This is a genomic window from Marinifilum sp. D714 (assembly GCF_030851345.1).
Classification (GTDB): domain Bacteria; phylum Bacteroidota; class Bacteroidia; order Bacteroidales; family Marinifilaceae; genus Marinifilum.
Genome location: NZ_JALPNU010000023.1, coordinates 1 through 57,671, shown reverse-complemented (window position 1 = coordinate 57,671; position 57,671 = coordinate 1). Strand labels below are relative to the sequence as shown.

Genomic DNA, 57,671 nt, shown 5'->3' with positions numbered 1-57,671 from the left:
CCAAATCTTTTATTTGTTTTTATCTTTTCATTCCTAAAGCCAAATCAAAGATTTGGCGGTATTCGATTAGTGAACTACACTTCCTAAAAGCTACGAACGCCATATGCTTTATACTAGCGTGTTGTGCAACGTATTTTTATTCAACGTAATGATTATCACTTCCAAAAAAATATTCTTCTGTTTTTTCAATATCAAACTCTGTTATTTCACCATTATTTGCGTTCATTTTAAAATGGTAATAAACTTCTGGAAAACAACTTGGTCCAGCTATACTTCCTTCTCGAATTAATGTATTAGTAGACCAAACAAAAGATTCGGTTCTTTTGTCAAACCACAAGTCGATATTCAGTTTTTTGTATGGGATTTTTCTACGAATTAATTCCGAGTGTACAGAATCTATTGGTATTATTTTATCAGCAAATTCCGCTTTTGGGAAATCAATGTCTTTAATCAGTTTTCCATTTCTGTCAAGCATTAAATTCAGTCCAATTATTTCAATTCCGATTTCAGGTTTTTTTAGCTCATAAACAACTGAGTAAATTGGAAAATCTAATATTGTGTCGCAATCAACCTTTTGTTTGTCTTGACCAAGAAGTGCTAAGATTTTACTTTCGCTTTCTGTTCTTTCTATTTCAATTGGCTTGTCTGATAGGACATAACCACTTTTAAATTCTAATTCTTTAAAGTTTTTATTTCCTAATCTGCTTTTTAAAAAAGAAGTAATTTTATTCTGCATTTCAGTTGGAATTTTGTCTATATTTTCAAATTCAGCAGAATAGCAACTATTTATATATTTATAACTTTCTGTTTTAGAAGCTAACTGAGGATATTTTTCACGGGAAAATTTATCGCAAGAAGCGAATAGAATCATTAAAAACAGAAAATTGAATATTTTGACTTTCATTTCAATGTTTATGTGATGTTCGGATATGTTGCACAACTTATAAATAAACACAATTGCGTTTATTTCTCCATTATTCATTCAATGTATTGTGTTTATCCCCCCATATAGGAGTAATAAACACAAGTTGAATTTCTTGTCAATCAAATTTATGAAAATCCAATAGCAAACAATAAGATTACGAGAGTAAAATAACCAGCAGACATAAAATAGAATAAGTCTACATAATTATGATTGGGTAATAAAAAAGCTGTGGCACTCCTACCACAGCTTGGTTTTGTTTGTTCCTCTTCCAATACCATTCAACCTTTACCAGAGTATGGAACAAACAAAGTTTTTCAATACTTAAATTACCTCTAAAGGAATGGCTTCCATTTCCAAATACAGTTTGCTTCGTTCAGAAGCATAGCGGCGGATTGGAACATATAAAGTTTTGTAATTGATATTTTCGATAATGAGTCGGTGCTCTCCTTCCGGGAAATGCTTGAACCTAAAAGTACCGTTCGCGGTAATGTGGGTAGTCAAATCCAAACCTTCTACCGAAACCTTGCCCAGGGCAATGGCTTTGCCGGTAGCCTTGTCTTTTAAGTAGCCCAACAGATCGTAATGGCGTTGTACTCCCTTGGCCTTTTGTCGGGCTGCAAAATAGTAATTCACAAAATCAGGATGAGTAGTACGCAGGTTTTCTATGCTATAATCCAACTTGCCATTTAAAAGCTTATTGATCTTCTTCAGTAAAAGATTGAATTCATTTCTGGCAGTGGCCTTGTCCTCTTTTAAAAGAATCAGATCGGAACGTTTTTGTTCAAAGGCTTTGCCATCGGTCTCTACAGCCGTTATGCTTTCTTCGCTAGGGCCAAAGGGTGGCAAATCGGCCACATGCTGCCTGGCAATGCCTACGCACTGCTTGTAAAAATCAATCAAGTCCAATTCACTGAGGTTCCTTAAAGCATATTTGCCAGTACTTGCTTTCTCCAATATCTCACTATTTGGCACAGAGTTGGCATAACAGACCAATCCATTGCATAAAAGATAGAGCTTCTCTATCAGAGATTTCTTCACTGCATTTTTTTCACCTATCAACCATTTTACAGGCTGATCGGCTTCCTCTTTCAAGTTTAAAAGTTGCTCCAGATCCGAAGCGAACTGATCCGCCTGGGCTTTGGTGCTCACATTGGCTTCATAAATACTCGCATTCTCAGTCAAAGCCGTATTGGTTTGTACAAAAGAATCTAATTTTAAATTACTAGCATTATCCATTTTATTAAGTTTTTAAGCAGTTGTTAATCATCAAAAAGACACAGAGTTGCGCAATTATGGTTTTAGTATAAAACATCACGCGACATAAGAGATTTAATTGGTTTCGTTTGTTCATCTATCAGCACTTTCATTTTTTTGATTTAGCTGAAATCTGAAAGGATTTATTTCCTTTTCCGATGTTTCTATTTTCATTTTTGTACAATCTATTTCCATTTTTTAATGATCTATTTTCATTTCCGTACAGTCCATTTCCTTTTTCGTTGCCTCCATTTTCATTTCCGTACAGTCTATTTCATTTTCCGCTCTTTCTATTTATATTTCCGCACGATCTATTTGCTTTTCCGTTGGATCTATTTCCGTTCTTGTTAGATTTACCATTAATGATTTTTGGCTTACATGCTATCTGGAAGAATTTTCTTCCATTTGTTGAGAATGTAGACCAATCTGCAGATCATGCAGATCCAATAATTATGAGCCTAAGTTTTGCTAACAGCGAAGTACCGATGCTTATCGGAATCGAGGGAGTCATTCAGCAAATGTAAAATACACCGACCTGATGGTCTTTGTTGTATTTACAGTGTGAAGTAGAATCAGATTCTACTTATAATTTGCTACTCTAGTAGTTTCTTGGTTGAATTGTTACATAAATTTAGAGAATTATTTCTTTAATTTCCAAATAAAACTGTGATTAATATTTAATTTTTGTTTGTTTATCAGATAAATACATCCATTCACAACAACACAAAGCACTAGTATTTTCAATACAAATAGAAGGATTATAGCGGAGGTGATTTTTTTATAAAAATATTATTTTCAGCACAAGCAACTCTTCAATTCAAATAAACATTATGACACACGAATTGTGTATTGTTCAATGAGAAGTTAAGTTGTTGTTCTTTTTTAGCAAGTTTGGTTCTGTAGTCAGGTCGATCGTAATTGTATATCACCTCACCTTAATCCTCTCCTTGAGGAGGGGAAGTTGTGCAAAGATTAGAGGTTTGTTTGATCAGTTTATTTGTGAGGGTGTTTTGGGTAAGGACAAAATATATTTAAATTTCATTTCGTCGCATTAGTTATTCCAGACTTATTGAGGTTTGCAGTTGCGACGATTTCAAGACGGGGCTACTACCCCAGGGCAGCGGTCGTTTTCTCTCCCTTGCCCTGGGCTGTTGCTGTTTGCCCTTCAGGCAAATGGATTAACTATGAAGCTACTCTTTATACACATTTATTTACATGAATATTATGAAACAAAGAATTACCTATACAATATTTTAATCTCTTAATTCTCCCTTTTCAGGGGAGATGCCGACAGGCAGAGGGGTGCTGTTGCTTATACTACTTCACCCTTTAGTCTGTCGACAGTTTGTTCACATTAAACTCAATTTTCAATTGTGTTCACGAGCTTCGCTCCGCTACGGTTTCCTAAAAGGGAAACATTGATCTTGAAACGCAATGCTATATATTTCGTCGCATTTTTAATTCCAGACTTATTGAGATTTGCAGTTGCGACGATTTCAAGACGGTGCTATTAAGCCAGAGGGCGGTCGTTATCACTCCGTTGTCTTAGGCTATTGCTGTATGCCCTTCAGGAAAATGAAAAATTTGTGGTATGCATTTTTCCTACATCATGTGTTCTTTTCTCCTCAAGGAGAAAGATAGAATGAGGTGTTTTCTCTCCCTTGCCCTGGGCTGTTGCTATTTGCCCTTCAGGAAAATGAAAAATTTGTGGTATGCATTTTTTCTACATCATGTGTTCTTTTCTCCTCAAGGAGAAAGATAGAATGAGGTGTTTTCTCTCTCATATCACCTCACCTTAATCCTCTCCTTGAGGAGAGGAAGGTGTGCAAAGATTAGAGGTTTGTTTGATCAGTTTATTTGTGAGGGTGTTTTGGGTGCAGACAAAATAGATTTAAATTTTATTTCGTCGCATTAGTTATTCCAGACCTATTGAGGTTTGCAGTTGCGACGATTTCAAGATGGTGCTATTAACCCAGGGCGGCGGTCGTTTTCTCTCCCTCCCCTTGGGCTATTGTTGTATGCCCTTCAGGAAATTGATAATTTGTGTTATGCTTTTTTTACGACACGCGTTCTTTTCTCCTTGAGGAGAAAGATAGAATGAGGTGTTTTCTCTTCCAAATCACCTCTCCTCAATCCTCTCCTTGAAGAGAGGAAGTTGTGCAAAGATTAGAGGTTTGTTTGATCAGTTTATTTGTGAGGGTGTTTTGGGTAAGGACAAAATAGATTTAAATTTTATTTCGTCGCATTTTTAATTCCAGACCTATTGAGGTTTGCAGTTGCGACGATTTCAAGACGATGCTATTAAGCCAGGGCGGCGGTCGTTTTCTCTCCCTTGCCCTGGGTTATAAAGATGTTTGCCATTCAGGCAAATGGATTAGCTATGAAGCTACTCTCCTCCTCATCAAATTCATTTCAATACACATGCCACTTGCTACTCCAGTGGTATAGGCCAAAAGGTCCGACCATAAAAAGCCTTGTCCCAAAACCAATGCGGCAAACCTATTGCTACGCAATGTATTTAACCAATCGACCTGTATCAGTTGGCTAAATTCAACCAGAAAACAGATAGTCAATGCCATTGCTGTCAAGTTCCTAATACTTGCTGCAGGAAAAGCAAAGGCAAGCATCCAATACATCATCAATGCCCATAAGGCATCTCCCAATCCCAAATTGATGATTTCGGGTAAATAGTTGGAAAAATGTCTTGAGGCCAAGCCGATAATGATAGTCAGTATGATTAGAAAGAAGTAGTGGAGTCTGTTTCTTTGCATTTTCAATTGGTGTTTTTCAATTTGTAATTTCCTCAAGGTTGCCGTGGAAAACAAAGTTCGACAACGAAGAGAAATAAACAAAACTTTTAATATCATTTATTCACTCCTCCACCCTTCTATCTATAAGCACCTTACAAATAAATAATAATATTAATTAATTTCTCTGTAGTCAAATGCTGTTTTCATTCGTCACAGTTTAAGCCTAGAGACTGTCTCAAAGTCCAATAATAATTGGCATTCTGATCCGAAAGTTTCGGCAGAGTGATCTCCGGATTTGAAAATCAAATGTTTCACGTCGTTGGTACTTTTTAGACAAGCTTTTACAAACCTTTAACTAATAATAAAAACACCTAAAAATGAAACAAATAAGCTTATGCTTACTCTTATGCACACTATTTATTTTTCCATCAAGAAGTGAAAATTACGATATCATCATTCAAAATGTAAATATCGTTGATGTTGAAACAGGCAGTATCGTAAAAAATAAAGACGTTGGCATTCAACAACAAGTCATAAAAAAAATAACGACTGGAAATCAGCTGTCAGCAAATGATTCTACTCAAGTTATTAATGGAAAAGGCAAGTACTTGATCCCCGGACTCTGGGATATGCATGTGCATTTTTATTTTCCTGATAAAGAATATCTGAAAATGTACCTGGCCAAGGGCGTTGTTGGCGTCCGTGAAATGACAGGGTATCGCATGGAATGGCAAGATAGCACGGAACAAAATAGCAATGTGCCTAGAATCACGTTTTCCAGCCAAATTATAGATGGTCCTACTCCATGGTTCGAAAATGAGATTCCGGTTAAAAGTTGCAAGCAGGCCATTCAAATTGTTCAAGAGGCAAAGAAAAGTGAAAGTGAATTCATCAAATTGCTTAGTTTGGTGTCCAAAGATCAATACATGGCCATTGCTAATGAATGTAATCGATTAAATTTTGAATTTGCAGGACATGTTCCCTACAGCATAGGATTAATTGAAGCGGCAAAATTAGGACAAAAATCGAATGAACACTTAAACGGTTTGCTCCTGGCTTGCTCGACACGGGAGAAGTTTTTACATGCAAGACTGGATAGCTTGCTTGGTGTTGCTTCGAAAGAAGAAAATCTATCAGGAATTATGAAAATGCAAATCATGGGTTGCACTACCAAAGCGCTTTGGTCTTTCGATCAGACAAAGGCTGATTCTGTAATTCATGAATTAAGCAAATACAACATGTATCAATGTCCTACTCTTGGCGTGAAACATCGCTTTCAATACAACGAATTGGATTGGGTATATACCGACAATCGATATGATTTTTTCCCTCCTCCTGTTCAGAAAAGATATCGCCCCGATGCGGAAAAGCTGAAAAAAATGAAGCCTTTTGAGCGAGAGTTGAAACTGCAGGAGAAATTACTTTATCAAATGCAGACAGAAGGAATAAAAATTATAGCGGGTTCCGATCAGGGATGTGCTGGTTTTAATTTACATGATGAGCTTGAATATTTTGTGAATGCCGGGCTTTCGAATGCTGAAGCACTTCAAACCGCCACCATAAATGCGGCCACTTACATGAACAAAGAAAAAAGAATGGGAAGTGTTGATGAAAACAAATTGGCCGATTTGGTACTATTGAATGCCAATCCTCTTGAAAACATTCAAAACACACGTGACATAGAACTGGTCATTTTTAAAAATACAATCATTTATCCCGATCAACTCCTTGAGGAAGTAAAAGAAGTCAATCTTAAAATTTCAAATATAGACCCTTTCGAAAAGAAGTTTGATTAAGGGTATGCGATGATTAAATCGTACAGCCTAACTATAGAGAAGCAAGCTCTTGCTTCTCTTTTTAATAAGTAAAGTATTTCCATATGAATTAAATACCATTTTGAGTTGATGAGTTTAAAGGTATAATCTAAGGATATTGCAGAAAAGTTCTCAGTAATTTTTTAAAGTTTTACATTCTGGCTTTTCTCTCCTCTTCTTCTTTCACAAGTCGCTCATATATTTGTTGCTTTAATACTTCTGAAAAGTCAATGCTTCTTATTAGTAAAGCATCAATTTTTATATTATTTTTTTCAAATTTCTCCCTTAGCATTTTAAGAAGAAGATCTTCAACCTCCTGTCTCTTAAAGCTATATATTTCTTCAATTTTATATTGCTTGAAAACTCCATCCATAACTGCTGTTATATCAGGATGAATATAATTTTTGGAACCTCCATTTTGTAGTGTACTTATAAAGTTATTATCGGATGTATAATATCGTATTGCAAAAGAATAAAAGAACTTTACTCCATTCTTAGTTACCGAAGGAATCGAATCACCTCTGACCTCTTGGTAGAATATTCTATCATTCATCAACACTGATGGTGAATAAGTACTAGTCGTTAAAAGCTTTGATACCATAGTTAAATCATTGCCTTTACAATAAAAAGATAGAATTAACAAGAAGCCTATAAGATATTTCTTTTTCATTTGTTTTTAATTTTTATGTTTTTGTCAAATGGAAGTCTTACAAATAGAGAATGGTTAGATATTAGTTATCAACTTTCAATTCAATCTCTCTGATCAGGTTTATATTGTACTTTTCTATTGGCGTTAGTTTTTCTGATATGGACTTTGAACTCATATTACTAGGCTTATACCAGTACTTTTTATTGAATACTTCTTTCAAATCTTCAGATTTAAAAGAATAACCATGAAAGGCAAATATTTCATTTCTAGCAATTCTTAGTTGCGACTTGGTAAAATTCTTAAAATAATCCTTCTCTAGTTTAGTCAATGAAATGATTCCATAATCTCTCACACTTACAGAATATTCTAAATCTTTACTGACCATGATATGCCGCCCAGTAAGATTGACATGAACGATACTGGCAGAATAAACATCAACAGAATCTTCCAGCAATACACTCGGTAAATTTCTTTCAATGGTTAATTTCTTATCAATTTTCAGGCTATCATCCAACAATCGATACTCTTCTGGGAAATAGCTTGAAAAATAAAAGTCGCCTTCCATATCTCCATATACTTCTGCCATGGAAAAATTACCGATTACGTATTTCTTTTCATCAATCGTTCTGATATCAGACACTTCAAATTCCTTATCGAATAATGTGTTCAGTGAATCGCCCGTCCATTCCAAAAATGTAGTTCTATTTAAACAACATCCATACTGATACCCAGTTAGCCAAATCAAAGCTTTACCATTCCGTCTAAAGAAACCAAATCGATTATCCTCGCATTCATCTGCAATTTCGTACAAATGCTTTTGCTCAACCCAAACTTCAGGATTCTCAACACAAATGGTGTCCGATCCACTAACAATACAAAACTTATTAAATTCATTGATGTCATATTCTCCTTTATAGTCATCAACAAATAGAATTTGTTCGAGTTCATTGTCTCCATCGATATCTATTGACAATTTATTACTTCGCTTTTGTCCAAACAGAGAAGATGGCAGAATGATTAATATGAAAATTATAAGTTTACCCATTAGTTAGCTTTTCCGTATCAACTCTCTATCAACTTCCTTTTCCACTTGTGTGAATCTACATTTCTCAACCTCTCCTTTTTCATTCAAGATAAAAGTAAAGGTAAGTTCAGGACTTACCCGATCCACTATAAATTTGGTTTTCGAAACCGGGATAAGTCTCAATTCTATCTCTGGCTTAGGCAGAAAGAACAGTTGTTTCTCCTTGAATTGAAGGTGGTATTCCTTTCCTTTTGCATTTTCATATAATCCTGAATAAGGTTTGAGGATGGTAGTGTCAAGATGAATTTCTTTTTCAATAGGCTGATTGTACAAGATTTTACAGATATCACTCGAAGGAATTTCAGTTTTAGGAGTTGAATGGTTTTGAAGAATGATTATGGTTTTATCTTTATCCGAATGTCTTTCGATATAGGTTTCGTAACCAGCCCAACTGCCTGCATGTGCAACTCTTCTTCCGTATACCTTGCTATTGGAGATTTGCCAACCATAGCCATATTTGGTTTCAGAACCATTATTTAATTTGTAGGATGAAAATATGATTTTCTTGTCTTCATCATTCACCAAATCATCTCCATAAAGTGCTCTATCCCATTTCAACAAGTCATATACAGTTGAGTTTACGATTCCATCGCCAACAATTCCATCCAGGTAAACGGTTTTGCGATTCGCTTCGTAAGGCAAAACAATTTGCGCCAGGCTGTCTGAATAAATATAGCCTTGTGCATAGTTGTCTAGGTCTTCAGGCTGATACCATCTTCTGTAAACAAATGTATTCGTCATTTGAAGAGGATCAAATATTTTTTCCTTTAAATAGCCTTCAAAGGATTTGCCACTAACTCTTTCGATAATGGTAGCCAACAACATGTAGCCTGTGTTGCTATAACTAAACTTTTCACCTGGCTCGAATTCAAGTTCTGGTTTCACTTTTTCAAAAAGCTGAATCATATTCTCATTGTTTGCAATTTTTGATTTGTCCCAATGAGCGATTGCCAACTCCATATAATCTGCCAAACCCGATGTGTGGATCAACAGGTCGTGTATGGTAATTCCTTTGTAAAAGTCCAGTTCGGGTAAGTACTTGCTGAAATCATCCTGGTATGACAGTTTGTTTTCTTTTTGAAGTTGTACAATTCCCATGGCTGTAAACTGTTTGGAAACCGATGCCAATTCAAATCTTGTCTCGATGTTTAATTGTTGTTTCGAAATCTCATTGGCCAATCCTAAACTCTTTTCGTAGATGGCCTTTCCATTTTCGGCAATGAGAACATTTCCATTGAATTTTCCTTCTTCGAAAAGCTCATTAAAAAGGGTATCCAATCGATTTACTTTGACATTATCAGTCTCTTCCTTTTTATTGTCGCAAGCACATAGAGTGAATAAGGCAATTGAGAATAGGAATAGTAGTATTCGTTTGTTCATTTAAGTTTGTTAGTTTTTTGTAGGTAGAAGTGGTGATTCTTTAAAATCGATTGAGTTTTTTGTTCCTTGGGAATAAAATATTTTTTGCTCCATCATACAATATTCATTTTCTTTCAGATTAACTCAAACAATACGGTTATAAAGCCTTGACATCAATTCCTAATGTTTAAGCTATTCAGTATTTCTGCCATAAATATTGAATCATTTTTAGTACAAAATATTTTAGACAAATGAATATTCACAAATAAATCATTATCTACCATTGTGTAAGCATACATATGCTTTTGATTTATTTTAGCTCCATTAAACTCCTTTATGTCCGCATGGCGAAACATAAAGTCACCTTTTAAATTTCCCCATTTACTATGGTTAGTTTCATATTTTTTTAGATTTGAGTAATTGGAAAAGTACTCTAATGGAAATACTGGGCTAACTTCTGGACATTCCTTACCAATCATTGCTCTTGTCAAATCAACATACATCATTTTTTCTTTTTCATTCAACTTGTAAAATAATACTGAACAAACTATATCATTCTGTCCTTTTTCACACAGATAATAATAATCTTTCCCTCTCCACTCTTTTTTGAATTTTCTAAATACACTTGTATTCATCACAATATCCACACCTTTCAACTTTGGATATTTGAAAACAACTTTATTTTTATCTGATTTAAATGAAAGAGTTAGAATAGATAAAATAGCTAATAAGATTATCTGATTATTCATATAATTGATCGTCTAATTTTAGATTCCTTGCTTTAATGTTGTTAAGGTAAGTATAACGCATTGCTCTTCTTTTTCTTTTTACCTTGGCCAAACATTGTAAAAATTACAGTGCAACCAAATTTATAAACAATAAGTCTTAATCAAAATATTTTACTCTGATAAATTTTAAGAGAGGATTCCCTACTTATAACAAGTAGGGATTTTATCAAAGGAATGATAACTCAAATCCTAATATTAAGAATATCTTCACGCAACCCATTTCACATTTCTTCATCATTTAATTGTACAAATGGTCTGAAAAATGACAAATACAGATACAATTTGGGTACTATTTTTGTTATAATCAAACAAGTATAACTCTAAAGGAAAGATGCGATGAAGAAGTGGATATTGATTTTATTAATGGGTATACTAACAGGTTGTTTAGACGATAATGACAATGACTACATCTATCACACCCACGACAACTCTGTAGTTTTGCTAAAGATTAACTATACCGATTTTGAATTTGAGGGAGGAATTGAACTATTTCTTCACTCAGAGTTTAACAACTCAGATACGATTCCGATAAGTGTTGAATATGTATCACCTGGAGATTTTGGGAGCATTTCACTTTTTTATGAACCCAGGGAAGAACTTATTTTTGATGGTTCCATAATTTGGGATGGCACTGGCTATAGAAAATTTCCCAAAAGACTTTATCATCCTGATAATTTCCTGTATTTGGATGAAGAAATAGAGAAACCTGCTGATGAAAGGTTTCAAATCATTTTTCCTGAAGAAGGAGTTGACTACCCTCTAGAGTCTATTTGGAATTCGATTAATGATTTGTCCATAGTGAATCGGTATTTAAAGGGAGGAAAAAACATTGGGATTTTCAGATATACACCAAGCGTTGGTGAAGGCAATCCCGATGAATGGAGTTGGTATGTGATTATGAACACAGTACCCGACTAACCACTAACTATGAAAGAAAAGGAGATGATGCTTTTGCATTTATCTCCTTTTTACTTTAACACTCATTTCTCACCTAGTAGAAAAGAAAAAGGCGCAATACCTTGCGCCTCATCAATTTTTATTTATATCATTAAGTCATATACATCAAACTCCAACTGATCACTTCACAGTTTTCTTCATGATTCCAATGTACGACCAATTCAGATCTCTCAATTTTATGGCTTCCTCAATTTTGACTTGTGTTTCATCATCTACATTAAACACCTCATTTCTACCATAAGCATCAAAATAGTGCAAATATCCCTCAAACATATCAAAAGTCATATGCGTCATACGCACACTACTTCCCGATGGCATCAACACACGTGTTAAGCTCCAATGACTCATCGTTTTTGCATCAACTCTTTTCTGATGAATTGGAAGGAACACTTCCTTTTCAGCCTTCTCATACTCATCGAATTTGCCTTCTACAGCTTCCATAAAATTCATGCGCATTACCGTACCCACTTCCATTTTAAAATTATCATTGGTAGCAGCAATTACCTTCATGAAAATTCTTTTGCTTAACTGTCGCGAACCAAATGACTCCTTCAACTCTGCTTTCAATTCCTTATCCGACATATTAGGGTATGCTTTTTTTGCAGCTGCAAAAACATCTCCATTCGCCATAGCCTTAACCGGATCATCGTAAATGGTAACGGTGAGGTACTGATACCCTTGTTCGCTTCCTCCTGGCTTAAGCGACCAAAGATCCCAGCCTAGTATTTCTCCATCCTTTAGGCGTTGTTCATGTATTTTTTCAAAGAAGGTTTCTGTCTCCCAATAATCATTCTCCATATCATCAGCAACCTTCATAAAATCAAAGACTAAAAATCTTTCCTGCTGTGCCATGCCAATACTGCATAACAAAGCAAACGTAACCAATAGCAATATCTTTTTCATTTCAGCAAGTATTTAGTGAATAATACTTAAGTTACATATTTTTCTCTCCCAAAACAATTCGAATTTGGCGAACCCTTTAATTTATAAGAGAAATCAAAAAAACTTGGCATGGATTTTAAACTGCTTACATTAGCATAAGATGAACTTTTGGGATATCACAATGAACTGCCTCTCGCAATTGAAGTAAAAAAGCATTCCCAGTTAAACTGGTTTCAACTTATCTATAAAGTCATGAAGTGATTTATTATAGAGAAAAATTCCACTATAAATTAATCCGCTTATAGTGGTGATAAGACTTGCAAAACAAAGCTTGAATTATTGATGTTTTCTGGCAATATTTTCGCCCATTTTTATTGATGTTTCGTAGCCGTGTCGAGTATTTTCTACAATATCTTTATCGAAAACAACTTTATCCTTCTCGAAGAATAAAACAACTGTAGATCCACCAAAAGCAAAATACCCTTTCTCACTTCCCTTCTCTACAAATGTATCTTTCTTGTAGGTTTGTATAATACTACCTACCATAGTTGCTCCAACCTCAGAAATCAAAATATCGCCATACTCTTCGGTTTTCAGAATGCTATACGCTCGCTGATTCTGACAAAATATTTCTAAACTCTTCTTTAAAGCCAACGGCGAAACCGAAAAGTACTTTCCTTTAATCTTTTTTGATTCTGTAATTATTCCTCCCGCTGGAAAATGATAACGATGATAATCGGCTGGGGCCAATCGAACAATAGCCATTGCTCCATCAACATACTTCTCTGCTAATTGACTATTTCCTAAAAAGCTATTAACAGAAAATTCCGATCCTTTTATAAAGAAAGAATCTACATCTTTAAGCGAAGGAAATGCAAGAATTTTTCCATCAGCTGGTGAAACAATGCCATCTCCAATAGGACGCTTTTTATCTTGAATTTTTCGATAGAAGAAATCGTTAAAATGTTTATATGATTTACTATCAGTTTCATGATAAATGGAAAGATCTATCCCATTTTTTTTAACAAAACGCTTGATTTGTCCTTTAGATAATCGGCTATTCATAAATCTACCTCCAACAGCCGAAACTACCTTTCTCTTTACAAGTACATGCAACGATGCTTTTCCAAAGAAAGATCCATAAAGCCATTTTAGCATACCCTTACCGGGCACTACCTCTTTTTTCACTTCACCACTCTCCCTTTCAATATATTCGATGTACTCCATAAACGTTTTGAGATTATACAAGCTACAAATTTAGCAGTATTTCAAGAATAATCATCAAATTAGTTGGCTCTTTTAGTTGATTTATCCAAGAATTGGGATCATTCACCCTATTCAAAACGAAGAATCATATTCAACATACTTTGCTATCTTTAGTTTTTATTTTATTTAGCAAATCATCATTCATAAACCCGAACATGTATAAACACTTTCCTAAGCTTAACAGTAAAAGGCTGATTATTCGCGAGATGAAATCTACGGATGTAGACATTGTTTATAAATTCAATTCTTCGGAAGATTGTTTGAAGTATATTGTTAGGGAACCATTTCAATCAAAAATTAAGGCTATCGAAAAATTAAATTTCTTTTTAGAGGCCAACAAGAAAGAAACTGCTTATTGGTGGGTATTTACTCTAAAAGAAACTGTCGAAGACATTGGATATGGTGGATTATTTGATATCTCAAAAGAACACAGCCGAGCCGAAATTGGTTATGGAATCATACAAAAACATTGGAACAATGGGTTTATGTCCGAAATTATTGATAAAATCATCCAATTTGGAAAATCATCATTATCATTACACAAAATTTATGCTTATATCTTAGATGGAAATCAGGCATCAATACAACTATTGGAAAAGCGTGGCTTCGAAAAAGAAGCACATTTAAAAGAGCATTCATTCACCAACGGGAAATATTGGGATGAAACAATTTACAGTCTAATCAACAAGTAAGAATATCATATTTCATGAAGTACATTGCAATCCTCTCTATAGGCATATTGGCCTATCTTTTTTTTAAAAAATTATGGTCCAATAAAAACTGGATATCACCAAAAAAACCTTTCCCAGGCAATTGGAGAAACATTCTGATTCAAAAAGTCAGTTTCTACAATAGCCTTACGGCTGAAGAAAAAACAAGATTTGAGTATAAGATTCAAGAGTTTTTATTAAACTGTAGAATTACTGGAATCCATACCAAGGTAGATGATACCGATAGAGTTTTGGTTGCAGCCAGTGCCATAATTCCAGTTTTCGAATTTCCCAATTGGAAATACACCAACCTGTTTGAGGTGCTGCTTTACCCCAACAGCTTTAACGACAAATTTGAAACGCAAGGTGAAGACGCCAGAATATTGGGCATGGTTGGGACTGGTTATATGGAAGGCAAAATGATTCTTTCAAAGCCTGCTCTACTTCATGGTTTCTCGAATGAATCGGATAAGAAAAATACGGCAATTCATGAGTTTGTTCACCTTATCGATAAAATGGATGGCAAGATAGATGGCCTTCCCTCTATATTGATGGAAAAGCAATACTCTATTCCCTGGCTGGACTTAATCAGCAAGAAAATTGATGAAATCTACGAAGAAAAGTCGGACATCAATCCTTATGGAGCAACCAACAAGGCCGAATTTTTTGCAGTAATCAGTGAATACTTTTTCGAAAGGCCAAAACTATTGGCCAGTGCTCATCCTGAACTGTATCAATTGCTGGAAGAGATTTTTAACCAGAATATGTCGCAAAGAAAATTGCTTCGTGCCAAACAAAGTATCAGCAGAAACAGTCCTTGCCCATGCGGAAGCGGATTGAAATTTAAGAAATGCTGTGGCAAACAGCACTATTAATTTTAAACTTCAAGAATGAATCAACTTCAAAATATTTCAATACTTCTACTCATTGCTTATTTCGCAGGAATCATGTTTATTGTTTTGCGATCGAAAGCAAGTAAAAACACCGAAGATTATTTTTTGGCCGGACGTCAACTTCCCTTTTGGGCATTGGCAATAACATTTATAGCATCCTGGTGGGGCGGTGGATCTTCCATCGATTTGGTCGATCATGGATTCAACCAGGGACTTTCCTCCTTCTGGATTTATGGCATGCCTGTGCTATTTTCCACTTTTCTGATGTATCTTTTTTCAAAAGCCATTCGCAAAGTAGGAACCATTACACAACCACAAATCATGGAGATGCGCTACAACAAAACAGTAGCTCTACTCCTATCCATTCTCATTTTGATATTCATGATTTTGGGTGTAGCCACACAGGCGGTTGTTATCGGAAAATTTTTCCAATCCTTCTTCGATATAGATTATAAGATTGCAGCATTAGTCGGAACCAGTATTGTTGTGCTTTATTCTTTCTTTGGCGGATTTAAAGGCGTTGTTGTAACCGATATCATTCAGTTTGTATTCCTTTTAATGGCAGCCATTGTGCTTTTCATATTTGCGTACAATCATTCGGGTGGATTCGAAAAAGTGCAGGAAATCGCGTTAAGCAGAAACAAACCTGAGTTCTTTTCCTTCTTCCACAATTTATCCAACAATTTTGTGTTCATCATCACTTTTGGCTGTTCGTGGATGATACAGGCCAATATATGGCAAAGAATATCAGCTGCAAAACAACCTGGCGATGCAAAAAAAATGATGGGATTAGCTTTTATTGTATTCATTCCATTGTATTTAATGGTAACCTTAACTGGCATGCTTAGCCTGGGTATATATGAATCGGTGCCCGAAGGAGGAATTGTGCCTGCCATAATTCAAGATTACATGCCTTTGGGTTTGGCTGCATTGTTATTCGTAGGTTTGTGCTCAGCCATCATGTCAACCATGGATTCCATGATCAATACCGGAGCCTTGGTTTTGAGTGTTGATGTTTTTAAGAACCGATTCAAGCCAAGCGCCAAAAACCACGAAATGGTATGGGTAGGAAAAATTGCCACACTGGTAATTGCTTTACTTGGCTTACTAATTGCCATTGAAATACGCTCCATCCTAAAAATAACCTGGATTGGTTCCGATTTTCTGGCTACAGGAGCTTTCGTGCCATTAATATTGGCCTTTATCTGGAAAAGAGGAAATTCTATGGCCGCTACCCTTTCCATTATCTTCGGACTGGTGTTTTCAACTTACAACCTGTTGGTTGCGCTTGGCGTTGCATTACCAACTGCCTGGGAGATTGCCTCAGTGCAACAAGCAGCCTATGGAATGATTGGTTCGGCTTTGATTTTTATTATTGTGAGTCTTTCAACCAAAGCTGAACAAGAAAAAGCAGATAACTTTATAAAAACGGCAGGAATGCTCGAAAAGAAATAACGAATTTAAACCATGAAACAAGCAAGCAAAAAGAATAAGAAAAGAAAATCAGCAAAAAGGAAAACCTCATTATTCCAAATTATTGCTCTTATTACAATAGGTATCGCTTTGATCTTTCTGGCTGTTCAGCCAAATTTTAAAAGATCTGCTGATCAAAGCAATAATAAAATAGAAATTCCTTTTACAAAAGAAGGTGAACTATCCTTTATGAGCAAACAGGACAATTCAACGATCAGAACCATAGATATTGAGATTGCAGAAGGTCTAGCGGAAACTGTCCAAGGTTTAATGTACCGTTATTCCATGAGCGATCAACAAGGAATGTTGTTTATTATGGATATCGAAAAAACTCAGAATTTCTGGATGAAAGAAACCTATATTTCTTTGGATATCATCTACGTGAACAGCAATTTTGAAATTGTACGAATTCATGAACGTGCTGTGCCTTTATCAGAGCAAAACATCCCATCCATTAAAAAGGCAAAATATGTAGTTGAGGTGATTGGTGGATTTTGCGATAAGTTTGGCATTGAAGAAGGTGATAAGATCAAATATGAAAGAACTACAAACCAATAAGATCATATTCATTCTGTAATGAAACTCCCATTGCAAGGATAAAGAACCCATAGACTACAAGTATGTAATCCCATACATTTCTACTTTTTCACTATTCCAACTATTCCAGAATTTCAAATAAAAATCCCCATCAGGAAAAAAATTCCTGACGGGGACATTGCATTATTGTTCGACCCTAATTTTTATTATCCTTCGGTACCATCTGTAGTTTCTTCCACTACAGCTTGTAAAGTTACATCTTGCTCTGTTTGATTGGCAGCAGTAATTGCAATACCTTCTACAAGAGCAGACTCAAAACCTTCTTTGGCATACTCAACATTATAAGTACCTGCATCAATACCCAAAACAGTGTATTCGCCATTCTCACCCGTAAATGAAGTAGTATAAACAGTATCAGCAGCAATAATCGCTACCTCAACACCTTCAATTCCTACTTGCTCAGCATCGAATACAGTACCAACCAATCTACCTGCAGTCGATAAGTTAGAAGCTTTAATGGTAGGCTTAAAAATAAATCCGTTAATTCCTGCAGGAGTATCAGGGTTACCCTGTACAACAAACGACTTGCTTACATTAAAATCCAATAACAATTCGGCAGTTAAACCACCAGCAACCTCAACAGATGGATCAATAAAAATTTTAATACCGGTTTGTGCTCCACTTGGAACTTTCAAATCATACTTGGTACCATCTTTCAGTACAATTTCAGCTTGGTCAACATACAATCTGATTAAATCATAAGAACCAACCTCGATATCCATATCTACCAAATTAGCTGTTACCCCATTGCTTAAAGTAAGCAAATTGAACGTTCTTTCTTCTTCGCTTAAAAGAACAAACGGATTCTCTTCTGATTCGCCACTTTTGCGAATTTCAATTTTATTGATCGTAACATTTGCTTCAGCTACCAAATCGGTTGGAAACGGAGCATCAGTTAATTCAAGTTTCAATTTTCCTGTTGTAGCATCTTTGCTTGATGAATCATCGCATGCTGTAACAAACACTCCAAACACAAATGCTGCCAAAATCAACAATACATTTTTCTTCATAGTTCTTTTTAATTTTTAATTATTCGTAATGGTATATTGCTTTTATCTTTTCTAAAATTCAATTTCATGAGTGCAATTAATAATTTTCAAAATCATTATTACTACACCGAATAAATGATCTTATCCCCTACATTCATTTTTATTCTATCAAAAATTTCATTCTGCAAGCAATACTTTTTTCATATAACTTCAGTCATAAACTTTAGTTTGTTCAAGTTTATTTTATGGCTCACTGATGTTAATAGTAAAAACCCTTTAGAATTGACGAACGACTACAATTATACGACTAAATAATTAATTTTCCTGATAAAAGTTACATTATTTCATTTACAGCCTATCCATTGACAGGTTAATTTCTCTTAAACAGCAAGATGATCAGTTACATATCCAAATGCTTTGCATACAAAAAAAAAGACACTGATAAACAGTGTCTCTTGTGCTTCTATGGCCCCGACTTAATAAACCTTTTGATTTACTCTAATTAGAGAACATTTTTACCAGCCACAAAATCAGATACAGGCCAATCCCTACTCCAAAAACCAATACCGATACTACAAAGGCAACTCTAATAAATGTGACATCCCAGCCCAATTTTACGCTTAGCCACTCTGATACTCCTAAAATCATATGTCTTTCTTTTTTTGATGTTTACCCTAATTTAATAGTTTTTTGGGAGGTAGAATTACCTATTAGTTGAAATGAAGTATTTACATGCTAAAGGCTTGGAATGAACTGATGTCAGAAATCTGCAAAGTGGTTCTGTATCATCAAAAAGCTTTTCCGTATCATATAATGTACTTTCCGTGATTAAATTCATAGCTTTCGAGAACTACAATTTCATTTGTGCACACAAAACCAGTAGTTCCGCACCCAATTTGAGTACTTCCGCACAGGTCGACAACATCTCTTTATGTGTGCGGAATAAATTTCCGGGCGTGCGGAAGGGGCACTTTTGCGTGCGGAAGAATTTCCCGGGCGTTCAGAAGAAATATCTCTACGTGCGGAACAAAAAAATTTGCATTCGGAAATACTTCCAAGATGTGCGGATGAAATACTTTGCTGTGCAAAACAAGTTTCTTGGCGTGCAGAAAAGCTTACTGAGCGTGCGGATATACCATATTTCTGTGCAGAAACATAAAAGATCTATTCAATAAAAATGGAGAGTACTGCTACTCTCCATTTTACAACTATAACTGCAAATTATTAATAAAAAAAATTGCAAAACTATTTCATACTTAATTGTGCTATAAATTCGCTTCCTCAGCCTTAGCTTTACGATAGGCAATCATTCGCTCACGATTGTATTTACTAACGTAAGCCTGACGTTTTTCTTGATTTTTTCGGAATACAAACTTCCCGTAATCTCGAATCTCACCTACTACCTCTCGCAAGAGAGTATAGCATTTATCTCTAGTCAGTTTAATGTCATCCTCGAAATACATTTTACCATTCACCTCGCCCAATAGGGTTCCCATTCTATCGGCAATTTCGGCTGCTTTATCCAATTTTTCCACTTCAAAATTAACGGCCGTTAGCAATTCCACATTGTCTTTTCCCAATACCGACAAGCTTGCCATATCCTGTATGGTATCTGCTTTCGAATCTCCTTCCTTAATGGTCGACAGACGCTTTAGCAAATCCTCACGATTTCGGAAAGCAAATTCCATAAAATCGATAAGTTCGTCATGAAGTTCATACATGGTCGGAGCTTCTTTTCTCCAGTTTTCAATGGCCACTTGCTTCAGGGTTTGCTTGGTTTCCCAATTGGCCTGTGCTGTGCGCATGGCTCCCGTAAGGCTTAACAAACGTTCGAGCTTGGTAGCATCGAAATTAAAGGCCTGTAGCATAGGCAAATCTTGCGTGGCGCGAGAATGCAAAGATTCAGCCTCTCCAATAAAAATCCAGTACGGAATGTCACAATACTTGATATTTTCTTCAGGTACTGCTTTAATTTCTTCCAGGTGATCCAGTAAATTTTGCTGATCAGACATAATAATACATTTAAAAGATTAATATTATCCTTCTCCACAAATCCTTCTCCAAAAAAGATAAATTTAAACAACCGAGATGAGTCAATTCTCAATTTTACCATAACACTAACTAATCTATGAATAAATTTATTACTAAGAAAATTTTTTTATTGATTTTTATTTATACTTGTTCATTTTTTATATTCAATTAAAGCTTCTATCCCACTACTCATGCCTGTTTTAAGTCAATTTGAAATATTTTATTTTTATGCAAAATATATTTTTAAAAAGGCAACTTTTCAATGTTTCTTTTTCAACCACTTATAAAATATAATCTTTATCTACCCTAAACTTTATGAAAAAACTAATAATATTCTTATACCATTAAAAAGTGAAGGGGACGTATGATTTTTCTGGGTTCACAAATTCTAAATAACAATCAGCATCTGGCACAATACACAAATTAGCTCCCAAAGTGCAAAATATATTTCATAATTTATAAGGTTTAAAAATTACACTCCCATAAGAGTAAACAATAATGCTTTTCTTGGAATGATCAGGCAAGATGTATAAATTCGGCAATTAGTAAATATAAAGGTTTACAACACACTCAAAATTGTATGTATTATGAAATGAATAATAAGTGGAATACCTGTGACATTGTATTTATCCTGCTTGCACAATTCTATAGCTTGTGCACAACCAAATAACAATAATTCCAAAGTTAAATAACTTATATAAATCCAAATGAATAAAAAAATCATTTTACTTGCTATGATATGCCTGTTGGCTCATCATATGTTTGCCCAGAAAGAATTGGTTAAAGAATTGAATAAGAATATTATTGAACTAAAAACAATTTCTCCAGAAGATGATTTCGATGATCTGAAAGGGATTTCTGAGTTTGTGAAGAACAAGAAACTGATTGGTTTGGGTGAAGCAACGCACGGAACCAGTGAATTCTTTTTGTATAAACACAGGATGATGAAATATCTGGCCATGCATGAGGGATACAGGCTTTTTATTATTGAGGGAGATTTTTCGGGATCGAAAGCGATGAACGATTATGTGCTTCATGGAAAAGGAAGTATTAAAGATGGATTAAAGGAACTTGATTATGGTGTTTGGTATAGGCAAGAATTTGTAGCTTTTATTGAATGGATTAAAGCTTTTAATGTGGACAGAGACCTGGAGGATAAAATTCGCTTTTACGGATGTGATATCAATAGCGAATACGGCGTTTCCCGTAAGTTAAAGAAATATTTGGCCCATCATGACTGTTTGACTGATAAGCTTACCCAGTACTTGAATATGATCATTGAGCAGGATTTGCTAAAACTATTATCCGAGAAGGGTGATAACTGGAAAGATGAAGTGCTTGGAGAGCTGAATACTGCTTTTGCGAAACTGAAGGATAAACAATCGAAGGAATATGACTTCATGCTGCATTGTAAGCGTGAACTGGAACAAAATTTTGAATTGCGAATGGACAATGCCAAAAACTGGATTGTGCTGCGCGATAAATTTATGGCAGAAAATATTGCCTGGATATGCGAGTTTGAACAAAATCGAAAGGCTGTATTCTGGGCACACAATGAGCATGTGAAGAATGATAAAGCAAAATCGGTTCAGAAACCTGTAGGCTATTACCTGAAAGAGAAATTTGGTGAGCAGTATTATTCCTTTGGTTTTGGCTTTAACAATGGTGATATAATTGGCTTTAATAGAACAAAGAGAGCTTTTGATAGTTTTGGAGTACCTGCCATATCACCTAAGAAATCGAGCGACGCTGTTTTTGCTCTGTGTAAATTTGAAAATTTTATTTTCGATGTAAGGTCAGCAAAAGAAAATGAGAAGATAAATAAATTCATTCATGATAATTTATATCACAGGGCTGTTGGAACCATCTTTGCCGCTGAAGGCAAGAAAAGACATCATTTCAGAATTGGTAGGTTGGCAGACAGATTTGATGGAATCATTTTTATCAGAAATACCAGTGCTGCAAAAGTAATTGAAAGTTGGTAGGAAAAATCAATCCTCCTCGCTCAAACTATGTGCTGAAATGCCAAGAAATTATCACGCAATTATCCCTTGCAGTACACTATAAAAAATAAACTTAAAAACATACTATTAATGAAAAAATTATTAAACCTTATATTATTGCTTTTAACCACAATAACTGTTTATTCGCAAGCAGACTACAGAAAAATACATGAGTATGGTGAATACCAGAAGAATTGGGCAAAAGTAAAATCGATTACTGGTGAATATGGAATGATAGACCGAAGTGGAAAAGAAGTTGTTCCTGCTGTTTACAAGAAAATAGAAAAGTTCACCAGAGATAATGGAAATTTAGCGTTGGTAAAATCGATTACCGGTGAATTTGGAATGATCGATAAAAGTGGTAAAGAAGTGATTCCAGCCAAATATTCAAAAATTGGAACATTTAATGAACTTGGAGAAGGATTGGCATTGGTCAAATCGATTGTTCGTACATATGGAATGATAGATAAAAATGGCAATGAAATAATCCCTGCGAAATATTTGAAAATTGGAAAGTTTAATGAAATTGAAGAAGGATTGGCATTGGTTAAATCGATTGTTGGCACTTATGGATATGTTGACAAAAATGGGAATGAAATCGTTGAACCAAATTATTCACTCGAACAGATAGAATCAAAGCAGTACAAAATAATCGAAAATTAAACTCTCCTATTTGAGGAAATTTATAAGCATACAAAGCCAATCACATGAACACAACACTAAAAAAATCACTGGAACAAGAAAGCACAGATGAATTGTTCTTTTATTTCAGACACGATGGTGCCTACAATTTTGAGAAGAAAATAATCGCAGGTAAACTATTAAAAGAAAGAGGTTTCGACAGACAAATCCTTCAAGAAGAGAAGCAGCTATGCATTGAAGAATTGCAAGCTGATTTAAAAGAAGGCGAAACCCCTGGCCTATTGTTCAAGAAAAGCAAACAAGTGGTTATTAGAAAAATGCTCGGCTGGTTAGTTATGTTTTTGCTATTCATGTCGATAGAAATAGTTGTGAATGTAACGCAACCAGAAAAGGATTGGGAATCGATGGGAATTGTTTTTGCCATTGGCCTTAGTCTGATTACATACAGCTTTTATTTCTACAAAAAGCACATCAACAAATTGATGCATGAGGGTGTCAAAAACAATGAATTACTACGTCTTCGCCTGAACTATATTCAGAAGGAGTGGGATTTTTAATATCAACAAATATATGATCAAAAATATACTAAACCTATGTCTTTTAATTCTGACATTATTTTCAGCTAAAGCTCAAAACCAAAGAACAAAAAACAATAGTGTTTTTATTGAACTACTTGGGGCGGCTGGTCATTATTCCATTAACTATGACAAAAGTCTACCTATTCAAAACAATTTTGGGATCAGAATGGGAATAGGATTTTCTCCATCATTAATTGGTGGTCATTCCTCCCCCAGATTCCCGATACAAGTAAAAGTTTACAAGAAATTTAAAAAGCATACATGGGAAACAGGTTTGGCTTTTACACCATATCTTTCGGACAATCCACATATTGGTTTTAGCGAAAAGTTGAAGGATCCTACATTAGCATTATTTGCTCAATTAGGCTACAAACGTTCCATCTTAAAAGATAAGTATTATTGGGGTGTAGGACTAACTCCACTCCTGTTTGACGAAAAAGATTGGGAAGTTTATCCTTGGGCAACATTACGATTTGGATATCAATTTTAATTGCGAGCCAAGTCAGTTCTTTAATATTTACATGTCTAGCTTCTTTGAGATGCTTGACATATTGCTACTTTTATAAAATAATCTAAATTGATTTTTATCCATACACAACTTGAAACAAACAACATAAATTTATGGGCTTATTGTATTTGTGGTATTATTATCTGATTATTGGAACAATATTGTTGACCGGTAAGGCTATCGCTTGTAAACTATTGGGAATGCACCACAATCATTATCAAATTGGTTATTCTCCCACTCTTTGTCGATTTAGACTATTTGATGTTACTTTTTCCATTGGCATTGTAATTCCCATTCCTTGGTTGTTTAAGATCTATGAAATTCATGACAATGAAAAAAGAAAACCTACTCCTATTTGGCGGAAAAGAGAATATCCCTTTACAAAGAGGTTAGGTGGAATTCTCGGTGGATTTGTCATGCTTTATTTAATTGCTACCATCCTATATGCTATAAGTTATTATACTACAAATCGTGTTTACCTTTCTATTGACAATGTTAATGAAAATGGTATTTATGTTGATTCAACAGGTTATGAATTAGGCTTTAGAACTGGTGATGAAATTCTTAAGATTGAAGGAAAGTCATATGAAAGATTCAATGATATTAAGAAAATCATGCTTCTAAATAAAGCTGGTCATTTTACCATCAATAGAAACGATTCTGTGCAAGAACTTGTAATTGATTCGAACAAAGCCATTCAAGAAATCATTTCCCAAAAGAGTGAGCTATTCTATCCTGTTTTTGCCAAATATCCCTTAAGAGTAGAATCAGTTATTCCAATTAGCTATGCATATGATGCTGGGATTAAAAAAGGAGATGAAATCATTACTGTGAATAACGATACCACATTTTTCTATCGAGATTTTGCAAAAAGCATACAATTAAATCGGAACAAAGCTGTCCAACTGGGTATTCGAAGAAACAATTCAAATGATTTGATTTTTATGGATGTGCAAAAAGATGAATATGGCACAATAGGCATAAATATCGAGGAAACCTTAAAGCGTACAAATGAAAAAAAATCGTTATTAAAATCATTAAATGCAGGAAATGTATTTATGTCCAATTATTTTAATCAAATGTGTTTGATATTTGGTAAGGAAGAAACTGTTAAAAGAAATGGTGGCTTTGTTACTTTGGGTAATGTTTTTCCAGAACCATTCCCTTTCTTAAGAAGAATATCTATTATTCTATTAGCATATATCTGCATACATATTATTCCAAGCCCAATTACAGACACCAGATTTTTGATTGCTTTACTTTTAGATCAATTCATCAAATTACCTCAAAATGCTTCAATATGGATAGGATGGATCGTATTAGTTCCTATGGTATTGTACACTAGCATTATGGATTTATTGAAAATATTTTAAGCACAATAGGTTAAAATCCAAAAAGAAATCCAGAAACTTAAATGCCTGTCTAATCATCGATCACAATTTGATTACATGTCAAGCATCTTTGGCCAGATTGGATAGAAAGACAACCCCTTTTGGTAATGAATCTAATCTTGTGTATTTCTTTAAACTTCTTTTGTGTAAGAATATTGCGATTGAAAAAAATCAGTATCTTCAAAATTGGAATTACTTACCAGTCAATAAATAATTGAGAACATGAGAAAAACAATTGAAATACTGATTCTACTCCTGATTGTAATGGCTTGTAGTGACAAGTCAAATAAATATCCTATTAAACAAGGAAGTTGGGAAAGCAAAGAAATCAAGATCGATAGTATTGAGAAGTATTTTCATGGAAAAACATACCTTCCGGTTTATTCTCACATCTATCATCATCACGAACACAGAACATTTGATCTTACCACTACGGTAAGCATCCGCAATGTATCTGTAAATGATTCGGTTTTTCTGCTTAAGTCAAATTATTACAATACAGTTGGCGAGAACATCAGGCAATACCTAAAAAAGCCCATTTATTTAAAGCCACTTGAAACTTTGGAAATTATTATTGAAGAGCAGGATACTGAGGGAGGTTCTGGTGCAAATTTTATTTTTGACTGGGCCATGAACAATGATAAAAATCCCCCACTATTTGAAGCTGTAATGATTTCTACCTCTGGTCAACAAGGTCTTTCTTACACAACCAGAGGAGTACAAGTTTTTGAATAGTCCCATTCTATCGATTTCCCTTTTAATATTGGTGTTACGAATTGGAACTTGCTCTAAAAAAACACCGCACGAGAAAACACGTGCGGTAATTCATAAAATGGTTGATAGTTAGAGTCAAGGGATTGCCTTGGCTTTATTTTTGAATGCTATTTGAAACTGCCATCAGACTGTAAAAACTGACGGGAGTAGTTCTTTATTGTAAGGATTCCAGAAATTCTGAAGTATTTCCTTTTTCTAATGCCTTAATAAATGCGGTTCCAATTATGGCACCATTCGAAAAGCTGGCTGCATGTTGGAAACTAGCTTTGTCATGTATTCCGAAACCAATAAGAGATGGAATATCAAGAGCTGCAATTTTCTTGAAGTAAGCTTCGCGTTCTTTACTGGCTTGCAATGCCCCACCCGTTGTGGCAGCTGTAGAAACCATGTATAAAAATCCACTGGCAGCTTTCTCGATAATGGCCAAACGCTTATCGGTAGTCTGCGGTGTTACCAATAAGACATTGTGCACTCCCGCTGCCTCAAATTTTACTTTGTATTCTTCCTGGTACTCTTCCAAAGGTAAATCAGGTAAGATTACGCCATCAATTCCTACATTTTGGCATTCTGTGAGAAAAGCATCTACACCAAATTTGTAAACGGTATTCCAGTAGCCCATTAAAATCAAAGGTATTTTAATTGTTTTTCGTGCATCTTTTAGCTGATCAAACAAAAGCTGCAAGCTCATGCCATTGTCCAAAGCCTGTTTGGCTGCGGATTGAATTACTGGTCCATCTGCCAAAGGATCAGAAAAAGGGATGCCAATTTCTACCAAGTCGACACCTTTAGCTTGCAATAGTTGTAAGGTTGGAAGCGTATCTTCCAGTTTAGGATATCCCGCAGGAAAGTAGATGGATAAGATATCCTTTTGTTTATTTTGAAATAATTGATCGATTCTGTTCATTGTTAGTTTTATTAGAGACGCACGGCCGTGCGTCTGTACTTAAAAAATAGTGCGTCTGTACGAAATTCAAATATTAATTGAATTTCTTCATGTAGGTTTCCATATCCTTATCGCCACGTCCCGAAAGATTCAGCACTACCACATCATCATTCTTGAACTGTATTTTTTCCAGTGCAGCCAGTGCATGTGCCGATTCCAATGCCGGAATAATGCCTTCTGATTCTGCCAACACTTTGGCGGCATTGAGTGCCTCATCATCGGTAGCCGACAGGAATTGCGCTCTTCCCGAAACAGCCAAATGAGCATGCAATGGCCCAACTCCAGGGTAATCCAATCCTGCAGATATGGAGTACGGTTCAGTAATTTGACCATCTTCATCCTGCATCAACATGGTTTTGCTTCCGTGGATAAAACCGATATCACCAATAGTGATGGTTGCTGCAGTTTCTCCACTGTCAACTCCCAATCCAGAGGCTTCAACTGCTACCAGATTCACATCTTTCTCATTCAGGTAATGGTAAAATGCACCAGCAGCATTACTTCCTCCACCAACACATGCAATTACATAGTTTGGATTTGGATTTCCTGTCTCCTTTTCCAATTGCTCGCGAATTTCTTTCGAAATAATCGATTGTAGGCGCGTTACCAAATCAGGATAAGGGTGTGGGCCAACCACCGATCCAATTAGGTAGAATGACTCTGGGTTTGCAATCCAATCGCGAATCGCTTCGTTGGTAGCATCTTTCAAGGTTTGATTTCCCGAAATTGCAGGAACTACCTTCGCTCCCAACATTTTCATACGGGCCACATTGGGTGCTTGCCTTTCTACATCCAAGGCTCCCATATACACTATACACTCCAAGCCAAACAAGGCGCAAACCGTAGCTGTTGCCACACCATGCTGACCTGCTCCTGTTTCGGCAATAATTCTCTTCTTTCCCATATACTTGGCCAATAGAATTTGCCCAATGGTATTGTTGATTTTATGTGCTCCCGTGTGGGTTAAATCCTCACGCTTCAGGTAGATATTGGTTCCATATCGTTTTGACAGATTTCCGGCTTTGGTCAATGGCGTAGGACGACCAACATAGTTATCCAATAAACGAGCATAATCTTTCTTGAATTGCTCCGAGGCCAATATCTTTAGGTAATTCTCCTGCAGTTCATCTACATTTTTACGAAGCAATTCAGGAATATAAGCTCCACCGAATTCTCCATAGTAACCTCTTTCGTCAACTGCATATTTATCTTTGTTCATTGTATTCAATTCTAATTTGTTTAGGAAGATCTCCAACTGATCTGCATTTTTCTTAGCAGGTTGCAATTCAAATCCTGAATTCAGATCCAGAGCATAAAGCTTATCGTGTGACAATTGTTTAATCTGCTCCGCATCTTGAGCTCCTATTCCACCGCTCAGGAAAAATGGAGTCGATCCTTTGTAATTTTCCAATACCTTCCAATTGAATTTTCTGCCACTACCTCCGTAGTTTTCAGTTTTGGTATCGAATAGGTAGAAATCACAAACATTTTCATATTCATCCAAGCTATTAAATTGAAAGCTATCATTCATTTGAAAGGCTTTAATCACCTCAAAACCTGCTTCTTTTACTTTTTGGCAGTATTCTACTGATTCGCCACCATGCAACTGCATGGCATCCAGCTTGTATTTCTCTCCTTTTACCAATAATACATCCAATTCTTCGTTCACAAAAACCCCAACTTTACGAGTGCTTTTGGGAAATAGGGCTGGAATTGCAGCTTCAAATTCTTCGCCAACATATCTTGGTGATTTTGGATAGAAGATAAATCCTGCATAATCGACTGGCAATTGCGTCAACTCCTTGATGTTCTTGCTATATTTTAATCCACAAACTTTGATTTTCATTTTGGTTAATTTGAGTTAGGTTGTTTTATTTCGAGTTTACCCCCCCTAATTCACCCTGAAAGGGGGATTTTGGTTTCTGCAAAAGATAAATTATTATCAAACTTGATTCCTATTACCTTATCATTCTCCCTTCGGGAAATATAAATCATCATTTATTGCTAATCTCTCTGATTAGTTCTTTGCAGGCGTCTCCCGGGGATTCTTGTTTCATAAAATACTCTCCCATCAGGAATGCCTGAAATCCTTTGTCTCTCATTTCTTTCACGATACCCGAATTACTTAAGCCACTCTCCGCCACGCGAATCATATCTTCAGGTAACTTACTGGCCAGTTGAATCGATTTATCGGTATCAACCACAAAAGTCTTTAAGTTTCGATTGTTGATACCTACCAAATCCACAAACTTATTTACATGTTCAAGTTCCGATTCATCGTGAAGTTCAAGAAGCACTTCCATACCCAATTCCTTTGCCAGGAAAGCAAAATCCATACAACGTTGAGGCGTTAGGATAGCTGCAATCAGAAGAATTACATCAGCTCCCATGGCTTTCGATTGGTAAATCTGGTAAGGATCAACAATGAATTCTTTGCGTAGAAGTGGAATTTGTAATGTTTTCCTTGCAGTATCAAAATCTTCAGCCTTTGCGCCAAAGAAACTCTCATCTGTTAAGACCGAAACCATTGATGCACCAGCTTGCTGGTATTTTCCTACCACCTCATTTGGAGTTGCAGTTCCATTGATTACACCCTTTGAAGGAGATTGACGCTTGAATTCAGCAATTACACCAGAGGCTCCTGCTTTCGTTATCGATTCTTTTGCCGAATAGCACTTTCTCTTGAAATTCTCCTCACTCATTACCTGGTAAATAGGCTGCTTCATTTTTTGCACAGCAACTTCAGACAACTTCTTCTGAACGATCTGATCTAATATATTTGCTTTTGCACTCATCTTCTAGTTCGTTAATTTCTTCAACACCTCATATGCCTTTCCAGATTCTAAAGACTCAACCGCTCTTGCAATTGCATCACCCCTGCTGATTTCAGGATGCAGACAATGAATTGCCAAACCTGCATTTCGGGTAACCACAGCATTTTGCGCATCGGTTCCCTCTCCTTTTAGGATATCAGTAAATATCTTAGCTGCCTGCGCTACACTCTCTCCTCCATACAATTCGCTTGGATTTAGTTTTCTATACCCCAATTCTTCTGGTTCTAACAATTCTTCCATGCAATTTCCAATCAGTTTTACCTTATCGGTTAATGAAACCTCATCGTAACCATCAACACCATGAATAATGGTATATTTTGAATCGGTTTGCTGCAGCAAATACTGATACAATCGTGCCAATTCCAAATCAAACACACCAACAATCTGATGCTTTGGTTTCGAAGGATTCACCAAGGGGCCCAGCATGTTAAAGAAAGTTCGTACACCCAAGTTACGACGAATTGGAGCAATATTCTTCATGGCAGGATTGAATAATGGTGCATGCAAAAAGCAGATTCCAGCTTTGTCCAAATCTCTTTTCAGATCTTCTTCCTTGCTTTTAAACTGGTAACCCAATTCTTCCATCACATTTGAAGAACCACTTAATGAAGAAACACCATAATTCCCATGTTTGGTAACCATTTCGCCTGCCCCAGCTACAACAAATGATGCTAAGGTTGATATATTAAAGGTATTTTTTCCATCACCTCCTGTTCCACACAAATCAACTCCATTGTATTCCGATAAATCAACAGAGATCCCAAGCTCCAATAATGCCTCACGAAAACCGGTCAACTCTTCAACCGTAATGCTACGCATCATGAAAACCGTTAGAAAAGAGGTGATTTGAAATTCATTGAATTCCCCTTTGGTAATCTGAATCAGAACCTCCTTGGCTTCCTCTTGTTTCAGGCTTTTGTGTTCGAATAAGTGTTGTAATATATTTTTCATGTTATCTTTTTAAGCATTCAGCTGTCAGCTCACAGCTTTTAGTATTTAAATTTCTAATCATCCTTCATTATTTGCAGCAAACTCTCCACATTCACTCATTCACTCCCAAGCCAATTCTCAATCATCTTCATTCCATCAGGAGTTAAAACTGATTCAGGATGAAATTGAACACCTTCTACATCATATTCTTTGTGGCGAATTCCCATAATTGCACCTTCCGAATCACGACAAGTAATTTCAAGACAATCAGGCAAATCCTTCTCTACCACGTTCCACGAATGATATCTTGCTGCCTTAAATTCCTGCTCAATTCCTTTTAAAACTCCTTGATCGGATTCTGTTCTGAAAATAGAAGTTGCCACACCATGATATACCGTATTTAAATTTTCGATACTACCACCAAAAACCTCTGCAATAGCCTGCTCTCCCAAACAAACACCCAAAATCGATTTTGTAGCTGCATATTCTTTAATCAAGTCTTTTAGAATGCCTGCCTCATCAGGAATCCCAGGACCTGGAGACAATAAAATCTTATCGTATTTGGCTACTTCCTTCAGTTCTATTTCTCTGTTTCTGTAAACTTCAATATCATTAGCTCCCAGCTTTCGCAGATATTCAACCAAATTATAGGTGAACGAATCGTAATTATCTAATACCAAAATTTTCATAGTCTAAATATTTTGTGCCAATTCCATTGCTTTACGCAAAGCTGCCAGCTTGTTACTTACCTCGTTTAATTCACTCTCTTCGCTCGATTTTTCAACTACTCCAGCACCTGCCTGATAATACAATCTGTTGTTCTTGCTTAGGAAAGAACGAATCATAATGGCTTGATTTACCTCTCCATTAAAACCCAAAGCTCCAATGCAACCACCGTAAAAACCACGTGCAGTTGGTTCATAATGGTCGATCAATTGCATGGCTCTGTATTTTGGTGCTCCCGATAAAGTTCCTGCAGGAAAGGTATCTCCCATCAACTGGAATGGATTGTAATCATCAGGTAACTCTCCTGATACCTTCGACACCAGGTGAATTACATGCGAAAAGTATTGCACCTCGCGGAAGGTTTCCACTTTGATATTTTGTGCATCACGACTCAAATCGTTTCTTGCCAGATCCACCAACATTACATGTTCGCTTTGCTCCTTCTCATCGTTAAGTAGTTCCTCGGCCAAAGCTGCATCTTTTACAGCATCGCCAGTACGTTTAAATGTTCCGGCAATTGGATGGATGTATGCTTTCTTGTTCTTGATTTCGATTTGTGCCTCAGGCGAAGAGCCCATAATTCGGTACGAACCATAATCGAAATAGAACAAATAAGGCGATGGATTAATTGATCGAAGTGCACGATACAAGTTAAAATCATCACCTTTATAATCATGTGAAAATTGTCTTGACAATACAATCTGGAAAACGTCTCCTCTCTTGCAATGTTGTTTTCCTTTGCTTACCATATCCATATAGGTCTTGTCACCCATATTGGATTGCTCCTGTCCTTCCAACGAAAAAGTAAAAGCTGGCAAAGTTCTGTTTCTCAACAGATCAGAAACTTCACGAATTCTGGATTCATTTCCATTTTCCACCAACTCAATAATCTTCAAGGTATTGTTAAAGTGGTTTACCTCAATGATAAAACGATAAAGAGAATAGCGCATTTGCGGAATTCCAGATTGTTTTTTATCTGTATTAAATTCTAAATCCTCGAAAAAAGGCACAGCATCGTAAGCTGTATACCCAAAAAGAGCATTTGCCTTGGTCACATTCTCCTTGTCTTCCAAATCAAATTGATTGACAAAAGCTTTCAATCGATCCGAAACAAATCGTTTGCCTTTTCCTCTTGCATCAATATATTGCCTGTTCCCAAAAACTTCCTCAATCAAATCACCATCCTTTAACTGAATACTGGCAATTGGTTCCAAGGCAATAAAAGAACTTGCATTTTCCGGACTATGATAATCCGAACTCTCCAATAGAATCGCACAAGGAAATCGATCTCGAAGTTTTAGGTACATACTCACCGGTGTAATTACATCGGCAAGCATTTCTTTTTTCAGGTATTTAAATTTTATCATGACTAATAGTTATTTCAGGACTGGTTAAAAAAAAAGCGGCCTACTGAGTTTCAGTAGGCCGCTTGCTTTATCTTTTCTTTCGTTTGATTTTAGCACATAGGGAGGACACTTCCGCTCATGGTATTTGAGAGATTACAGTTGTACCACCACCAATATTTGCTATTTAATCCGAACATTTTTTTCGTTTTTTGTCTCTACAAATCTAAAGAATTATTTTTTCAAATTCCAAATACAATTTTTCAATTCACCTTAAATTTCTATTCTCCACAAGCTCTGTATCCCTTTTAAACATTACACTTCAAAGCGAATGTGTTTTTTTTGTTAATTTTTAAATTTCATGTTTAACCTTAAGATTATTTCCATCACACCCTTTTTTAGAAGGGGTAGTATTGAAAAAAGAGATTATTTTCAAAATCTTCCCCCATATTCTCATAACAACAACAGAAAAATTAAAATTCTTTAAAAAGTTCTGAAAAGCCTGATTTTACTAACTAAAGAGCAATCTAAATTAACCTACTCAAACGTTAACGTTTCATTAAGTAAAGCAATTTAAATTTGCAGGTAAAAAATTAATTCATACATTTGAATCAGAATTAACGCAAAAAACAGTGATGAAAACAGTATCTACATACATTTCTAATTTTTATTATTTCTGGTTTTACTTTTATCCAACAAGATAAGGGCGAGAATTGATATGTAGTAATACGAAGAATATAAATCAAAGGTCTTGCCCAACAGGTAAGACCTTTTTTTATGAATAAATTGAAGCATGAGTAACAAAGCATTTACATACCGATTTTACTTTTATTATTTCTGGTTTAACACAAATCGGGCGGGATGCCTTATACCATAACTCAAGTAAAAAGTATAAACGATCCTGCCCGAAAAGAGCAGGATTTTTTTTTGAACAAAACCAAAACCACAATTTTTAACAAACATAGAAATGATTCAACCAGCTAACAGAACTCAGGTAATTAAGGAGTACTACTTCTCAGTAAAACTGAAGGAGATTGCTCGTATGAACGAGGGTGAAGTAAAAGTTCTAAACCTTGGAATTGGAGATCCGGATATGACTCCTTCTGAAGACACATGGAACTCATTAAAGGAAGCATGTATTCATCCCAAAAGTCATGGATATCAGAGCTACCAGGGAATTCCTGCCTTACGCCAGGGATTTTCGAACTGGTACAAAACTTATTTTGATGTGGACATTAATCCTGATAGTGAAGTTCTGCCACTTATGGGATCGAAGGAAGGCATCATGATAACTTCTTTGGCTTACCTAAATGAAGGCGACGAAGTTTTAATACCAGATCCGTCCTATCCAACTTACAAGTCGGTAAGCAATTTACTGAGTGGTAAAATCATTTCTTATCCGCTTTGCGAAGAGCAAAATTGGCAACCAGATCTTGATGAATTGGAAAAAAGAGATCTGTCAAAGGTAAAAATCATGTGGATCAATTATCCACACATGCCAACTGGAGCAAGAGCCAGCAAAGATTTATTGAAGAAGATTGTTACATTTGGAAGAAGGCACAAAATATTGATTGTAAACGACAATCCATACAGCTTTATTCTGAACGATCAGCCAATGAGCATTATGAGTATTGAAGGAGCCAAAGATTGTTGTCTGGAACTGAACTCATTAAGCAAGTCGCACAATATGCCAGGCTGGAGAGTTGGAATGATCTGCGGAAGCAAAGAACTTCTGGAACCGGTTTTAAAAGTTAAAACCAATATGGATTCTGGAATGTTCTATCCAGTACAACAAGCTGCCATTAAAGCTCTAAGTCATGACAAAAGCTGGTACGAATCGATCAATCAGGTTTACAAAACCAGAAGAGAGTTGGTTTTTTCATTAATGAAATTGATCAATTGTAAGCCGAGCCAGGATCAAAGTGGAATGTTTGTTTGGGCATCAATTCCTGATCAGTACAAAGATTGTTACGAATTAAGTGATGAGATTTTAAAGCAAGTAAAAGTATTTATTACTCCTGGAGGAATTTTTGGAGAGCAAGGAAAAAGATACATCAGAATTTCTTTATGCAGCAGCGAATCTGTAATGAATGAGGCAATTCAACGTATCGAAAAATCAAGAAAAAACTAAAAAATGATAGTTTCAGTTATAGGATTAGGACTAATTGGTGGCTCTATTGCTTTGGATTTAAAGCAAAGAGGATTTGCTGACAAGGTGATTGGAGTGGACAATAATCCAATGCATGCACATCAAGCCAAAAAGTTGGGTATTGCAGATGAAATACAGGATTTAAGAACTGCGGTTGAATCATCTCATCTGGTAATTCTTGCCATTCCGGTAAGTGCATGTCTTAAATCTCTTCCGCAAATAATGGACATGGTAGATCAGCAGATTGTAACCGATTTGGGATCGACTAAAGAACAGTTGATAGAATCCATAGCAAATCATCCAAAAAGAAAGCAATATGTTCCTGCCCACCCAATGGCGGGTACCGAATTTTCTGGTCCACAAGCGGCACACTCAGGATTGTTTGATGGCAAATGTTCTATTATTTGTAATCCTGAAGATTCGGACAAAGAAGCGGTTAACATGATTAGCGACATGTTTCACACATTACAAATGCGATGCGTATACATGGATGCAGAGGTACACGACAGACAAACTGCCTATGTTTCTCACCTTTCGCATATCAGCGCATTCGCCTTGTCGCTAACCGTTTTGCAGAAGGAAAAGAAAGACAAACACATTTTTGAATTGGCAAGTGGTGGTTTCGACTCTACCGTTCGATTGGCAAAAAGTTCGGCCGAAATGTGGACACCAATTTTCCATCAGAACAAAAAGAACATTGGTAAAGTCCTTCAAAAATATATCGATACACTACAGCAATTTAAAGATCGAATTGAACATGACGATTTAAAAGGAGTTGATGATTTGATTAATGAAGCCAATGACATTCGTAGGGTTTTAGATAAAAAAGAAAGAAATGAAGCTGAAACCATTAAGAATGCAAAAAGAATAAGAAGAGCCTGAAAAGGATAAAGTATTAAGGAAAAAGCAAGAAATAAACCAAATTTTTAATCACTCGGAATAAGAGTAAATATCAAAACAGAATGAGCAAAAAAATTGAAATAGCAGAACTAAGCAGTTGGCCAATCGAAAATATTGACAGACCATTAATTATTGGTGGTCCTTGTAGTGCTGAAACAGAAGAACAAGTATTGGAAACAGCAAGAGGAATCAAAGCCGCAGGAATTCCTATTTTCCGTGCAGGTATCTGGAAACCAAGAACTCGCCCAAATAGTTTCGAAGGAATTGGCGCCCAAGGGTTAATCTGGCTACAAAAGGTTAAAGCTGAAACAGGAATGCTAACCGCAACTGAGGTTGCCAACGCAAAACATGTTGAATTGGCGCTTGGTGCAGGTGTTGATATTCTTTGGATTGGCGCAAGAACTACTGTAAATCCTTTCGCTGTACAAGAAATTGCAGATGCATTACGAGGTCATGATATTCCGGTATTGGTAAAAAATCCTATTAATCCAGATTTGGAATTATGGATTGGAGCAATTGAAAGACTAAGTGCAGTAGGTTTAACCAAACTAGCTGCAATTCACAGAGGTTTTTCTACCTACCAAAAATTAAAATACAGAAACGATCCGCAATGGCAGATTCCAATTGAGATGAAAAGAAGATTGCCAAACTTGCCAATGTTCTGCGATCCTAGCCACATTACCGGTGACAGAGCTTACCTGGAAGAAGTAACTCAAAAATCGATGGATTTGAACTACGAAGGTTTGATTATTGAATCGCACTGCAAACCAGAAGAAGCATGGAGTGATGCAAAACAACAGCTGACTCCTAAGACACTTGAAGAACTTTTAGCTAACTTAGTGCTTCGTGATCCTGAAGCTGACAACGAAGTGATCAATAACACATTGGGTGAATTGAGACACTTAATTGATGACTTCGATCAGAAACTTTTGGAATTACTGGAAAACAGAATGCAGGTTGCCAAAACAATTGGTCATTACAAAAAAGAAAATAACATTACTGTATTACAAAATAAACGTTGGGGACAGATTCTTGAAAAGAGCCTTGAAAACGGGAAGAAAAAAGGATTCAGTGAACAATTCATTAATAATTTGTTCAAAGCAATTCACCAGGAGTCAATCAACCAGCAGGAAGACATCATGAATTCGTAACTTGAGATAAAAGAACTTAGATATGAGAGTTAAGGTATTTAATTCTCATATCTATCCTCTAAAATCTAACATCTATATAAAAAAATGAAAAGCATACACATCGAAAATCAGAACAGCACAATCTTAATTGGTGAATCCTATCTTAACATTAAAAAATACTTACCTGAGAAGAAGTGCTTTTTAATTTGCGATGAAAATATATACGCTCATTACAAAAGTTTTATCGATGATTTTGATCACATTATAATTGGCTGTGGCGAAGGGATTAAAACCTGGTCATCGGTAGAAAAGATTGTAGAAAAATTGCTTGAATCCGGAGCCGATAGAAACAGCTACCTATTGGGAATGGGTGGCGGATTGGTCTGTGATGTTACAGGCTTTGTTGCTTCTATCTTTATGCGAGGATTAGAGTTTGGATTCATCTCTACTTCCCTTTTATCGCAAGTAGATGCAAGTGTTGGCGGAAAAAACGGAATCAATTTTGGCAAGCTCAAAAATATGATTGGTGTTTTCAATCCTCCCCAGTTTGTAATTTGCGATCCGCAACTGCTAAAAACATTGCCTGAACGCGAAGTGAGAAGTGGTTTTGGAGAAGTGATTAAACATGCTTTCATTAAGGATAAAGATCTTTTCGAGTTTTTGAAAGACAATAAGGATGCACTGTTAAAGTTGGAACCAAAACTAATGGAAGATTTGATTTACAGAGCAGTATCAATCAAAACTGATGTTGTAAACAACGATCCATTTGAAAGAGGTGAGCGTAAAAAGTTGAATTTTGGTCACACCATTGGTCATGCTATCGAAAACAATTCTGATTTAACGCATGGCGAGGCCGTATCAGTAGGAATGGCTTTGGCAACAAAACTATCAGAAGAATTGTGTGGCTTGAATACTGAGCAAAGCTCAGAGGTCATTTCTCTTCTCAAGAAATTCAAGCTACCTGTTGATCATGAAGTTCCTGCGGGAACCATTAATGATTTTCTGATTAAAGACAAGAAAAAGAATCGCTCTTCTATCGACTTTATACTATTAACAAAAATTGGAGAAGCTTGCATCAAGTCAATTCCAATTGAAGATTTAAAAAGCAAGGTCATTCAGCTTTGCAAAGACCCAAAACCAATACAATAACCACAAAACAATGAGAGTTCGAATTCAAAATTCAAATATAAAAGGGAGCATTACTCCTCCCAGCTCGAAAAGCATGATGCAACGAGCATTGGCAGCCGCTGCTTTGGCAAAAGGTGAAACAGGTATTCTCAATCCATGCAGGTGTGATGATGCTACGGCAGCAAGCAACATTATTCAAAAAATGGGTGCCGATCTTACGGATTTGGGACACAAAATCCTTGTAAAAAGCAATAAAGAGAATGCTGCCAAATCTGTAATGGTAGGAGAATCAGGATTATCATTAAGAATGTTCTCTCCTATTTTGGCTTTAAATCCCGAACCAGTATGTATTAATGGTCGTGGAAGTATTCTGAAACGTCCGGTTCACAATATTCTTGAAGGACTGGAAGCACTGGGAATAGAATGTAAAAACCCAGGTAAAGGATTACTTCCCATCGAGTTGGAAGGTGGCTATAAAAATAATACTGCCGTGACCAACGGGGCATTGGGTTCTCAGTTCTTAACAGGTCTTTTAATGGCATTGCCTTGCAGGAAAGAAGATACGATTTTGGAGGTAACCAACCTCAAGAGCATTCCTTATATCAACATGACCATTGATTTGTTAAAGGATTTTGGGATTGAAATCAGCCATGAAAATTACAAGCGCTTTACCATCAAAGGAAATCAGCAGTACAAAGCCATAGAATACACAGTGGAAGCCGATTGGAGTTCAGCGGCACCACTTCTGGTAGCAGGAGCATTGAAAGGTAAACTTACCCTTGAAAATTTGAATCCATATTCGTACCAGGCCGACATTGCCATTTTGGATGCTTTGAAAAAATGTGGAGCAAGTTTACATTGGAATGGCAACAGCCTGACGGTTGAAAAGAAAGGATTGAACGCCTTTGAATTTGATGCAACTCATTGTCCTGACCTTTTCCCTCCTCTGGTAGCTTTAGGGGTTCATTGTAATGGCGATACAAGAATTAAAGGAGTACACCGACTGGAGCACAAGGAAAGCAACAGAGGTATTGTACTTCAGAAAGAATTTGGAAAACTTGCTGTACCTATCAGAATTGAAGGCGATGAAATGGTAATCCCGGGAGGAAGATTAATTGGCGGTATTACAAACAGTAATAACGATCACAGGATTGCAATGGCATTGGCTGTTGCCGGATTAAATTCAAAATATCCAGTCGAAATTGGTGATCATGATTGTGTTGCAAAATCTTATCCGGATTTTTTCACAGATTTGAGAAAAATTGGTGGCGGCGTTGCAGAATTCTATTTCAAAAGTCAATTTGTATAAAAATCAATATCAATGATCATAGTTAGTTCCTGTTTGGCAGGAGTAAAATGCAGATACGATGGCAATGACAACCTGGTAGCTGAAATCAAAGAACTGGTTTTATCGGGAAAAGCCATTGCATTGTGTCCTGAAGAATTAGGTGGCTTGTCTACCCCACGAACTCCTTGCGAAATTGTGAAAGAGAACAATCAATTAAAGGTGATGACAAAGGATCAAGTTGATTGCACAGCACAATTCCTGCTAGGAGCTGAAAAGGTAGCTGAGATTGCTAAAATCCTGGACTGTAAACAAGCCATTTTAAAAGCCAATAGTCCATCTTGTGGATGTGGAATGATTTACGATGGCAGTTTCACAGGAAATAAAATCAAAGGAAATGGGCTAACTGCAGAACAATTGTTGAAACAAGGAGTTGAAATCAAAAATGAAATGAACTTTAAAGAATAAAATAATACACTAACGATGAAAGTCGATCCTTCTATACACACAAGCAAATCTGGCAAAGAAACTACACTTCGTGAGGCAAGTATTTCGGATGCTCATTCACTTAGAAATTGTATTCTTTCCTATATTAATGGAGTTACCATTCCTTTTACAAGAGAGGAATTTGATAAGTCGGATACAGAAATTGAAAACTGGATTAATGAGCTAAATTCTGCTCCAAACAGCTTATTGCTAATTGCGGAATATGAAGGTGAAATTATTGGCAATATTGATGTTACATCCAGCAGAAGAAGCATGCTCAAGCATACGGGATACATTGGCATGGGTGTTCATGAAGCTTGGCAAAACAATGGCGTCGGTTCTCTTCTGTTTCAGAAAATGATTGATTGCTACGAAAGAAATCAGGAAATTGAACTTTTATGGCTACAAGCATTTGGATCCAACTTATTAGGCTTACACATGTACCGCAAATTTGGTTTTGAAGAAAGTGGTAGGCAAGAAAAATTCATAAAAACACATGATGGCGAATATATTGACAATGTTATCATGACAAAAACATTAATTTAGAGCACACATAGCATAAGAAGCATAGAACATGAACAATTTCGGAAGAATATTCAGATTAAGCATATTTGGTGAATCACATGGTAAAGGAGTTGGAATTACCATTGACGGTTGTCCGGCAGGAATTCCTCTTACAGAAGAAGATTTAATGCACGATTTAGGTCGCAGAAAATCTGGAGCAAGAGGAACAACACCACGTATAGAGAAGGATTTACCAGCCATTTTAAGTGGAACTTTTGAAGGCAAAACAACGGGAGCTCCAATCATTATCCTGTTTAGAAACAAGAATACCCAATCGAAGGATTACAGCAATTTATTGGATAGCCCACGTCCGGGACATGCCGATTTTGTGGCGCAGCATAAATTTGGAAAGAACAACGACTACACAGGAGGCGGTCACTTTTCGGGTAGAATTACCCTGGGAATTGTAGCAGCTGGTGTGGTAGCGAAAAAGATATTGGGAGATGTTAGCATTGATGCCAAACTTACCGAAATAGGTGGTAGAACCGATTTTGATGCTGCCATTGAGGAAGCTTTATTGGAACATGATTCCATTGGAGGAATTGTGGAGTGTAAAGCAAACAATCTTCCAATAGGATATGGAGAACCATTTTTCGATTCGGTTGAATCAATGATTTCCCATCTGATATTTGCCATTCCTGCAACCAAGGGTATTGAGTTTGGTTCGGGTTTCGAAGCAGCTAAAATGAAAGGCTCGGAGCACAACGATAACTTTATCGATGAAACTGGAAAAACAGAAACCAATCACGCAGGTGGTATCAATGGTGGAATTACCAATGGCAATGAATTGGTTTTCCGCGTAGCCATCAAACCAACCTCATCAATTGGGAAAACTCAGAACACCATGAACTTTGCCAAAGGAAAGGTAGAAGAACTGCTGATTGAAGGTCGTCACGATGCCTGCATTGCACTTCGCATCCCAGTGATTATTGAAGCTGCTACTGCCATTGCATTGGCAGACTTAAAACTGATCGATCAAGCTAGAAGATAATACCGATACATAATTGTTGGTACAATAGGTCACTGCATGTTATATATAGACCTATGTTTCAATCAATGAAAAGAGATGCCTTTGGGTGTCTCTTTTTTTGTATCCTTAGCATGAAATCAAGATAGGTTCTATAATATAAAGAGCCCGGATGATAGTCCGGGCTCACAACAGGCATATGCGCGTTAATTAAATGATCCAAAAATTAATGCCTGAATATTATTGTGTAAAACTTGATTACAATCCTGCACTGATAAGGAATGTTGCAGCAAATGCAATGATCGCATACAATTCCGGGAATACAGCCAATACCATTGTTTTACCAAAAATGTCATGTCCTGATCCGATTCCGGCAATACCATTAGAAGTAACACCACCTTGGTTTAAAGCTGAAAAGAATCCTACAAAGCCTAAAGTTAAACCCGCAGCTAAAATAGCAACCGCTTGAAGCATTGTCATGTCAGCGGAAATTACACCTGAACTATTAATGATAAAGAAACCAGCAAAACCGTACAAGCCTTGAGTACCTGGTAATGCACTTAAAAGCAGGAAACTACCAAAACCTTCCGGTTTTTTCTTCAATGCTCCAACCGTTGCATTTCCCCCTTTTGAAACACCAATTGCGCTTCCTACTCCTGAAAAAATAAGCATTATAGCTAATCCAACATACGCTAGAATAATTGCTGTAGTCATAATAAATCTCTCCTTTTTAAATATTAATTATTATTCGTTTTAATTTTGATTGTTACAGTTTATTTGAAAAGGGTTTATACCCTTCACCACCACCCTGAAATCCTGCATTCTTATAGAATTCTACAAATGTTAATCGCATTGGGTGAACAAATGATCCAAGCGAGGAAATCAGTATGTTTAAAGTATGGCCTATCAATAGGAAAATGACAAAGAACACAGGTCCTAAAATTTTAGACGATCCTAAAATTTGCATCGCAATATCATTAATCACAAAACCAAGAATCGCACTTGATAATCCTAATGCAAAAAGCCTGATATACGACAAAAGATCTCCAAAAATGCCTGTTACCGTTGAGTATACATCCCAAACTCCCTTTCCAATTCTTGAAAATACATTTACTTCCGGATCACTAAAAAACAAGATAAAAAAGCCTCCTATCGATAAAATAGAGTACAAGAGCACACTATTCTCAGGTATGATGCCTGTACTGGTCAAAACAGCATAAATTGTTCCTCCCAGAATGGTGATTAACCATCCAAAAGTTGCTAAAGAATAAACAAATCCATATTGTTTGATCTGATTCGCTGCCTTAATGAATAATCCGTAAATGATTTGTATTCCACCCAGCAGAAGTGCCAGATTAAACATTTTATCAGGATTCAGAAATAATGATTTGTATTCTGCAATTACCGGTATTTCTGTTTCTATTAAGTTGACTCCAAATAAGGTTCCTGAAATTGCTCCAAAAACAATTGTAGCAACACCCAATAACTGAATCAAAGACAAAAATGGTTTTATCTCATTCTTTGCTTTGAACTTGTATAATCCTGCACCAATTACAAACAAAAGTCCATAACCTGCATCTCCCAGGCAAAACCCAAAAAACAACATAAAGAATGGTGCAAAAAATACAGTTAAATCCAATTCTGAATAGGATGGCAAAGAAAACATTGCACCTACCGGCTCAAATAATTTACTAAAGCGATTGTTCTTTAATAGTATTGGAACTTTATCTTTTAAACTTGCCTGATCTATATAATGCAAGACCTTTGTTCTCTTAATAAATTCATCAACCTCGGTCTTGCATGTTTCCGGAACCCAACCTTCCAGCACCATTAATTTTTCTTCAAGCTCGAAAGATGTATTACTTACTACTTCATTGATTTTTAACAATTGAAGATTCTCCTGTTTACTCTTTTCAAGAAGAGGAATAGAACTTGCTGCATAGGTATCAAAAGCTTCATTGATTTGATCAATTTTGCATTCCAATTCCTTAATGGTATTCTCTATTTCAGTCATCCCTAAACCAGGAATATTCACCTCTTCAGCATCAATTGAAATTTCCTCGACTCCTTCCTGCACAAGAATAAAGTAAACCTTACCATTGTTTTCAGAAATCAATTCTACCGGAAGATTACTTTGAAGTAACTCCTCGAACTTCTTTTTGGATCCGATGAAAAATCTGAGGTAAATATCCTGCTCCTTAAGTTTTTGAATGCTCTCAATAGAAAATTCACCCCATGGTTTTGCAATTTCAAGCTCTTTATATGCAGCATCCATTTCTTGTTGCAATGCAGCCAAATCCTTTTGTTTCTGCTTTACATCCTCAACAAGTTTAAGTACATCTTTATTGTTGGAATCAACTCCTTGAGCTATTTCTCTTTTTTGCAGGAATTGAATCAAAAAATCAATATCAGATAAGAATTGATGCTTTACATCGTCTTCTGCCTTTTTAATATTATCCTTTTCAACTACATGCAGTACTCCAAGCTCCTGCAGTTCCTTCAAGAAATCTTTGTATTCCTTGTGATAAATAAGGAATGAGTATTTTTGCATTGGAACAATCATGATTCAGCCTCCTGTTTTTGTTGACGATTCTTAACTATTTTCTGCGAAGATTTTGAAAGGTTTTCCTCATCCTCCAAAAATCGTTTTATCTTTCTGATTGCATCATTATAACCAGGAATTTGAACCTTTTCGTAAAGATTAACTTTCTGAGTAGTTTTTCTTCTGGCATAGTTCAGCAGCTCCATTTTCCGATTATAAAACTCTCGCTCCAAGACAATTTCACCTAGTTTCTTAAGAATGCAGATTCCTTCGGCATACCACTTTGGGTTTTCAAACAAGCTGTAATCCTCGATATGAAAATCTACTTTCTCTAGAACAGGAGTTTTAACCCCAGCTATTTTTTTTGTACTTGTTTTGATATCTGCAATCGAAATCAAATTGGAATTGAACTCGTTCCAAATTCCTGGAGATATGGAGTAAGCGTCCATTTTATGCAACAGTTGCTCATCCAAATCTTTAACCTTTGCTTTTGCTCTTTTCACCTCAATACGCAAGGCTGTTTCCTTGTTTTTTATCACAGGAAGAGCCTTCTCTCTCATTTTAAGTTGCTTATTAAGACCTTGGAGAGCTGTTTTATTGTATTGAAATTTAATTGCCATTTCTATTTCCGTATTTTTCTACCAACTCAGCTTTAATACCAATCTCCGAAACAGAAAAATGACTGTTTAAAAGATCCCATGCTGTATTGGTCATTTCGTCTATATCAATGTTAATATCTATAGCCAAGAGTTTCTCTGAATAATTCTTTGCAAACTTGATGGTTCTCTCATCATAATCCGTTAAGTCAAAACCATTTTCCAACTTTGTTTTTGCATTAGCGGCATCGGCATATAAACGAATGGATGCATTCATTACCTGAGGATGATCTTCTCTTGTCTTTTTTCCAATAACAAGTTGCTTTAATCTTGACAAGCTTCGGAACGGATCAATGATTACCTTTCCAATATCCGTATCTCTTCTCAAGAACAATTGTCCTTCAGTAATATATCCCGTATTATCAGGAATTGCATGAGTAATATCACCGCCTGATAAGGTAGTTACTGCAATAATGGTAATGGAACCTCCCTCAGGAAATTGCACTGCTTTCTCGTACAATCTTGCCAAGTCACTATAAAGCGAACCAGGCATACTATCCTTTGATGGAATTTGGTCCATTCGGTTGGATACGATACTTAAAGCATCTGCATAAAGTGTCATATCCGTTAAGAGTACCAGTACATTCTTGTTTTCTTCAACTGCAAAATATTCAGCAGCAGTTAAGGCCATGTCCGGCACCAATAAGCGCTCTACAGGTGGATCATCAGTGGTATTCACAAAACTTGTGATTCGATCCAGTGCTCCTGCATTTTCAAAAACATTCTTGAAGAACAGGTAATCATCATTGGTTAGCCCCATACCTCCAAGTACAATCTTATCCGCTTTGGCACGCAAAGCTACCATTGCCATAACTTGATTAAAAGGCTGATCAGGATCTGCAAAGAATGGAATCTTCTGTCCTGTTACCAATGTATTATTCAAGTCGATACCTGCAATTCCTGTAGCAATCAATTCTGATGGCTGCTCTCTTCTAACCGGATTAACCGAAGGGCCACCAATTTCAATTTCTTTACCATCAACATCAGGGCCACCGTCTATTGGTTCTCCGTATGCATTAAAGAATCTTCCACTCAATTCCTCTCCTACGGTTAATTTGGGTGCATGCCCTAAAAATATAACTTCTGCATCCGTTGAAATTCCTTCCGTTCCCGAAAAAATCTGTAGTGTGATTAAATCACCTTCAATTTTAACTACCTGAGCCAACCGACCATCAACCGAAGCCATTTCCTCGTACCCAACACCTTCTGCGCGTAACGAACAAGTTGCTTTCGTAATGTGTTCAATTTTTGTGTGTATTTTTTGAAATGCTGTTGTTCCCATTTTCTTGTATTATTGTTACTTATTCACAACCTTAATTAGTTCATCATGATCTTCTCGCTGATGATTTCCTCAAGCTCTTTTTCGGATTTCTGAAATGATTCTGATTTAAATTCAGAGTAGTTCATCTGTTTGCAAACATTGATGATTCTCTTGAAGTATGGATTAACTTCTTCGAAGGTCTCAAAATTGAATTTTGCATGGTATACTCCAAGAACTTTCTTCATCATATACTGCTGTCTTTCTATTGAAGAAGAAGCATCAATCTTATCAAATGCATCTTGCTGTAGAATCACAAAGTCGATCACTTCTGATTTCCAGAACTCTTCATGGTAATCAACTGGCACACCATCATCACCAAGAATATTGATCTGCTCATAAGCTTCTCTCCCCTTAATCAAAATATTCTTAGCCAGAAGTATATTATCAACCCACTCCGGAGAAACATTCTCCTTTATAAAATCCTGTAATTCCGGGTATTCAATATATTTTGAGTAACTATCAACAGCATCAATTGCCGGATATCTTTTTCTGTCAGCTCTCTCCTGTGAAAGAGCATAAAAACATCTTGCTGCTTTTTTAGTTGATTCGGTCACAGGTTCTTTCAGGTTACCACCAGCAGGCGAAACCGTTCCTACAAATGTTACTGAACCAGAATTTCCATTGTTCAAGAATACGAAACCTGCACGCGCATAGAAATTAGAAATAATTGCAGGCAAATCCATTGGGAACGCATCCGGGCCAGGCAATTCTTCCATCCTGTTCGACATTTCACGTAAGGCCTGAGCCCAACGAGAAGTAGAGTCAGCAAGTAAAAGTATTTTTAAACCCATGGAACGATAATACTCTGCAATGGTCATTGCTGTATAAACAGAAGCTTCACGAGCCGCAACTGGCATATTCGAAGTATTTGCAATAATGGTTGTTCGCTCCATTAACTTTCGTCCAGACCTTGGATCCTCTAATTCCGGGAATTCAGCAAAAATCTCTACCACCTCATTCGCACGTTCACCACAAGCTGCAACAATAATCATATCAGCATCAGCTTGTTTCGAAAGGGCATGCTGCAATACAGTTTTTCCTGTTCCAAAGGGACCTGGAATAAAACCTGTACCACCTTCTACAATTGGATTTAAACTATCGATTACACGAACTCCTGTTTCCATCAATTTGAAAGGACGCGGTTTTTCGCTATAAGATTTAATAGGCAATTTCACGGGCCATTTCTGAACCATACAAACCGGAATCTCATTCCCATCTGCGTCTAGCAAAACTGCAATGGTATCATTTATTTTGTATTCCCCTTTTGCTACAATGCTTTTTACAGTATAAGAGCCTTCAAGCTTAAAGGGAACCATTATTTTATGAGGCATCCAGTTTTCCTTAACTTCACCCAACCATGAAGCAGCAACAACAGCATCACCTTCCTTTGCAATGGGAGTAAATTCCCAAAGTTTATCATCATCCAAAGCAGAAGTGTAATCTCCCTTTTGTAGCATTACACCTTCCATTTTATTCAAATCGTGCTGCAATCCATCATATATTTTTGATAGGATTCCCGGTCCAAGAGTTGCTTCCAGCATATGGCCGGTAAAAACCACCTCGGTTCCAGGTTTAAGTCCCCTGGTGCTTTCAAAAACCTGTATATATGTATTTTCCTTACTGATTCTAATGACCTCTGCCATTAGTTTTACTTCGTTTGTATGGATATAGCAAATCTCGTTTTGCGAAACTGGTCCATCAACCTTAACAGTCACAAGATTGGCAATAATTCCAACCACCTTTCCTTTTGTATTCATTGTAAGTTGTATTTTTTAAACCTTTCTAATTCTCAGCTGTTCTACTATTTCTCAAGCTAAACTCATCGGAGAATTCATAACTACTTTTAAGATTATGAATCAATTTGGTAAACAGCTCCTTGCCTGATTCATCATCAATTTTCATCCAACGATCAACCATCTCACATTTGATGATATAGGCAAGTATATTCTCAATTGTAAAGTAATTGAACAGTGTTTGCTCATCCAGAAACTTCCATCTGATTAAATCCAGCTCCTTCTCCTTTGCCGTGATGTCCATGTCAGATTCAGCAATCTGAAGGATTTCATCAGCATATGGAACATGCTCCAACAAATCTTCTGAATTTGAATAATCTGTAAGAAGATATGCAAGAACTGATTGATTATAAGTAGTTGAAATCAAATGTTTCCTTAGTTCGTAATTGTACTTTTTACAATTCACAGCCGTTAGAATATTTTTCATATTCAGATCAAACAGAAACCACTCTTTCAGAAATTTGTTCTTCGTCTTCAATACATACTCATAATAGAATTCCTGTAGCTTATTCAAATCATTTTCCTGATCAATCTCTTTATTGAATTCTTTAAGCAAATCACGCATGTAGTCAAGCAGACTTGTAGGCTCATTGATCTGCTGCTCTAAATATTCATGAGTATAATTCCCTAGTGGAATAAATTCATCCTCTTCATTAGAAAGCAGATTCTGGAAGTTTTTATTGTCGTATTGCAAGTACAACAATTTCGCTAATTCATAATCCTTTGAATGAAGCTGTTCAGTAATTTCATTTTTAAACTGCAGACTTAAATCACCATCCCCTGCCTTTTTTCTTTCAAGAACCAAATCAGGAAGTCCAGATATCAAGCAGTAGTAATTTCTTTTAAATAATGTAAAATCCATATACATTCTACTCCTACAGATTAGTCAAAAATCAACTTCTTGGTCTTGTCTTTCAAATAGCTTTTAAAGTAGTTTTCAAAACTCTCATCAGTGAAGTTAATGTGGTAACTACTGTCTTTAGGTGCAATCTTAAATCCTTTTTTTATGGTTGGTATAAAGTTGATTTCCAAACCGGCATTTAATATCTCTTTTGCTTTCTCATTAAAAAACTTAGTCAAGTCGGCTTCATCCTCCTTAGAAAGCAATAGATTAACGCTCATTGATTCTGCACTTTCGGGATTCCATTTGTTAAGCATGCTAAGAATCATATTTTGCACAAAATCTTTATCCTTAAATGCCTCCTGTACCGTAGTATCAACCTGGGCATTTACAATTTCATTTGAGATTTGATGCTTCAAAGAGCTTGTAAATTGTCGAGCGGCTAATTTTAATTCCGATTCTGTATTCTTTCTTACTTCTGATGCTTTCTCTTGCATTTGCTTGCTAAGCTCTGTTTCCATCTTTTTTGCAGATGCAATAATTTCCTCAGCTTCCTTTTTTGCTTTGCTGATAATTACCTCTGCTTCTTTCTTTGCCTCCTCAATACCTTCCAGATAAATCTTATCTGTTAATTGCTTTATTTTATCGTTTGTACTCATAATGTATTAGTTTATAGTTGCACACTTCATGTCATCATTAACTATCGGACAAGATCAAATTCACCAACAGATATTCTTTCTGTATAAAATTTATAGGATTAAGTCATCCGAAGCCAAAACAAGACACATCTTCTTGCTTATCAAGAACATTTGAAAAGGCCAGCAAATACAAGACTTACAGATCTTTTTTACATCAATAGTTTTGTTCTTATTCCTTTGAATTTTTGACTTGATGAAAGTATATGAAAAAGAAAGTCCTTAAAACAGGGGCATCCCCATTACTGACATAGGGATTACCCTACTTTTTAGGTTCATTCACGACAAAGAAACATCTGCTTAAAAAATGCCATTCACATTAATAGGCAATTCCACATTCAAAAAGAAGCCCCTTTACAAGCTCCTCAAATTTCCGTAACTTACTTTATCTATTGATTTTTAAGATATTAACTAAACTTAAACCAAAATGAAAAAAATCGGAAATCTAATCAGGATAAGTGCTCTGCTGATCTTGTTTTCTTTCATGGCTTTTAAAATATCAGCGCAACAACCACAAATCAAAAAGCGAATTGCAGTCTTTGTGTTTGAAGATAAAACCGATAAAAGCTGGAGATGGTGGAACAACAAAGGAGTTGGCGATGGAGTAAGTGATATGCTGACCACTGCACTGGTAAAGTCGGGCAATTACAGGGTAATGGAACGTGCCGAAATTGATAGGATCCTGAATGAGCAAGATTTTGGTCAGTCTGGTAGGGTTACCCAACAAAGTGCAGCAAAAATGGGTCAGGTTTTGGGTGTTGAGATTGCTGTAATCGGATCGGTATCAGAATTTGGATACAAAAGAGGAGAAACCGGCGGTGCTGTTAAAGGCTTAGGAATTGGTGTATCGAACCAGCAAGCTGTAGTAGGTGTGGATGTTCGCATGGTAAATACAAATACTGGAGAAATTATTACTGCCGAGAATGTTCGCAAAAAGAAATCGGCAAAAGGCCTAAAATTAAGAACCAAGAAACTTGCCTTTAAGGACCAAAAGGATTTTGATGAATCATTGGTTGGAAAAGCAGCTCGCGAAGCCATTGAAGATGTAGTAGCCATGATAGATAACAACGCCAATAACATTCCTTGGCAAGCCAAAGTTATCACCGAAAAAGAAGGTGTTGTGTTTATCAACTCGGGAGAAGCAGATGGCTTGCAAGTTGGTGATGTATTTGCGGTTTACAGCAAAGGTGAAGACCTGATTGATCCTGACACAGGCATCTCTTTGGGAAGTGTTGATACCAAAATTGGAGAAATCAAAATTACCGATGCCAGTGTTGGAAACGGAAAAGCTTCCAAATGTTCCATTGTGCAAGGAAGCGGATTTGCCAAAGGCAATTTTGTACGGATGAAATAGAGTATTCTAATTTAATGACAAAATCAAAAATAAAGCCTTAAAAGCTTGTGAACTCACATGCTTTTAAGGCTTTTATATTATTGCTTTTAGAAATACTACTTGGTTGTGCAATGGTTACTTTTGTTGTAGTATCGTACTTTTATTTCCTTTGTTTTAGAATCAAATCCTGCTGTTTATCGGCACATTGAAAACGAACCCAATTATTTCCCCAATGAAACGATTCTAGCTTTAATTCATTTGTAAATTCAAACTCTATTTCTTCACCGTTGTAATTGTCATCATTAGTAACTTTTATCACAGGCGTGATTTCAATTATTGCCTCAGGTATTTTCGTTGTATCTGAATCAAGATAAGGATGTAAATCCCTGTCATACCGTCTTAAAAATCTTTGAGAAACATGAATTTTCTTGATTGATGGTCTCCAATGTCCATCAGTCGATAATTTACCTTTTACAGTGTATTCAATCAGCGATTTGCTATTAAATAAATTGAGTTTGCTTTCAACAAATTCTACTTGAAATGAGTCAACTTTTAGAGATTCTTGATAACTCCACCATCCAATCTCATTTGTTTCTGAAATTTCAAGTTTTGGATCTCTGGGCTCTGCTGATAAGATTTCCCCGATGATTCTAGGCAGAATTAAATAATAGGCTCCAATAAGAAGCAGGAATATTATTCCAATCCAAATCAATATTTTATTTCTACGTCTCATTTTTTAGTATGTGCTACAACGTAAAAGTGTTTTATCCTTTTGTTTCCTAAAGTTAACCAAACATTATCAAGAGAATAGAGTTTTATTTTCAGAATAATTCCAAATAAAGGATAAAACATGGTTGGACAATGCCGTCTGCGCAAAATCCAACTATCGCAGTATATTACATGATATATATTTCCTATCATTAAGCCACAAGAAAGGATTCATGCGGCAGCGGTGGAAATGACAAAATCAAAACACAAGTCCATTTGCAACGGCTCGAATATACGTAATGCGGGATTTAGAAGCACAAAACGATAAAACCCCTACTATTTTAGTAAATGTATAAAAGTTTCAAATAATACATTTCCCCGCATTACGTACATTTTATTGTTAGCGGCTGACTTTTATTCTACCAATTCAAGTAATCTTTTTGTATCAACCACCTTTGCAAAATCATTATTCAAATTAGCCAAAGCTGTTTGATGAATAATTTCTGCTGAGAATTTTTCTCCATTAATTCCTATTCTGTCAAATGTTGCAGTGGCATCTGATATTAAAAAAGTATCAAATCCGAAGTCCCCAGCCATTCTAGTCGATGTTGACACACAATGGTTGGTGGTCATCCCAATAATTACCAGGCTATTGATTCCTTGCTTGTCCAATCTTTCTTTTAAATCTGTACCGATAAATGCGCTGTGGACATTTTTTTTAATCACTGGTTCTCCCTTTATTGGTTTTACTTCATCTTTTATTTCAAATCCTGACCTCGATTCACGAAAGCGTGAATTTGGATTTATTGAACTATGAATGATATGAAAAACAGGTAAATTTAATTCTCTCCATTTGTTTAGAATTATAGATGCATTCTTTTCGGCATCTTTATTATTCCTGTTCTTATCCAGATACTCGCCTTGGTCAAAACCTTTTTGAAAGTCAATTAAGATTAGTGCTGCATTTTGCTCTTTTAAACTCATTATTTTAATTCTTTAGTTAATAATGGTAAAAGTACTTTGGTAATGCATGATGAAAAAGGTCAAACTATAGTCATTTTAGGACAGCTTGTTTTTAATCTCAGACGGTAAAGATTCATGGTGTTTTTCGAGTACCATTCGCAATTGTTTTGAAGTTCTGTAACCACACAAATTGGCGATGTGTTCAATTTTATAATCTGAATTACTCAATAAACTTTTAGCTTTTTCAATTCTCAATTTTGTACGGTATTCGGCAATGGTAACACCTGTTCGTTTTTTAAAGGTTCTGGTCAAGTTCCGTGGACTAACATGTACCAATTCTGCCAAATTTTCAATGGTAGAAGCATCCTCTAAATTATGGATGATCCAATCTTGTACAATATGAATCTTTTCATCCTGATGACTTCTGTTTTGCAAATACACGCTTTCCTGTTCGTCTGTAGCGTGTCTTCTTTTATAAACAACTAATCCTTTCGCAACCTCAGTTGCAATCCGTTTTCCATGCCTTTCCTCAATTAAAAATAAAGCCAAATCAATACCTGTAACTACTCCTGCACTGGTATAAATATTATCAGACTTCGTAAATAAAGTATTGTCCTGTATTTTCAGTAGTGGAAATTCTGTTTTCATTTTCTTTATGAAACCCCAATGCGTAGTACACTCTTTGTGATTTAGAAGTCCTGATTTGGCCAGAAGAAAAGCACCGCTACAAATACTGCAAATGGTTGTTTCATTAGAGTGAGCTCTTTTTAACCAGTCGAAAAAGGATTGGTCTTCCTTACCGTGAATCATTTGATGTGTACTTGCACCAGATATGAAGATAATGTCATTTTTAGTTGGCTTAGTTTCTCTAAAATCATTTAGTGCGGATAATTCTAAACCAGAAGAGCAATTTATCTTTGACTGACTGCTGATGAATTCAAAATGATAATTAAATCCTAAAAATTTAGCTTCCTCAAACACTTGCAAAACACCACTTAAATCAAGAATCGTAACTTGTTCAGGAATATAAAAATAAACTGTTGGTATTGCTTGTTCTTGTTCCATACTTAAATTGTTCGGTCTGTTTTGCTTGCCACTAACGGTCTTGCTAAAATTTGTGGGCGATTTTAAACCACCGCTTTATCAAGTTCCTCCTACGTTTATTGTTTTTGTTACATTATCTGGTTAAGCGTCACCGCCTATAAATTTCAACTTTTGCTAGCAGCTGACATTCTTAATCTCTCTAATCAAACAGTTGGTGTTTTTTTTATTTCTTCCCATTGAGACCACAGAGCTTTGTTTATCTGGATCGCATATACTATTAACTAAAACTTTGTTTTTGTCGAACAGTACAGTGATCTGTTCTCCCCAACTGCCAGAAAAGAAACCGGGACTGGTCTTTGCAATGAAAACATTTTTTTCAACTATTACAGGTTTCCATTCAAGTCTTGTAGATATATCTTCAATCACTTTAGCTAATTCCTCTCATGTCAATTTCGTTTCAATAGATTTGAACTGTAATCTATTCTTTTGAATTTTATAAAATAATATTCCAAGTGTTGTGGGTACAAAAACGGGCACTATAAAAATCAAAATGTTTTCTTTTACTAATGGAATAGAATTTCCCTTAAAAAAGAACCACAGGTGAATAATTACTATAATAACAGGCACAAGGAATAAAGAACCAGGTAAACTAAAATGAGTAAACCTGTCCCAATTTGATAATTTTAATTCTCCTGTCTCGATTGAATATTTTATATCTTCTTCTGTCATAATTGTTTGCTGCCAACGTTAATAATATGAGCAGTAGCGGACTTTAAAGCGGTTCCTTATCCAGTTACAAAGTAGCCAAAGCTACACAATATTAAATAGACAAATCGGTAGATTTGGCGGGGCTGATTAGAACCACCACCTCCCGAATACCCACAGAAACCGCTATTGCTTATATTTATTGTTGGGCAGTCGTGCTTATTCATTATCCGTAATTGAATCATTCAAAGAGTCCTCTGCTATCAAATCTGAATCATTAGTCTTTATAGAAAATAGATCTTTGTAAATGTCATTTAGAACAATCAAAACGATAATTGCGAAAATATTTACAAACAGGAATAATTCTCCAGAATCGCTGTTAATCGTAAAATTGAATTCCGATAATCCAATGCCAAAGTTAAATTCGAATCCTTTTGTAAATTCAAATCCAATCGTTCCTTTTGCACCTGAATAGTATTCATATTTATATTCACCTGTTGATATCGCAATTACTTGAATCGCATGATGAATCATTGAGTATATTATTCCACGTTTCACTCTGTTTTTCTGTAGAATCAAGTTACCTGATTGAATTGAAAAGAGATACAGTCCAATTGCAACTAAAAAAATCAACAGTATCGGACCATTAATTTGTCCTGTTCGCATTAAGAGCCATCCAGAGATACAAAGTCCAAAAATTCCACCTAATATCTGATAAATTCCAATTATTTTTAGAGTTGTTTTCGTATCCTTAATTCGATATTTCATCTATATTTTTTTATAAATTGAATCTATTATTTTAAAAATCAGTCTATTTTCCTTATCCACTTTTTCACAAGTCTGAGTCTAATGCACTCGTCTGCAGCATGCTGCCCAACGTAAAAGTGTTTTATCCTTTCGTTTGATAAAATTAACAAAACATTATTAAGAGAGTTGAATTTTCTTCACAGAATAATTCCAAATAAAGGATAAAACACGTCTAGATAATCTGACTGGAACAAACTCAAATAAGAAAGCCACAAGAAAAAATTCTTGCGGCAGCGGAGGGATTAATTTACAGGCATTATATTAGGATCGTTTTTCTTCGTAACGTACAGCTATGCTCCCATTAAAAGCTGAACTTTTAATGTTATTTCCTGAGCTTTCAACCTTAATTCCTGTTCTTTTAATCTTAATACTTGTGTTTTCAATGTTGAAAGCTGTGCCGGCAACATTGCTAGCTGTGGTTTCAATATTGTAAGCTGAGTGAGCAACATTGCCAGCTGAAGTTTCAACATTAAAAGTTCAACTTTCAACGCAAAAGGCTGTCTTTTCAATCAAAAACTATGTCATTCAAGCATGGAAAGACAACAAAAAACATTGGAAGCTAAGCTTTCAACATTGAAACCTCTGCTTTTAATTTTGAAAGCTGAGGTTTTTAAGTTGCACACTCTCTTCCGAACGTTAAAACATCAACTTTCAACTTTGTTATGTCAGCTTTCTACGTTTAAACCTCATGTTTTTACGTTAAATATTCAACTTTCAACGCGAATCATTTGACATTTACCCTGCGTTTTTCTCATATTTCAATTGAAATCTAGCTACACAACTATAAATCACACAATAAAGCAAACTCCCATGAGATCTACAATACAGACATAATCACAACACAAATAACATATAATATTCATAAGTTTACTAATTTAAAACGATTTTAAATTTCATAAAAACAATATGATTATAATTTAACCAAATGCATTTTTGATAAATTTAATTGTTCAAAAAATAAATTTTTAAATTCAAATAATATGGCACAAATCAAAATCAAAGGCAATGCTAATTATTTAGCTGGTTTGTTCGCTGACATTAAACGAAAAAATGATGCGGATGGTGAAGCTAGCTTATTAAATTCTGTAATCGACATAGCCGCAATTGAAGGAAAGGTTAACAACATGATCGATTATCAGGAAAAAGCAAATGATGCAAATCGATTAAAAGAAGAGTTAAACGAGCAAAAAGCGAAAATGGCTAAAGAAATCATTAATGATATCAAGCAAATTCGTGATTTGTTGAAAGCTCATTTCCCAAACGACACAAAAAAACTTGGTGCATGGGGCTTTACTATCGATGAAGTAAGCAAGAAAAAAGTGGAAGAAACAGTTTAGCAATAAGCAATTCCACTCAACAAAGGGATGGTAGAAAACAATCTACCATCCCTTTGTTATATAAAAAAGTATTGAAGCTTTTTATTTTATCCCATTGGCACTAACAGCAGCCCCAATAATACCCGCTCCATTTTGAAACTCGGCAAGCAATACGGGCACCTCCACATCAATTTCGCTTTCAAACTTATCCAATTTCTTGCTGACTCCTCCTCCAATAATAAAATAATCGGGGGCACATATTACATTCACATGATGAAGAAATTCGTTGAATCGTTTTCCCCAGGCGGTAAAACTCAAGTCTTGCTTTTTTCGAACCGAATCGGCAGCATATTTTTCTATTTTCTTGCCATTCTTGTATTTCAATTGGCCCAATTCAAAATTGGGTAACAATTGCCCATTATAGAAAACTCCTGAGCCAATTCCTGTTCCTATGGTTATCATTACCACCAGGCCTGATTTACCTCTCCCCACTCCATATTTCATTTCTGCCAATCCTGCTGCATCCGCATCATTCACAACAGTAACATCCAATCCCGTTTTCCTACTGAAAAGTTCATCCACCTGAACACCTACCCAGGACTTATCCAAATTGCCATGGGCCATGGCTTTTCCGTGAGAAATGATGCTTGGAAAACCACAACCAACAGGACCATCCCAATTGAAATGCTCAACAATTTTCTTTATCACATCAGCAACAGCTTTTGGTGTAGATGGCTGGGGTGTTGGGATTCTAAATCGTTCCTCCAACTGCTTTCCCGTTTCTACATTAACCGGTGCTCCTTTAATTCCCGAACCTCCTATATCAATTCCAAGTATTTCCATAAATTCTGATTGTGGATTTAACATGATGACTAAAGTTACTAAATAGTACTTAAAATACTTAAAGTGCCTTAAGTACTTAAAGTTAAAGCATACGGTATAAACCTACAATTACTCATTTAAGCTTGCATGTAACAGCACCAATACTCTAAGTACTCCAAGTATTACAAGTACTTTAGGCACCTCTTATATAATTACCCATTATAAATCATACCCCACCGAATAATCTCAATCATAAAATTGGTCCTATAAGATTTATGGTGGGTGAGTTACTAAATAGCACCTAAAGTACTTATAGTTAAAGCATACGATATAAACCTACAATTACTTATTTAAGCTTGCATTTGACAGCACCAATACTCTAAGTACTCCAAGTATTATAAGTACTTTAGGCACTTCTTATAT

At 35.9% G+C, this 57,671-nt stretch carries 54 protein-coding genes and 1 pseudogene; 23 read left to right on the top strand and 32 right to left on the bottom strand.

The features are described 5' to 3' along the window. Positions 1-136 precede the first annotated feature (136 nt). Both M0051_RS16295 and M0051_RS16290 read right to left on the bottom strand, forming a co-directional pair. Entirely contained in the window at positions 137-982 is an 846-nt protein-coding gene (locus tag M0051_RS16295) for a hypothetical protein (protein ID WP_306742581.1), read from the bottom strand. Positions 983-1,246: 264 nt separating this feature from the next. Further along, a complete protein-coding gene (locus M0051_RS16290) occupies positions 1,247-2,161 on the bottom strand; it encodes a hypothetical protein (protein WP_306742580.1) in 915 nt (304 codons plus the stop codon). A 380-nt stretch (positions 2,162-2,541) separates the two neighbouring features. On the opposite strand from M0051_RS16290, the gene M0051_RS16285 reads away from it, so the two are divergent. After that, positions 2,542-2,703: a hypothetical protein gene (locus M0051_RS16285; RefSeq protein WP_306742579.1), complete on the top strand. Its 162-nt coding sequence runs from the start codon at positions 2,542-2,544 to the stop codon at positions 2,701-2,703. 1,854 nt (positions 2,704-4,557) lie between these two features. Here the strand turns inward: M0051_RS16285 and M0051_RS16280 are convergent. Further along, positions 4,558-4,950 carry a DUF2809 domain-containing protein gene (locus tag M0051_RS16280; RefSeq protein WP_306742578.1) on the bottom strand — a complete coding sequence of 131 codons (393 nt, stop codon included), beginning with the start codon at positions 4,948-4,950 and terminating at the stop codon, positions 4,558-4,560. 356 nt (positions 4,951-5,306) lie between these two features. On the opposite strand from M0051_RS16280, the gene M0051_RS16275 reads away from it, so the two are divergent. Then, on the top strand, positions 5,307-6,725 hold the full coding sequence (locus M0051_RS16275; protein WP_306742577.1) for an amidohydrolase family protein: 1,419 nt from the start codon (positions 5,307-5,309) through the stop codon (positions 6,723-6,725). A gap of 169 nt (positions 6,726-6,894) precedes the next feature. On the opposite strand, the gene M0051_RS16270 is transcribed toward M0051_RS16275, so the two are convergent. The 4 genes from M0051_RS16270 to M0051_RS16255 all read right to left on the bottom strand — a co-directional run bounded on the left by M0051_RS16270 (position 6,895) and on the right by M0051_RS16255 (position 10,584). After that, positions 6,895-7,413, bottom strand: a complete 519-nt coding sequence (locus tag M0051_RS16270) for an SPFH domain-containing protein (RefSeq protein ID WP_306742576.1) — start codon at positions 7,411-7,413, stop codon at positions 6,895-6,897. Positions 7,414-7,474: 61 nt separating this feature from the next. Then, positions 7,475-8,437 (bottom strand): YARHG domain-containing protein, encoded by a 963-nt coding sequence (locus M0051_RS16265; RefSeq protein ID WP_306742575.1) that lies wholly within the window; start codon positions 8,435-8,437, stop codon positions 7,475-7,477. Between the two features lie 3 nt (positions 8,438-8,440). Next, positions 8,441-9,856 carry a serine hydrolase gene (locus tag M0051_RS16260; protein WP_306742574.1) on the bottom strand — a complete coding sequence of 472 codons (1,416 nt, stop codon included), beginning with the start codon at positions 9,854-9,856 and terminating at the stop codon, positions 8,441-8,443. Positions 9,857-10,008: 152 nt separating this feature from the next. Then, a complete protein-coding gene (locus M0051_RS16255) occupies positions 10,009-10,584 on the bottom strand; it encodes a hypothetical protein (RefSeq protein WP_306742573.1) in 576 nt (191 codons plus the stop codon). Between the two features lie 375 nt (positions 10,585-10,959). On the opposite strand from M0051_RS16255, the gene M0051_RS16250 reads away from it, so the two are divergent. Continuing rightward, positions 10,960-11,541 (top strand): hypothetical protein, encoded by a 582-nt coding sequence (locus M0051_RS16250; protein WP_306742571.1) that lies wholly within the window; start codon positions 10,960-10,962, stop codon positions 11,539-11,541. Between the two features lie 159 nt (positions 11,542-11,700). Here the strand turns inward: M0051_RS16250 and M0051_RS16245 are convergent, their stop codons facing one another. Together M0051_RS16245 and M0051_RS16240 are read right to left on the bottom strand one after the other, a co-directional pair. Further along, the gene (locus M0051_RS16245) at positions 11,701-12,483 is read right to left on the bottom strand and encodes a hypothetical protein (protein ID WP_306742570.1); all 783 of its coding nucleotides are present in this window, start codon (positions 12,481-12,483) and stop codon (positions 11,701-11,703) included. A gap of 315 nt (positions 12,484-12,798) precedes the next feature. Continuing rightward, positions 12,799-13,689 (bottom strand): phosphatidylserine decarboxylase, encoded by an 891-nt coding sequence (locus M0051_RS16240; RefSeq protein WP_306742569.1) that lies wholly within the window; start codon positions 13,687-13,689, stop codon positions 12,799-12,801. 194 nt (positions 13,690-13,883) lie between these two features. Between M0051_RS16240 and M0051_RS16235 the strand changes: the two genes are divergently transcribed. Genes M0051_RS16235 through M0051_RS16220 form a run of 4 tightly spaced genes read left to right on the top strand, consistent with a single transcriptional unit; the run spans position 13,884 to position 17,362 of the window. After that, entirely contained in the window at positions 13,884-14,420 is a 537-nt protein-coding gene (locus tag M0051_RS16235; RefSeq protein WP_306742568.1) for a GNAT family N-acetyltransferase, read from the top strand. 14 nt (positions 14,421-14,434) lie between these two features. Continuing rightward, complete coding sequence (locus M0051_RS16230; RefSeq protein WP_306742567.1) at positions 14,435-15,313, top strand: zinc-dependent peptidase; 879 nt, start codon at positions 14,435-14,437, stop codon at positions 15,311-15,313. A gap of 15 nt (positions 15,314-15,328) precedes the next feature. Further along, positions 15,329-16,786, top strand: coding sequence for a sodium:solute symporter (locus M0051_RS16225; RefSeq protein WP_306742566.1), 1,458 nt, complete (start codon positions 15,329-15,331; stop codon positions 16,784-16,786). 12 nt (positions 16,787-16,798) lie between these two features. Next, entirely contained in the window at positions 16,799-17,362 is a 564-nt protein-coding gene (locus M0051_RS16220) for a DUF192 domain-containing protein (protein WP_306742565.1), read from the top strand. Positions 17,363-17,547: 185 nt separating this feature from the next. On the opposite strand, the gene M0051_RS16215 is transcribed toward M0051_RS16220, so the two are convergent. The 3 genes from M0051_RS16215 to M0051_RS16205 all read right to left on the bottom strand — a co-directional run bounded on the left by M0051_RS16215 (position 17,548) and on the right by M0051_RS16205 (position 20,402). Beyond that, positions 17,548-18,411, bottom strand: a complete 864-nt coding sequence (locus tag M0051_RS16215; RefSeq protein ID WP_306742564.1) for a DUF4382 domain-containing protein — start codon at positions 18,409-18,411, stop codon at positions 17,548-17,550. A 477-nt stretch (positions 18,412-18,888) separates the two neighbouring features. Beyond that, positions 18,889-19,038 (bottom strand): PspC domain-containing protein, encoded by a 150-nt coding sequence (locus M0051_RS16210; protein ID WP_306742563.1) that lies wholly within the window; start codon positions 19,036-19,038, stop codon positions 18,889-18,891. Between the two features lie 617 nt (positions 19,039-19,655). Next, positions 19,656-20,402: a hypothetical protein gene (locus tag M0051_RS16205; RefSeq protein ID WP_306742562.1), complete on the bottom strand. Its 747-nt coding sequence runs from the start codon at positions 20,400-20,402 to the stop codon at positions 19,656-19,658. 726 nt (positions 20,403-21,128) lie between these two features. Between M0051_RS16205 and M0051_RS16200 the strand changes: the two genes are divergently transcribed. The 6 genes from M0051_RS16200 (at position 21,129) to M0051_RS16175 (ending at position 26,278) form a co-directional block, all read left to right on the top strand. Then, positions 21,129-22,406 carry an erythromycin esterase family protein gene (locus M0051_RS16200; protein WP_306742561.1) on the top strand — a complete coding sequence of 426 codons (1,278 nt, stop codon included), beginning with the start codon at positions 21,129-21,131 and terminating at the stop codon, positions 22,404-22,406. 108 nt (positions 22,407-22,514) lie between these two features. Beyond that, a complete protein-coding gene (locus M0051_RS16195) occupies positions 22,515-23,087 on the top strand; it encodes a WG repeat-containing protein (protein WP_306742560.1) in 573 nt (190 codons plus the stop codon). Between the two features lie 44 nt (positions 23,088-23,131). Beyond that, the gene (locus M0051_RS16190; RefSeq protein ID WP_306742559.1) at positions 23,132-23,623 is read left to right on the top strand and encodes a hypothetical protein; all 492 of its coding nucleotides are present in this window, start codon (positions 23,132-23,134) and stop codon (positions 23,621-23,623) included. Between the two features lie 13 nt (positions 23,624-23,636). Beyond that, the gene (locus M0051_RS16185; protein WP_306742558.1) at positions 23,637-24,134 is read left to right on the top strand and encodes a hypothetical protein; all 498 of its coding nucleotides are present in this window, start codon (positions 23,637-23,639) and stop codon (positions 24,132-24,134) included. Positions 24,135-24,265: 131 nt separating this feature from the next. Then, positions 24,266-25,525 (top strand): PDZ domain-containing protein, encoded by a 1,260-nt coding sequence (locus M0051_RS16180; RefSeq protein WP_306742557.1) that lies wholly within the window; start codon positions 24,266-24,268, stop codon positions 25,523-25,525. 240 nt (positions 25,526-25,765) lie between these two features. Further along, positions 25,766-26,278, top strand: coding sequence for a DUF3124 domain-containing protein (locus M0051_RS16175; protein WP_306742556.1), 513 nt, complete (start codon positions 25,766-25,768; stop codon positions 26,276-26,278). A 193-nt stretch (positions 26,279-26,471) separates the two neighbouring features. Here M0051_RS16175 and trpA read toward each other — a convergent pair whose 3' ends face one another. The 7 genes and pseudogenes from trpA to M0051_RS16145 all read right to left on the bottom strand — a co-directional run bounded on the left by trpA (position 26,472) and on the right by M0051_RS16145 (position 33,117). Then, complete coding sequence (gene trpA, locus M0051_RS16170; RefSeq protein ID WP_306742555.1) at positions 26,472-27,221, bottom strand: tryptophan synthase subunit alpha; 750 nt, start codon at positions 27,219-27,221, stop codon at positions 26,472-26,474. A 73-nt stretch (positions 27,222-27,294) separates the two neighbouring features. Continuing rightward, entirely contained in the window at positions 27,295-28,479 is a 1,185-nt protein-coding gene (gene trpB / locus M0051_RS16165) for a tryptophan synthase subunit beta (RefSeq protein WP_373568320.1), read from the bottom strand. 30 nt (positions 28,480-28,509) lie between these two features. Further along, positions 28,510-29,106 (bottom strand): annotated as a pseudogene (locus M0051_RS19815) (phosphoribosylanthranilate isomerase); the annotation flags it as partial. Between the two features lie 148 nt (positions 29,107-29,254). After that, positions 29,255-30,055, bottom strand: coding sequence for an indole-3-glycerol phosphate synthase TrpC (trpC, locus tag M0051_RS16160; protein ID WP_306742553.1), 801 nt, complete (start codon positions 30,053-30,055; stop codon positions 29,255-29,257). Positions 30,056-30,058: 3 nt separating this feature from the next. Next, positions 30,059-31,045, bottom strand: a complete 987-nt coding sequence (gene trpD, locus M0051_RS16155) for an anthranilate phosphoribosyltransferase (RefSeq protein ID WP_306742552.1) — start codon at positions 31,043-31,045, stop codon at positions 30,059-30,061. A gap of 95 nt (positions 31,046-31,140) precedes the next feature. Beyond that, complete coding sequence (locus M0051_RS16150; RefSeq protein WP_306742551.1) at positions 31,141-31,713, bottom strand: aminodeoxychorismate/anthranilate synthase component II; 573 nt, start codon at positions 31,711-31,713, stop codon at positions 31,141-31,143. Positions 31,714-31,716: 3 nt separating this feature from the next. Continuing rightward, positions 31,717-33,117 (bottom strand): anthranilate synthase component I family protein, encoded by a 1,401-nt coding sequence (locus M0051_RS16145; protein WP_306742550.1) that lies wholly within the window; start codon positions 33,115-33,117, stop codon positions 31,717-31,719. A gap of 943 nt (positions 33,118-34,060) precedes the next feature. Here M0051_RS16145 and M0051_RS16140 point away from each other — a divergent pair. From M0051_RS16140 to M0051_RS16105, 8 genes are all read left to right on the top strand, one after another. Beyond that, positions 34,061-35,224, top strand: coding sequence for a pyridoxal phosphate-dependent aminotransferase (locus M0051_RS16140; protein ID WP_306742549.1), 1,164 nt, complete (start codon positions 34,061-34,063; stop codon positions 35,222-35,224). A 3-nt stretch (positions 35,225-35,227) separates the two neighbouring features. Next, the gene (locus M0051_RS16135) at positions 35,228-36,124 is read left to right on the top strand and encodes a prephenate dehydrogenase (RefSeq protein WP_306742548.1); all 897 of its coding nucleotides are present in this window, start codon (positions 35,228-35,230) and stop codon (positions 36,122-36,124) included. 80 nt (positions 36,125-36,204) lie between these two features. Further along, positions 36,205-37,293: a bifunctional 3-deoxy-7-phosphoheptulonate synthase/chorismate mutase type II gene (locus tag M0051_RS16130; RefSeq protein ID WP_120241961.1), complete on the top strand. Its 1,089-nt coding sequence runs from the start codon at positions 36,205-36,207 to the stop codon at positions 37,291-37,293. Positions 37,294-37,377: 84 nt separating this feature from the next. Next, the gene (gene aroB / locus M0051_RS16125) at positions 37,378-38,421 is read left to right on the top strand and encodes a 3-dehydroquinate synthase (RefSeq protein ID WP_306742547.1); all 1,044 of its coding nucleotides are present in this window, start codon (positions 37,378-37,380) and stop codon (positions 38,419-38,421) included. A gap of 10 nt (positions 38,422-38,431) precedes the next feature. Beyond that, positions 38,432-39,709: a 3-phosphoshikimate 1-carboxyvinyltransferase gene (gene aroA, locus M0051_RS16120; protein WP_306742545.1), complete on the top strand. Its 1,278-nt coding sequence runs from the start codon at positions 38,432-38,434 to the stop codon at positions 39,707-39,709. A gap of 12 nt (positions 39,710-39,721) precedes the next feature. Beyond that, on the top strand, positions 39,722-40,153 hold the full coding sequence (locus M0051_RS16115; RefSeq protein ID WP_306742544.1) for a DUF523 domain-containing protein: 432 nt from the start codon (positions 39,722-39,724) through the stop codon (positions 40,151-40,153). A gap of 15 nt (positions 40,154-40,168) precedes the next feature. Beyond that, positions 40,169-40,717, top strand: coding sequence for a GNAT family N-acetyltransferase (locus M0051_RS16110; protein WP_306742542.1), 549 nt, complete (start codon positions 40,169-40,171; stop codon positions 40,715-40,717). Positions 40,718-40,745: 28 nt separating this feature from the next. Then, the gene (locus M0051_RS16105) at positions 40,746-41,726 is read left to right on the top strand and encodes a chorismate synthase (protein ID WP_306742541.1); all 981 of its coding nucleotides are present in this window, start codon (positions 40,746-40,748) and stop codon (positions 41,724-41,726) included. Positions 41,727-41,960: 234 nt separating this feature from the next. Here M0051_RS16105 and M0051_RS16100 read toward each other — a convergent pair whose 3' ends face one another. The 7 genes from M0051_RS16100 to M0051_RS16070 are packed head-to-tail and all read right to left on the bottom strand — an operon-like array spanning position 41,961 to position 49,514. Then, positions 41,961-42,416 (bottom strand): ATP synthase subunit K, encoded by a 456-nt coding sequence (locus M0051_RS16100; protein WP_054720257.1) that lies wholly within the window; start codon positions 42,414-42,416, stop codon positions 41,961-41,963. A gap of 52 nt (positions 42,417-42,468) precedes the next feature. Next, on the bottom strand, positions 42,469-44,265 hold the full coding sequence (locus M0051_RS16095; protein WP_306742540.1) for a V-type ATP synthase subunit I: 1,797 nt from the start codon (positions 44,263-44,265) through the stop codon (positions 42,469-42,471). Continuing rightward, positions 44,262-44,864, bottom strand: coding sequence for a V-type ATP synthase subunit D (locus M0051_RS16090; protein WP_306742539.1), 603 nt, complete (start codon positions 44,862-44,864; stop codon positions 44,262-44,264). Before M0051_RS16090 ends, M0051_RS16095 begins: the two co-directional genes overlap by 4 nt. Next, entirely contained in the window at positions 44,854-46,182 is a 1,329-nt protein-coding gene (locus tag M0051_RS16085; protein WP_306742538.1) for a V-type ATP synthase subunit B, read from the bottom strand. Before M0051_RS16085 ends, M0051_RS16090 begins: the two co-directional genes overlap by 11 nt. Positions 46,183-46,217: 35 nt before the next feature. After that, positions 46,218-47,978, bottom strand: coding sequence for a V-type ATP synthase subunit A (locus M0051_RS16080; protein WP_306742537.1), 1,761 nt, complete (start codon positions 47,976-47,978; stop codon positions 46,218-46,220). Positions 47,979-48,003: 25 nt separating this feature from the next. Then, complete coding sequence (locus M0051_RS16075; protein WP_306742536.1) at positions 48,004-48,876, bottom strand: DUF2764 family protein; 873 nt, start codon at positions 48,874-48,876, stop codon at positions 48,004-48,006. Positions 48,877-48,896: 20 nt separating this feature from the next. Beyond that, positions 48,897-49,514 (bottom strand): hypothetical protein, encoded by a 618-nt coding sequence (locus M0051_RS16070; protein ID WP_306742535.1) that lies wholly within the window; start codon positions 49,512-49,514, stop codon positions 48,897-48,899. Positions 49,515-49,977: 463 nt separating this feature from the next. Here M0051_RS16070 and M0051_RS16065 point away from each other — a divergent pair, with 463 nt between their 5' ends. Beyond that, the gene (locus M0051_RS16065; protein ID WP_306742534.1) at positions 49,978-50,904 is read left to right on the top strand and encodes a CsgG/HfaB family protein; all 927 of its coding nucleotides are present in this window, start codon (positions 49,978-49,980) and stop codon (positions 50,902-50,904) included. A 139-nt stretch (positions 50,905-51,043) separates the two neighbouring features. Here M0051_RS16065 and M0051_RS16060 read toward each other — a convergent pair whose 3' ends face one another. The 5 genes from M0051_RS16060 to M0051_RS16040 all read right to left on the bottom strand — a co-directional run bounded on the left by M0051_RS16060 (position 51,044) and on the right by M0051_RS16040 (position 55,598). After that, entirely contained in the window at positions 51,044-51,616 is a 573-nt protein-coding gene (locus M0051_RS16060) for a hypothetical protein (protein WP_306742533.1), read from the bottom strand. Between the two features lie 389 nt (positions 51,617-52,005). Further along, a complete protein-coding gene (locus tag M0051_RS16055) occupies positions 52,006-52,575 on the bottom strand; it encodes a cysteine hydrolase family protein (protein WP_306742532.1) in 570 nt (189 codons plus the stop codon). A gap of 75 nt (positions 52,576-52,650) precedes the next feature. Beyond that, on the bottom strand, positions 52,651-53,619 hold the full coding sequence (locus tag M0051_RS16050) for a GlxA family transcriptional regulator (RefSeq protein WP_306742531.1): 969 nt from the start codon (positions 53,617-53,619) through the stop codon (positions 52,651-52,653). Positions 53,620-54,522: 903 nt separating this feature from the next. Then, positions 54,523-55,071, bottom strand: a complete 549-nt coding sequence (locus M0051_RS16045; protein WP_306742530.1) for a hypothetical protein — start codon at positions 55,069-55,071, stop codon at positions 54,523-54,525. A 329-nt stretch (positions 55,072-55,400) separates the two neighbouring features. Next, complete coding sequence (locus M0051_RS16040; RefSeq protein WP_306742529.1) at positions 55,401-55,598, bottom strand: hypothetical protein; 198 nt, start codon at positions 55,596-55,598, stop codon at positions 55,401-55,403. Positions 55,599-56,090: 492 nt separating this feature from the next. On the opposite strand from M0051_RS16040, the gene M0051_RS16035 reads away from it, so the two are divergent. Continuing rightward, entirely contained in the window at positions 56,091-56,447 is a 357-nt protein-coding gene (locus M0051_RS16035; RefSeq protein ID WP_120239815.1) for a hypothetical protein, read from the top strand. A gap of 81 nt (positions 56,448-56,528) precedes the next feature. Here M0051_RS16035 and ppgK read toward each other — a convergent pair whose 3' ends face one another. Further along, positions 56,529-57,269, bottom strand: a complete 741-nt coding sequence (gene ppgK, locus M0051_RS16030; RefSeq protein WP_306742528.1) for a polyphosphate--glucose phosphotransferase — start codon at positions 57,267-57,269, stop codon at positions 56,529-56,531. Positions 57,270-57,671 lie beyond the last annotated feature (402 nt).

Bases quoted from the DNA above. Each gene is read 5' to 3' on its own strand.
- M0051_RS16205 (WP_306742562.1), bottom strand. From the start codon at position 20,402: ATGTCTGATCAGCAAAATTTACTGGATCACCTGGAAGAAATTAAAGCA.
- M0051_RS16145 (WP_306742550.1), bottom strand. From the start codon at position 33,117: ATGATAAAATTTAAATACCTGAAAAAAGAAATGCTTGCCGATGTAATT.
- M0051_RS16105 (WP_306742541.1), top strand. From the start codon at position 40,746: ATGAACAATTTCGGAAGAATATTCAGATTAAGCATATTTGGTGAATCA.
- M0051_RS16100 (WP_054720257.1), bottom strand. From the start codon at position 42,416: ATGACTACAGCAATTATTCTAGCGTATGTTGGATTAGCTATAATGCTT.
- M0051_RS16215 (WP_306742564.1), bottom strand. From the start codon at position 18,411: ATGAAGAAAAATGTATTGTTGATTTTGGCAGCATTTGTGTTTGGAGTG.
- M0051_RS16265 (WP_306742575.1), bottom strand. From the start codon at position 8,437: ATGGGTAAACTTATAATTTTCATATTAATCATTCTGCCATCTTCTCTG.
- M0051_RS16210 (WP_306742563.1), bottom strand. From the start codon at position 19,038: ATGATTTTAGGAGTATCAGAGTGGCTAAGCGTAAAATTGGGCTGGGAT.
- M0051_RS16055 (WP_306742532.1), bottom strand. From the start codon at position 52,575: ATGAGTTTAAAAGAGCAAAATGCAGCACTAATCTTAATTGACTTTCAA.
- M0051_RS16280 (WP_306742578.1), bottom strand. From the start codon at position 4,950: ATGCAAAGAAACAGACTCCACTACTTCTTTCTAATCATACTGACTATC.
- M0051_RS16070 (WP_306742535.1), bottom strand. From the start codon at position 49,514: ATGAGTACAAACGATAAAATAAAGCAATTAACAGATAAGATTTATCTG.
- M0051_RS16230 (WP_306742567.1), top strand. From the start codon at position 14,435: ATGAAGTACATTGCAATCCTCTCTATAGGCATATTGGCCTATCTTTTT.
- M0051_RS16250 (WP_306742571.1), top strand. From the start codon at position 10,960: ATGAAGAAGTGGATATTGATTTTATTAATGGGTATACTAACAGGTTGT.
- M0051_RS16135 (WP_306742548.1), top strand. From the start codon at position 35,228: ATGATAGTTTCAGTTATAGGATTAGGACTAATTGGTGGCTCTATTGCT.
- M0051_RS16045 (WP_306742530.1), bottom strand. From the start codon at position 55,071: ATGAAATATCGAATTAAGGATACGAAAACAACTCTAAAAATAATTGGA.
- M0051_RS16270 (WP_306742576.1), bottom strand. From the start codon at position 7,413: ATGAAAAAGAAATATCTTATAGGCTTCTTGTTAATTCTATCTTTTTAT.
- M0051_RS16115 (WP_306742544.1), top strand. From the start codon at position 39,722: ATGATCATAGTTAGTTCCTGTTTGGCAGGAGTAAAATGCAGATACGAT.
- M0051_RS16095 (WP_306742540.1), bottom strand. From the start codon at position 44,265: ATGATTGTTCCAATGCAAAAATACTCATTCCTTATTTATCACAAGGAA.
- M0051_RS16150 (WP_306742551.1), bottom strand. From the start codon at position 31,713: ATGAAAATTTTGGTATTAGATAATTACGATTCGTTCACCTATAATTTG.
- M0051_RS16185 (WP_306742558.1), top strand. From the start codon at position 23,637: ATGATCAAAAATATACTAAACCTATGTCTTTTAATTCTGACATTATTT.
- M0051_RS16085 (WP_306742538.1), bottom strand. From the start codon at position 46,182: ATGGGAACAACAGCATTTCAAAAAATACACACAAAAATTGAACACATT.
- M0051_RS16090 (WP_306742539.1), bottom strand. From the start codon at position 44,864: ATGGCAATTAAATTTCAATACAATAAAACAGCTCTCCAAGGTCTTAAT.
- M0051_RS16225 (WP_306742566.1), top strand. From the start codon at position 15,329: ATGAATCAACTTCAAAATATTTCAATACTTCTACTCATTGCTTATTTC.
- M0051_RS16180 (WP_306742557.1), top strand. From the start codon at position 24,266: ATGGGCTTATTGTATTTGTGGTATTATTATCTGATTATTGGAACAATA.
- ppgK (WP_306742528.1), bottom strand. From the start codon at position 57,269: ATGGAAATACTTGGAATTGATATAGGAGGTTCGGGAATTAAAGGAGCA.
- M0051_RS16255 (WP_306742573.1), bottom strand. From the start codon at position 10,584: ATGAATAATCAGATAATCTTATTAGCTATTTTATCTATTCTAACTCTT.
- M0051_RS16130 (WP_120241961.1), top strand. From the start codon at position 36,205: ATGAGCAAAAAAATTGAAATAGCAGAACTAAGCAGTTGGCCAATCGAA.
- M0051_RS16080 (WP_306742537.1), bottom strand. From the start codon at position 47,978: ATGAATACAAAAGGAAAGGTGGTTGGAATTATTGCCAATCTTGTGACT.
- M0051_RS16050 (WP_306742531.1), bottom strand. From the start codon at position 53,619: ATGGAACAAGAACAAGCAATACCAACAGTTTATTTTTATATTCCTGAA.
- M0051_RS16195 (WP_306742560.1), top strand. From the start codon at position 22,515: ATGAAAAAATTATTAAACCTTATATTATTGCTTTTAACCACAATAACT.
- M0051_RS16190 (WP_306742559.1), top strand. From the start codon at position 23,132: ATGAACACAACACTAAAAAAATCACTGGAACAAGAAAGCACAGATGAA.
- M0051_RS16295 (WP_306742581.1), bottom strand. From the start codon at position 982: ATGAATAATGGAGAAATAAACGCAATTGTGTTTATTTATAAGTTGTGC.
- trpB (WP_373568320.1), bottom strand. From the start codon at position 28,479: ATGAACAAAGATAAATATGCAGTTGACGAAAGAGGTTACTATGGAGAA.
- aroB (WP_306742547.1), top strand. From the start codon at position 37,378: ATGAAAAGCATACACATCGAAAATCAGAACAGCACAATCTTAATTGGT.
- M0051_RS16290 (WP_306742580.1), bottom strand. From the start codon at position 2,161: ATGGATAATGCTAGTAATTTAAAATTAGATTCTTTTGTACAAACCAAT.
- M0051_RS16175 (WP_306742556.1), top strand. From the start codon at position 25,766: ATGAGAAAAACAATTGAAATACTGATTCTACTCCTGATTGTAATGGCT.
- M0051_RS16285 (WP_306742579.1), top strand. From the start codon at position 2,542: ATGATTTTTGGCTTACATGCTATCTGGAAGAATTTTCTTCCATTTGTT.
- M0051_RS16275 (WP_306742577.1), top strand. From the start codon at position 5,307: ATGAAACAAATAAGCTTATGCTTACTCTTATGCACACTATTTATTTTT.
- M0051_RS16110 (WP_306742542.1), top strand. From the start codon at position 40,169: ATGAAAGTCGATCCTTCTATACACACAAGCAAATCTGGCAAAGAAACT.
- M0051_RS16035 (WP_120239815.1), top strand. From the start codon at position 56,091: ATGGCACAAATCAAAATCAAAGGCAATGCTAATTATTTAGCTGGTTTG.
- M0051_RS16235 (WP_306742568.1), top strand. From the start codon at position 13,884: ATGTATAAACACTTTCCTAAGCTTAACAGTAAAAGGCTGATTATTCGC.
- trpD (WP_306742552.1), bottom strand. From the start codon at position 31,045: ATGAAAAATATATTACAACACTTATTCGAACACAAAAGCCTGAAACAA.
- aroA (WP_306742545.1), top strand. From the start codon at position 38,432: ATGAGAGTTCGAATTCAAAATTCAAATATAAAAGGGAGCATTACTCCT.
- M0051_RS16220 (WP_306742565.1), top strand. From the start codon at position 16,799: ATGAAACAAGCAAGCAAAAAGAATAAGAAAAGAAAATCAGCAAAAAGG.
- M0051_RS16200 (WP_306742561.1), top strand. From the start codon at position 21,129: ATGAATAAAAAAATCATTTTACTTGCTATGATATGCCTGTTGGCTCAT.
- M0051_RS16065 (WP_306742534.1), top strand. From the start codon at position 49,978: ATGAAAAAAATCGGAAATCTAATCAGGATAAGTGCTCTGCTGATCTTG.
- M0051_RS16060 (WP_306742533.1), bottom strand. From the start codon at position 51,616: ATGAGACGTAGAAATAAAATATTGATTTGGATTGGAATAATATTCCTG.
- trpA (WP_306742555.1), bottom strand. From the start codon at position 27,221: ATGAACAGAATCGATCAATTATTTCAAAATAAACAAAAGGATATCTTA.
- M0051_RS16075 (WP_306742536.1), bottom strand. From the start codon at position 48,876: ATGGATTTTACATTATTTAAAAGAAATTACTACTGCTTGATATCTGGA.
- trpC (WP_306742553.1), bottom strand. From the start codon at position 30,055: ATGAGTGCAAAAGCAAATATATTAGATCAGATCGTTCAGAAGAAGTTG.
- M0051_RS16260 (WP_306742574.1), bottom strand. From the start codon at position 9,856: ATGAACAAACGAATACTACTATTCCTATTCTCAATTGCCTTATTCACT.
- M0051_RS16240 (WP_306742569.1), bottom strand. From the start codon at position 13,689: ATGGAGTACATCGAATATATTGAAAGGGAGAGTGGTGAAGTGAAAAAA.
- M0051_RS16140 (WP_306742549.1), top strand. From the start codon at position 34,061: ATGATTCAACCAGCTAACAGAACTCAGGTAATTAAGGAGTACTACTTC.
- M0051_RS16245 (WP_306742570.1), bottom strand. From the start codon at position 12,483: ATGAAAAAGATATTGCTATTGGTTACGTTTGCTTTGTTATGCAGTATT.